At 31.9% G+C, this 41,950-nt stretch carries 36 protein-coding genes, 2 pseudogenes and 1 other annotated feature; of the genes and pseudogenes, 4 read left to right on the top strand and 34 right to left on the bottom strand.

The features are described 5' to 3' along the window. Window positions 1-12: 12 nt before the first annotated feature. Window positions 13-557, bottom strand: a sequence feature (16S ribosomal RNA rRNA prediction is too short). Window positions 558-598: 41 nt separating this feature from the next. Together THESIDRAFT1_RS13535 and THESIDRAFT1_RS10310 are read right to left on the bottom strand one after the other, a co-directional pair. Continuing rightward, a complete protein-coding gene (locus THESIDRAFT1_RS13535; protein ID WP_019907714.1) occupies window positions 599-748 on the bottom strand; it encodes a hypothetical protein in 150 nt (49 codons plus the stop codon). A 93-nt stretch (window positions 749-841) separates the two neighbouring features. Then, window positions 842-1,548: pseudogene (locus tag THESIDRAFT1_RS10310) on the bottom strand (tRNA 2-thiocytidine biosynthesis TtcA family protein). A 110-nt stretch (window positions 1,549-1,658) separates the two neighbouring features. Between THESIDRAFT1_RS10310 and THESIDRAFT1_RS10305 the strand changes: the two are divergent. Together THESIDRAFT1_RS10305 and THESIDRAFT1_RS10300 are read left to right on the top strand one after the other, a co-directional pair. Further along, on the top strand, window positions 1,659-2,834 hold the full coding sequence (locus THESIDRAFT1_RS10305; protein ID WP_006570357.1) for a class I SAM-dependent rRNA methyltransferase: 1,176 nt from the start codon (window positions 1,659-1,661) through the stop codon (window positions 2,832-2,834). 66 nt (window positions 2,835-2,900) lie between these two features. Beyond that, the gene (locus tag THESIDRAFT1_RS10300) at window positions 2,901-3,134 is read left to right on the top strand and encodes a peptidoglycan-binding domain-containing protein (protein ID WP_003868407.1); all 234 of its coding nucleotides are present in this window, start codon (window positions 2,901-2,903) and stop codon (window positions 3,132-3,134) included. On the opposite strand, the gene pyrE is transcribed toward THESIDRAFT1_RS10300, so the two are convergent. From pyrE to pyrR, 7 genes are all read right to left on the bottom strand, one after another. Beyond that, complete coding sequence (gene pyrE / locus THESIDRAFT1_RS10295; protein WP_039929352.1) at window positions 3,131-3,703, bottom strand: orotate phosphoribosyltransferase; 573 nt, start codon at window positions 3,701-3,703, stop codon at window positions 3,131-3,133. The two genes, THESIDRAFT1_RS10300 and pyrE, sit on opposite strands and share 4 nt — an antisense overlap. Window positions 3,704-3,716: 13 nt before the next feature. Then, the gene (locus THESIDRAFT1_RS10290; RefSeq protein ID WP_006570355.1) at window positions 3,717-4,625 is read right to left on the bottom strand and encodes a dihydroorotate dehydrogenase; all 909 of its coding nucleotides are present in this window, start codon (window positions 4,623-4,625) and stop codon (window positions 3,717-3,719) included. Next, entirely contained in the window at window positions 4,622-5,353 is a 732-nt protein-coding gene (locus THESIDRAFT1_RS10285; protein ID WP_003869570.1) for a dihydroorotate dehydrogenase electron transfer subunit, read from the bottom strand. The genes THESIDRAFT1_RS10290 and THESIDRAFT1_RS10285 overlap by 4 nt, the downstream gene beginning before the upstream one ends. Before the next feature lie 8 nt (window positions 5,354-5,361). Beyond that, entirely contained in the window at window positions 5,362-6,285 is a 924-nt protein-coding gene (gene pyrF / locus THESIDRAFT1_RS10280; protein WP_003869571.1) for an orotidine-5'-phosphate decarboxylase, read from the bottom strand. Window positions 6,286-6,344: 59 nt separating this feature from the next. Beyond that, the gene (locus THESIDRAFT1_RS10275; protein ID WP_006570354.1) at window positions 6,345-7,640 is read right to left on the bottom strand and encodes a dihydroorotase; all 1,296 of its coding nucleotides are present in this window, start codon (window positions 7,638-7,640) and stop codon (window positions 6,345-6,347) included. 1 nt (window position 7,641) lies between these two features. Continuing rightward, the gene (locus THESIDRAFT1_RS10270) at window positions 7,642-8,556 is read right to left on the bottom strand and encodes an aspartate carbamoyltransferase catalytic subunit (protein WP_006570353.1); all 915 of its coding nucleotides are present in this window, start codon (window positions 8,554-8,556) and stop codon (window positions 7,642-7,644) included. Window positions 8,557-8,761: 205 nt separating this feature from the next. Next, on the bottom strand, window positions 8,762-9,298 hold the full coding sequence (gene pyrR / locus THESIDRAFT1_RS10265) for a bifunctional pyr operon transcriptional regulator/uracil phosphoribosyltransferase PyrR (protein WP_006570352.1): 537 nt from the start codon (window positions 9,296-9,298) through the stop codon (window positions 8,762-8,764). A gap of 220 nt (window positions 9,299-9,518) precedes the next feature. Between pyrR and THESIDRAFT1_RS10260 the strand changes: the two genes are divergently transcribed. Beyond that, on the top strand, window positions 9,519-10,514 hold the full coding sequence (locus tag THESIDRAFT1_RS10260) for an AIR synthase family protein (RefSeq protein ID WP_006570351.1): 996 nt from the start codon (window positions 9,519-9,521) through the stop codon (window positions 10,512-10,514). Between the two features lie 344 nt (window positions 10,515-10,858). Here the strand turns inward: THESIDRAFT1_RS10260 and THESIDRAFT1_RS10255 are convergent, their stop codons facing one another. From THESIDRAFT1_RS10255 to THESIDRAFT1_RS10190, 17 genes are all read right to left on the bottom strand, one after another. Continuing rightward, window positions 10,859-11,782 carry an RluA family pseudouridine synthase gene (locus tag THESIDRAFT1_RS10255; protein WP_006570350.1) on the bottom strand — a complete coding sequence of 308 codons (924 nt, stop codon included), beginning with the start codon at window positions 11,780-11,782 and terminating at the stop codon, window positions 10,859-10,861. A 4-nt stretch (window positions 11,783-11,786) separates the two neighbouring features. Further along, the gene (gene lspA, locus THESIDRAFT1_RS10250; protein WP_006570349.1) at window positions 11,787-12,221 is read right to left on the bottom strand and encodes a signal peptidase II; all 435 of its coding nucleotides are present in this window, start codon (window positions 12,219-12,221) and stop codon (window positions 11,787-11,789) included. A gap of 268 nt (window positions 12,222-12,489) precedes the next feature. Beyond that, window positions 12,490-13,047 (bottom strand): GNAT family N-acetyltransferase, encoded by a 558-nt coding sequence (locus THESIDRAFT1_RS10245; protein WP_006570348.1) that lies wholly within the window; start codon window positions 13,045-13,047, stop codon window positions 12,490-12,492. Window positions 13,048-13,091: 44 nt separating this feature from the next. Further along, window positions 13,092-13,766 (bottom strand): M48 family metallopeptidase, encoded by a 675-nt coding sequence (locus THESIDRAFT1_RS10240; RefSeq protein ID WP_006570347.1) that lies wholly within the window; start codon window positions 13,764-13,766, stop codon window positions 13,092-13,094. Between the two features lie 51 nt (window positions 13,767-13,817). Beyond that, window positions 13,818-16,292: a DUF2357 domain-containing protein gene (locus tag THESIDRAFT1_RS10235; protein ID WP_006570346.1), complete on the bottom strand. Its 2,475-nt coding sequence runs from the start codon at window positions 16,290-16,292 to the stop codon at window positions 13,818-13,820. After that, entirely contained in the window at window positions 16,267-16,605 is a 339-nt protein-coding gene (locus tag THESIDRAFT1_RS14270) for a hypothetical protein (protein WP_012269239.1), read from the bottom strand. Before THESIDRAFT1_RS14270 ends, THESIDRAFT1_RS10235 begins: the two co-directional genes overlap by 26 nt. An 11-nt stretch (window positions 16,606-16,616) precedes the next feature. Further along, window positions 16,617-18,017, bottom strand: a complete 1,401-nt coding sequence (locus THESIDRAFT1_RS10230) for an MrcB family domain-containing protein (protein WP_244262649.1) — start codon at window positions 18,015-18,017, stop codon at window positions 16,617-16,619. 124 nt (window positions 18,018-18,141) lie between these two features. After that, window positions 18,142-20,823 (bottom strand): restriction endonuclease, encoded by a 2,682-nt coding sequence (locus THESIDRAFT1_RS10225; RefSeq protein ID WP_244262648.1) that lies wholly within the window; start codon window positions 20,821-20,823, stop codon window positions 18,142-18,144. Further along, the gene (locus THESIDRAFT1_RS15220; protein ID WP_244262647.1) at window positions 20,820-21,239 is read right to left on the bottom strand and encodes a DEAD/DEAH box helicase family protein; all 420 of its coding nucleotides are present in this window, start codon (window positions 21,237-21,239) and stop codon (window positions 20,820-20,822) included. Before THESIDRAFT1_RS15220 ends, THESIDRAFT1_RS10225 begins: the two co-directional genes overlap by 4 nt. 12 nt (window positions 21,240-21,251) lie before the next feature. Next, complete coding sequence (locus THESIDRAFT1_RS10220; RefSeq protein WP_006570343.1) at window positions 21,252-23,156, bottom strand: site-specific DNA-methyltransferase; 1,905 nt, start codon at window positions 23,154-23,156, stop codon at window positions 21,252-21,254. Between the two features lie 13 nt (window positions 23,157-23,169). Next, a complete protein-coding gene (locus tag THESIDRAFT1_RS10215) occupies window positions 23,170-23,895 on the bottom strand; it encodes a DUF4391 domain-containing protein (protein WP_006570342.1) in 726 nt (241 codons plus the stop codon). After that, complete coding sequence (locus THESIDRAFT1_RS10210) at window positions 23,896-26,307, bottom strand: DEAD/DEAH box helicase (RefSeq protein WP_244262646.1); 2,412 nt, start codon at window positions 26,305-26,307, stop codon at window positions 23,896-23,898. An 89-nt stretch (window positions 26,308-26,396) separates the two neighbouring features. Beyond that, on the bottom strand, window positions 26,397-27,056 hold the full coding sequence (locus THESIDRAFT1_RS14260) for a phospholipase D-like domain-containing protein (RefSeq protein WP_244262645.1): 660 nt from the start codon (window positions 27,054-27,056) through the stop codon (window positions 26,397-26,399). Between the two features lie 260 nt (window positions 27,057-27,316). Next, entirely contained in the window at window positions 27,317-29,578 is a 2,262-nt protein-coding gene (locus tag THESIDRAFT1_RS10205; protein ID WP_006570340.1) for an ATP-binding protein, read from the bottom strand. Continuing rightward, window positions 29,568-30,887, bottom strand: coding sequence for an SIR2 family protein (locus THESIDRAFT1_RS10200; protein WP_006570339.1), 1,320 nt, complete (start codon window positions 30,885-30,887; stop codon window positions 29,568-29,570). The genes THESIDRAFT1_RS10205 and THESIDRAFT1_RS10200 overlap by 11 nt, the downstream gene beginning before the upstream one ends. Before the next feature lie 213 nt (window positions 30,888-31,100). Beyond that, complete coding sequence (locus tag THESIDRAFT1_RS10195; protein ID WP_050985864.1) at window positions 31,101-31,964, bottom strand: RAMP superfamily CRISPR-associated protein; 864 nt, start codon at window positions 31,962-31,964, stop codon at window positions 31,101-31,103. Next, window positions 31,951-32,334 (bottom strand): hypothetical protein, encoded by a 384-nt coding sequence (locus tag THESIDRAFT1_RS10190; RefSeq protein ID WP_006570337.1) that lies wholly within the window; start codon window positions 32,332-32,334, stop codon window positions 31,951-31,953. The genes THESIDRAFT1_RS10195 and THESIDRAFT1_RS10190 overlap by 14 nt, the downstream gene beginning before the upstream one ends. Window positions 32,335-32,526: 192 nt before the next feature. On the opposite strand from THESIDRAFT1_RS10190, the pseudogene THESIDRAFT1_RS14255 reads away from it, so the two are divergent. Further along, window positions 32,527-33,805 (top strand): annotated as a pseudogene (locus THESIDRAFT1_RS14255) (transposase). 204 nt (window positions 33,806-34,009) lie between these two features. On the opposite strand, the gene THESIDRAFT1_RS13530 reads toward THESIDRAFT1_RS14255, so the two are convergent. The 8 genes from THESIDRAFT1_RS13530 to THESIDRAFT1_RS13325 form a co-directional block, all read right to left on the bottom strand. After that, window positions 34,010-34,441, bottom strand: a complete 432-nt coding sequence (locus THESIDRAFT1_RS13530; protein ID WP_208854060.1) for an RAMP superfamily CRISPR-associated protein — start codon at window positions 34,439-34,441, stop codon at window positions 34,010-34,012. A 125-nt stretch (window positions 34,442-34,566) separates the two neighbouring features. After that, a complete protein-coding gene (locus THESIDRAFT1_RS13525) occupies window positions 34,567-35,058 on the bottom strand; it encodes an RAMP superfamily CRISPR-associated protein (RefSeq protein ID WP_208854059.1) in 492 nt (163 codons plus the stop codon). A 14-nt stretch (window positions 35,059-35,072) separates the two neighbouring features. Beyond that, complete coding sequence (locus THESIDRAFT1_RS10175) at window positions 35,073-35,732, bottom strand: hypothetical protein (protein WP_157632020.1); 660 nt, start codon at window positions 35,730-35,732, stop codon at window positions 35,073-35,075. A gap of 349 nt (window positions 35,733-36,081) precedes the next feature. After that, complete coding sequence (locus tag THESIDRAFT1_RS10170; RefSeq protein ID WP_039929349.1) at window positions 36,082-38,115, bottom strand: CRISPR-associated protein Csx11; 2,034 nt, start codon at window positions 38,113-38,115, stop codon at window positions 36,082-36,084. Next, window positions 38,102-39,313, bottom strand: coding sequence for an RAMP superfamily CRISPR-associated protein (locus tag THESIDRAFT1_RS10165; RefSeq protein WP_006570333.1), 1,212 nt, complete (start codon window positions 39,311-39,313; stop codon window positions 38,102-38,104). The genes THESIDRAFT1_RS10170 and THESIDRAFT1_RS10165 overlap by 14 nt, the downstream gene beginning before the upstream one ends. Further along, complete coding sequence (gene cmr1, locus THESIDRAFT1_RS12690; protein WP_006570332.1) at window positions 39,306-40,394, bottom strand: type III-B CRISPR module RAMP protein Cmr1; 1,089 nt, start codon at window positions 40,392-40,394, stop codon at window positions 39,306-39,308. The genes THESIDRAFT1_RS10165 and cmr1 overlap by 8 nt, the downstream gene beginning before the upstream one ends. A 348-nt stretch (window positions 40,395-40,742) precedes the next feature. Continuing rightward, window positions 40,743-41,042 carry a hypothetical protein gene (locus tag THESIDRAFT1_RS10155; protein WP_006570331.1) on the bottom strand — a complete coding sequence of 100 codons (300 nt, stop codon included), beginning with the start codon at window positions 41,040-41,042 and terminating at the stop codon, window positions 40,743-40,745. Further along, window positions 40,982-41,257, bottom strand: coding sequence for a hypothetical protein (locus THESIDRAFT1_RS13325; protein ID WP_006570330.1), 276 nt, complete (start codon window positions 41,255-41,257; stop codon window positions 40,982-40,984). Before THESIDRAFT1_RS13325 ends, THESIDRAFT1_RS10155 begins: the two co-directional genes overlap by 61 nt. Window positions 41,258-41,950 lie beyond the last annotated feature (693 nt).

Genomic DNA, 41,950 nt, shown 5'->3' with positions numbered 1-41,950 from the left:
CCCAGTAATTCCGAACAACGCTAGCCCCCTCCGTATTACCGCGGCTGCTGGCACGGAGTTAGCCGGGGCTTATTCTCCCGGTACTGTCATTATCATCCCGGGTAAAAGAGCTTTACAACCCTAAGGCCTTCATCACTCACGCGGCATTGCTGGATCAGGCTTTCGCCCATTGTCCAATATTCCCCACTGCTGCCTCCCGTAGGAGTCTGGGCCGTGTCTCAGTCCCAGTGTGGCTGATCGTCCTCTCAGACCAGCTACCCGTCGTCGCCTTGGTAGGCCGTTACCCTACCAACTAGCTGATGGGACGCGGGCCCATCCTTAAGCGGTAGCTTCCGCTACCTTCCCTCCCCATAGGATGCCCTACAAGGAGCTTATCCAGTATTAGCACCCCTTTCGAGGTGTTATCCCGGTCTTAAGGGTAGGTTGCCCACGCGTTACTCACCCGTCCGCCGCTATCCAGAGATCAGAAGTCGGAAGTCGATTTCCGACCTCTGAATCGCTCGACTTGCATGTGTTAGGCACGCCGCCAGCGTTCGTCCTGAGCCAGGATCAAACTCTCAGCTTCATTTCCTTACTCTTTCACTCCACCTTTTCCGCCTCACTGTTCATTTTTCAAGGTCCCTCCGCTGCCCCTCAGCAGCTTCTCTATATTATCAAATTCTATTACCTTTGTCAATACCTTATCTTGCTGTCTCGTCGCCTCAACAGCGACGTTTATTAATATATCATTTTTAAAAGAATTGTTCAATCCCTATAAAACTCCATTATGTCGAAAAATAACGGGAAATGTTCATGTTTTTTCTTTATACTCTTTTTTGCTGACTTTTATTCTTCTTTGCAGTTATCCTTCAAAGTGAAAAACGTCTTTTTTTATCGCTGTAAAAATTCTTTTGTCTATCTCAGGTATTTCTTTCTTTAAATCTATTATCAAATTCCTTATATAATGTCTTTTTGTATGTCCTTCAACAGGGCAAGGGTTCTTTACAACAGGCAAATTATTCTTTTTCACCTCACTTCTTATGTCTTTTTCCTTAACATATATCATAGGTCTTATTACAGTAATTTTTGACCTGTCTAAAAAAGAAACTGGCTCAAAAGTGTGAAGTCTACCATTGTAAAATAAATTCATTATAAAAGTATCTATTAAATCATCATAGTGATGAGCCAAAGCTACTTTATTGCATCCTTTTTCTTTAGCAAAATTATTTAGGGCTCCTCTTCTTAAATTTGCACACAAGGAGCAGGGATTTTCTTCTTTCCTGTAATCAAATACTATCTTTTTTATATCTGTTTCTTTAATAAAAAAGGTATCCCTTTTTCTCGGCAAAAATTTTCTACAGGCGTTGGGTCAAAATTATCATAACCTAACGTCAGCATCAATCCCATTACATCAAATTTCACCGGATAAAAATTTTTAAGGAGATGTAATCCATATAAAAGGGTTATACTGTCCTTTCCTCCTGAAACACCAACAGCTATTATATCTCCCTCTTGTATCATATTAAAATCTTGAACTGCTCTTCTTATTCTTCCAAGTATTTTTTGCATACTATCACCCCTTCAATATTAATACTATTCACAGGAATATGTCAATACAATTGAATATTTTGGCTAATTATGATATAAAAAAGTTATTAGAAGTTATGAGGAGAGATGTTATGGCAGACGTTATATTAAGAAACACAAATATTAAAAGGATTTTAAATGGTCACCCTTGGATATACAAAACTGAAATAGATAGAATTGAAGGAGATTACACTCCAGGTGGAATTGTAAATGTTTTAAATCACAAAAAAGAATTCATAGGAAAAGGATACATAAATCTAAAATCCATGATAACTGTCAGATTATTGACCAGAGATATTAATGAAGAAATAGATGAAGAGTTTTTTCGAAGAAGAATTAAAAGAGCATGGGAATACAGAAAAAAAGTTATGGACAATTTAAACTCCTGCAGAGTTGTATTTGCAGAAGCAGATTTTTTACCCGCTTTAATCGTGGACAAATTTGGTGACTATCTTGTTTTGCAAACTCTTGCATTAGGTATAGATAAATATAAAAATACAATAGTAAAGCTCCTTGTTGAAATATTAAATCCCAAAGGCATTTATGAAAGAAATGATGTAAATGTAAGAGAATTAGAAGGGCTTCCACAGCAAAAAGGATATTTGTACGGCAAGTTTGACACAATGCAACAATTTGAAGAAAATGGAATAAAATTTTGGGTAGACATTGAAAATGGCCAAAAGACTGGGTATTTTTTAGATCAAAAAGAAAACAGAAAAGCAATTCAAAATTACGTTAAAGATGCAGAAGTTCTAGACTGTTTCAGCCATACAGGCTCATTTACAGTACATGCCCTTCACTATGGTGCAAAAAGAGTTGAGACAGTCGACATCTCTGAGGAAGCCATTGAAATGGCAAAAAAGAATGTAGAACTCAGTGGTTATCAAGAAAGATGTAATTTCGTATGTGACAACGCCTTTGACCTATTAAGAAGATATGACAAAGAAAGCAGAAAGTTTGATACTATAATACTAGATCCCCCTGCCTTTACAAAAAGCAAAGAAACTGTAAAAGACGCATTAAGGGGATACAAGGAAATAAATTTAAGAGCATTAAAAATTCTAAGAGAAGGAGGCTTTCTCATCACCTGTTCTTGTTCACAGCACATAAAACCTGATATGTTTTTAGATGTCATTAAAGAGGCAGCCAATGATGCTAAAAGAAATGTAAGACTTGTAGAACAACGTACTCAATCAAAAGACCATCCAATATTATTAGCCTCTGAAGAAACTCAATACTTAAAGTGCCTAATTCTACAAGTCTTATAAAAAAGAACACTTTCCCTATTTTTATCATATTGTGTAATAGTGAAAGTGTATAAATGAGGTGAAAAAATGGAGAGGCAACAATTAGGCTCCAGGCTTCTATACGAGGGTACCGTCGGATACGATGTTCTTCAGCTTCAAATGATTCTTCAAAGTTTAGGCTATGACCCTGGTCCAATAGACGGCATTTTTGGACCAAGGACCAAAAACGCTGTTATGAGATTTCAAAGGGACAATGGCCTTAAAGTTGACGGAATTGTAGGACCTGAAACAATGAGAGTTATAAATATGCTTATACCTTAAAATTTCCTGCTTCCCGGCTTTACAAGAGGAATGCCTTCTTTGCAAAGGGGACATTCCTCTCTTTCAAATGCTTCAACATACAAGCTTACCACAGACTTAAAAGGAACTTCAAAATTTACCTTCCCGTCACTTCTATCAACTATGCTTCCAACTCCTATTACATTACCTTTTAAAGAATTGACTAACTCTATAACTTCTTTTACGGAGCCCCCTGTTGTCACTACATCTTCTACTACAAGCACATTTTCTCCTTCTTTGATTTCAAATCCTCTTCTTAGCTTCATCATTCCTTCTTCTCTTTCTGCAAAAAGAGCTTTTGCTCCAACTTGACGAGCAACTTCATAGGCCAATATAATTCCTCCAATTGCAGGCCCTATTACAACATCTATTTCGTGGCCTTTAAATTTTAATGCCAATTCTTTACTAAAAATTTCGCTGTATTTAGGATATTGAAATATTTTCGCACACTGCAAATAGGTATCGCTGTGTTTTCCTGATGTCAATAAAAAATGTCCTTTGTTAATTACTCCTAACTTGCTAAAAATCTCTAAGACTTCTTCTTTTTCCATTTTCTCATCCCCTTTAATCAACCTTTAAAGAACCTATAATCTCATTTATGTCTTCTATATTGTTTAAAACCATATATTGTTTTATTCCCTCAATAACTTCAATTGTGCAATTGGGATTCACAAAATTACAAGTGCCAATTGCCACTGCCTTCGCCCCCGCAATCATAAATTCTAATGCATCTTTAAATGAACTTATACCGCCCATACCTATAACAGGAATTTTTACGGCTCTCGCTGCCTCATACACCATCCTAAGGGCAATAGGCTTTATAGCAGGTCCAGACAAACCCGCAATCATGTTCTTAAAAATGGGGGTTCTTGTATCAATATCTATAGCCATCCCTGCAATTGTATTAATTAAAGATACAGCATCTGCTCCTCCATCTTCTGCTGCTTTAGCACAAACCCCAATATCCGTCACATTTGGTGTTAATTTTACAATAACAGTTTTTTGTGTAACTTTTTTTACTTCTTTTGTTATATTAAATATATCATCAGGATTTATTCCAAAAGCCATACCACCTTTTTTCACATTTGGACAGGAGACATTTATTTCAATTCCATCAACACCATCTATATCAAGCTTCTTTGCCATGTAAGCAAATTCCTCAATGGTTTCTCCTGCAATATTTACTATTACAGCAACATCATAATCTCTTAAAAAGGGCAGCTCTTTCTCAATGAAAGCATCTACACCCGGATTTTGAAGCCCTACACTGTTTAGCATTCCACAAGGAGTTTCATAAACTCGTGGAGGTGGATTGCCTTCTTTAGGTTTTACTGTAAGTCCTTTTACAACTATTGCCCCTAATTGATTTAAATCAATATATTCTCCGTACTCTCTTCCAAACCCAAAAGTACCTGAAGCTGTCATCACCGGATTTTTTAACTTAAGTCCCCCAACTTCAACTTGTAAATTCAAAACTCCACCTCCTCTGCCCAAAAGACGGGACCATCTTTGCACACTCTTTTGTACTCAAAACCACCATCTTTTTTCACTTTGCAAGCGCATACAAGACAAGCTCCTATGCCACAAGCCATCCTTTCTTCTACAGATATTTGACAAGGAATGTTATTTTTAAGAGAAATATCTTGTAATATCTTTAGCATAGGTTTTGGTCCACAGCCATATATTATGTCAATCTTATCAATTATATCTTCAATTCCTTGTGTCACCATTCCTTTTTTCCCAAAACTTCCGTCCTCTGTCGTGACAATAACTTCTCCTAAATTTTTAAACTCCTCCACAAGAAAAATTTCACTTTTAAATCCCAACGCAATATACAAATTTTTTGCTTTGATTTTTTTAGCAAGGTATAGAAGGGGAGGAATGCCTATTCCCCCTCCTACTATTAACACATTTTTGTCCTCATATAGTTCAAAACCATGTCCGTGAGGACCTGTTACTTCAATTGTGTCTCCTTTTTTCATTTCGGATAAATTTTTAGTACCTTCCCCTTTAACCTGATATACAATTGTCATTGATTTGTCATCAACAGAGCATACGCTTATAGGCCTTTTTAGAAAAGTCTTGCCTTTGCAGTCTACCATTACAAATTGGCCTGGAGAAGGTATTCCCCCCTTCCACTCATATACCAATTTATAAATGCCACTGGCTATCTTTTCATTAGACAATATCTTGGTCTTCATCTTTCACCTCAACAAGCGATGTATTTTCTTTTAACAAGCCCATTGTTAATCATACCTGTCATAAGAATTACTTCTGCTCTCGCCGCTTGTGCATACTCATATTCAGAATATACATCTTTCCAGTAAGGACTTTGATATGCATAGATAACGCTCCGGGAAGAATTTATTATCGCGCCAAGTCCATTCTCATCAAAACAATCCATTATATCTTCAACAGTCCCCCCTTGTGCCCCATAGCCTGGCACTAGAAAGAAACAATTTGGCATTTCCTTTCTTAGCACTTTTGCCTCCTCTGGATAAGTTGCACCTACTACTGCACCTATAGAACTATAGCCATATTTCCCAACTGCTGACTTTGAAATTTTATTTATTATTTTAGCAACTCGTTGATAGACGTATTCTCCTGTTGCAGTTTTTATATCCTGTATATCTTTAGAACCTTTATTTGAAGTTTTGACAAGTGCAAATATACCCTTATTGTATTTGATCGCATCTTCTACGTAAGGGATTATAGTATCTTCACCCATGTAAGGATTTACAGTAATCGCATCAAACAACTGGTTTTGCATATATGCTTTTGAATACATTTTTGCAACCTCTTGTATATCTCCTCTTTTAACATCCGCTATTACCATAAGCCCTAAATTTTTAGCGTATTCAGCAGTTTTGAAAAAAGCTTTAAATCCTTCTATCCCATAAGCTTCATAAAAAGCAACTTGGATTTTGACCGCAGGCACAACATCGTAGACTGCATCTATTATACCTTTGTTAAAAAGGTATAAAGCTTCAGATATGCCTTCAATATTTTCTCCTTTTCTCTTAAAAGCAACGTCTTTTATAAATTGTGGAGTTTTTTCAATTCTGGGGTCAAGCCCCACTACAACAGGGCTTTTCTTAGCTTTTATACTCTCAATTAATTTATCAATAAACATCTACACCATCCTCTTATTGAAAATTTATTCATTTTATCGCATAAATATTCCTTTATTAATTATACCTCAATTTTTTCAATTTTTCTATCCCTTGCATATTTTATTTGACCTTCAACTATTGTGTATTCCACAACTCCTTTTAGCTTCATACCATGGAAAGGTGTGTTTTTTCCTTTTGATTTAAATTTATCTTTGTCAACTACATACTCTTCATAAGGGTCTACAATCACAATATCCGCTGTCTTGCCAACCTTTATTCCACTGGATATACCCAGTATATTTGCAGGATTTATGCTCATGTAATTGACTAAATCTTTCATGTTTATTTTACCTTTTTGTACAAGGAAAGTATTTATTACGGAAAAGGCTGTTTCTAAGCCCGATATTCCAAAAGCAGCCATGTCGTAAGGCACTTTTTTGTCATCCTTAGTGTGAGGGGCATGGTCTGTCGCGATTGCATCTATTGTGCCATCTTTCAATCCTTCTATTAATGCTTCTATATCCTCTCTTGTCCTTAAGGGTGGATAAGCTTTTGTGTTTGTATCGTAATTGTAGACTGCTTCATCTGTCAAGGTAAGATTGTGAGGAGTCACTTCAGCAGTTATTTTCACTCCCTTTTCTTTCGCTTCTCTTATAAGTTCGACACTTCCTTTTGTTGAGATATGTGCGATGTGAATCCTTACACCAGTTGACTTTGCAAGTATAATATTTCTTGCAAGCATGACTTCTTCTGCTTCTCTTGGTATGCCTTTTAATCCTATCATTGTGGAAATTACTCCGCTATTCATTACACCTTCGCCACTTAATGTTTTGTCTTCACAGTGAGTTATCATGAGTAAGTCATACATTTTTCCATATGTCATTATCCTCTTCATAAGCCCTGCGCTCATTATTGGAAAACCGTCATCAGATAAGGCAACAACCCCTGCTTTTTTAAGTTTTGCCATCTCGGTTATTTCTTCGCCTTTCATTCCCTTTGTCATGGCTCCTATAGGCAGTACTTTTACAACTCCTTCTCTTTGCGCAATGCTTTTTACATATTCTACTACTATTTCATTGTCTATAGGAGGATTTGTATTTGGCATGCAGGCAACAGTAGTGTAACCTCCTGCTGCTGCAGCTTCTGTTCCTGTTTTAATAGTCTCTTTCTCTTCAAATCCTGGCTGCCTTAAATGGGTGTGCATATCCACAAAACCTGGGAGTACATATTTGCCTGTCGCATCAATCACTATCCCGTCTGAGGCTTGTATATTTTTGTCAATCGCTTTTATGATACCATAGTCTATTAATATATCCGCTTTAACTTCACTTCCAAACCCATCTATTACAGTACCGTTTTTTATAATCATTCTCATTTTAATTTCTCCTTTCACAAAGTATTTTTAAAAGTGCCATCCTGACAGCGACACCATTCGTTACCTGTTCTTCTATGACAGAATACTCAGCATTTGCTGCTTCTGAAGTAACTTCAACATTTCTGTTTATAGGTCCTGGATGCATCAATATCGCATCAGCTTTTGCAAGTTTCATTCTCTCTTTATTTATCCCAAAATATTCTCTGTATTCGTCAATTGATGGGAATAGTCCACTTTTTTGCCTTTCCAATTGAATTCTTAGTCCCATCACTACATCCGCATCCTTTATAGCTTCTTCTACATTGTAGTAAGCTTTAACTCCCATCTTTTCTATTTGGGGTGGCATCAAGGTGGAAGGGCCTGCAACTCTCACTTCCGCCCCCATCTTTTTAAGTCCCCATATATTTGACCGTGCAACTCTGCTGTGCATAATGTCTCCTATTATCGCCACTTTTAATCCTTCAAAGCTTTTTTTCTTTTCTCTGATTGTCATCATGTCCAACAAGGCTTGGGTGGGATGTTCATTTATACCATCTCCTGCGTTTATGATAGAGGCATCTGTGTATTTTGCCATAAGATGCGGCGCTCCACTCATGTTGTGCCTTGTTATTATCACATCCGCCTTCATCATCTCAACAGTCCTTATGGTGTCTATTAAAGACTCCCCTTTAGCAACACTGCTGGTTGCCACTTCTATATTGCCGTAATGAGCGCCTAAATACTTTGCTGCCATCTCAAAAGATAGTCTTGTCCTCGTGCTAGGTTCGAAAAAAATCGTCACAACTGTCTTTCCCTTTAGTATCTGCGAATATTTTTCTCCATTTAGAATTTTTTTCATCTCCTTTGCAGTGTCTAAAACTTCCAGTATTTCTTCTTTCGATAAATCCTTAATACCTAACAGATCTTTTCTATTCACATTGCCTTCCTCCTTTTAAAAAAAGAGTAGTCACCACATCACAATAATGTGAAATGGTACTACTCTTTTTGTATAAAATATTCTTTTCTGTTAAAATTAGGGTTTCAAATTTTGGCATAAAAAATCCTCCCTTTTTAGAGTTTAATACTCCGGGAGAATATCTATCATTCTCCCTTTTTAGCCTCGCTGGGCTAAATTAAAGGTGCTACTTTTCAGTTATTACCACTCTGTTGACTTTGTCTATTTCCTCCAACATCACATTTACTATTTCATTTTTTGATGTTGGAACATTTTTACCTACATAATCTGGCTTTATCGGCAATTCCCTGTGCCCTCTGTCTATTAATTCTGCCAGCTGTATTGCCTTAGGCCTCCCTAAATCGATAATTGCATCCATAGCAGCCCTTATAGTCCTTCCTGTGTATATCACGTCGTCCACTAACACCACTATTTTACCTACCACATCCACACCTATATCTTTTTTCTTGACTACAGGCTGTTCAAGGTCTGTGGTAAGGTCATCACGGTATAGGGTGATATCCAATGACCCTACTGGAGGCTTTTTTCCTTCAATTCGCGATATATACCTTGCTATTCTTTCTGCTAAAGGCACTCCTCTTGTCTTAATGCCTACCAAAACCACATCTTCAATGCCTTTATTCCTTTCCACAATCTCATGGGCTATTCTTATCAAGGCTCTGTCTATGGCTTTTTCATCCATTATCTCTGCTTTTATCTTCAACTTCACAACCTCCACAAAAAAGCTTCTTGCACTGGCAAGAAGCTTTTTATGCTACATATAATTATGCCAACCTTGCCAGCCTCACAGGACTGCTTAAAGGACTTCGTTTTCTATATATTATCACATTCTTTTCAACTTGTCTATAGGGAATATTTAAAAAAATAAAAATTGTGCTAAGATGTTAGTATTGACACCAATATTAAAAGAAGGATGTGACAAAATGGAAGTAGGAAAAGTACCTGTAGAAATACTAAAAAGAAGTGTTTTCCCTTATCTTGGCGCTAAAAGAAAAGAAGTTTTAGTCCACTCCCAATTAGGAGAAGACAGTAGCATAATAGATTTCGGCGAATACGTGGCGGTCCTTTCAACAGACCCCATAACAGCATCAGAGAAATTAAGCGGCTTTTTATCTGTCATAATATCCTGTAATGATTTAGCTTCTTGTGGCGCAAAGCCAATTGGAATATTATCAACTATACTACTGCCCGAAGGCAGTGATGAATCTGTACTCCATAATTTAATGGAAGAAATAGATAAAGCAGCAAAAAAGCTCAACATAGAAGTTTTAGGAGGCCACACAGAAATAACCACTACAGTAAACAAGCCTATTATAAGCACAACAGCAATTGGCATGGCTAAAAAAGGTGAGTACATAACCACAAAAGGCGCAAAAATAGGCGATGATGTCATAGTTACAAAAGCTTTAGGCCTTGAAGGCACAGCAATTTTAGCAACTGACTATGAAGATTTGCTGCTAAAGCACTACGATAAAGATTTTATCTTAAAAGCACAAAGTTTTATAAACGAAATAAATGTCATAGAAGAAGGACTTACTGCAGCACAAAATGGTGCAAATGCAATGCACGATATAACAGAAGGAGGAATATTAGGAGCAGCCTATGAAATCGCAGAAGCATCAGGCCTTGGCATTGAAATATATGAGGAAAAATTGCCAGTACGCCCTGAAACAAAAGAAATTTGCCGTTTTTTTGGCATAAACCCTTTAAAGCTCATATCCAGCGGTTCAATGATAATTACTGCCAGTGATGGAGATAAAATAGTCAAATCTCTATCTGAAAAAGGAATACAAGCTACAATAATAGGTAAAATTATAAAAGAAGGGAAATATTTAATAACATCAAAAGGAAAAGAAGAAATAACTCCACCAGAGCGAGATGAGATATATTTAGTAAATAGAGAGAGGATAAAAGTTTAATTCTTGCCTGAAGTTGTTGACAAAATATTTATAAAAAGTCCAGCTTTTATGCTAGAGGGCAGCCTCACGTTTTGAGTCGTGTCTAATGCTCGTTTTGGGCAGCCTTTCAAAATGTCACCCTGAGGCGTAGCCGAAGGGTCTCAGACCTTAAAGCTTAGCTTATTGCATGTCTTTTTTGTCTGAGATCCTTCGCCAGACCCTTCGTTTCACTCAAGGCTCCGCTACGCTCCGGCTCAGGATGACATGTAAAAATGTTCTTGATGACATAAAAAATTAAACATAACATGCAAATATACAATTTCAATAGCTTCGCAATATACCCATAAACATAAAATCTAAACTTTTTAATGAGTGGAACGTCTTAAAATTTCAATCAACCTTACAAAATACTCAGGAAGAGGAGCTTCAAACTCCATGTAAACTCCTTTTGTAGGATGCATAAATCCTAAAACACGTGAATGTAATGCCTGCCCTTCCAACTTAAACTTTTGCTTTTTAAAACCATATACTGGGTCCCCTACAACAGGATGACCAATATAAGCCATATGCACTCTTATCTGATGAGTCCTCCCTGTCTTTATAACCGCCTCTACTAATGTATTTTCTTTAAACCGCTCCAAAACTTTGTACAATGTAAGAGCATATCTTCCATCCTCTATTACAGCCATCTTTTTCCTGTCAACAGGGTGCCTTCCTATAGGTGCCTCAATTTCCCCCGCTTCATCTTTTATAACTCCTTCTACAATAGCAACATATTTTTTAAAAACACTTCTCTCTTTTATTTGATTAGAAAGGCTTATGTGAGCTTTATCATTTTTGGCAACAACCATCACACCAGAGGTATCCTTATCAAGCCTGTGAACTATACCCGGCCTTAAAATGCCGTTAATTCCCGATAAATTTTTGCAGTGGTAAAGAAGTGCATTTACAAGTGTACCACTGTAATTTCCCGGTGCCGGATGCACTACCATTCCCTGGGGCTTATTTATCACAATTATATCATCATCTTCATAAAGAATATCCAAAGGTATATTTTCTGGCAGTACATCAATTTTCTCTGCCTCTGGGATATTTACAACAACCTCATCATTCTCTTTTACCTTGTAGCTGGGCTTTACCGTTTTACCATTTACAAAAACAAGCCCATCCACAATCAATTTTTTAATATAAGACCTTGTGTAATCTAACTCTGCCGCAAGAAAAACGTCTATTCTCTTTCCCTCATCCTCTTTTTCTCCTTGCAAAACTATCTTATCTACTACGTTCATCCCATCACGCCTTCTCCCTAAAAATCATAAGATATCCTAATATAATAGCTCCTATAACTATAAAAGAATCTGCAACATTAAAAACCGCAGGGAAAAATTTAAAATCAATAAAGTCTACAACATATCCGAGTCTAACTCTGTCTATAAGGTTTCCAATAGCGCCCCCCAGGATCATAGCAAGTGTATAATTATACACACTATTACCTGGCAGTTTAATCATAGAATAAATTAGCACAGCCCCTACAATTACTGTTATAACTATAAAAAAAAGAGTCTTATTCTGAAGCATACCAAATGCCGCACCTTTATTCTCCACATAAGTAAGATGAAAAAAATTCTTTATAACCGGATAACTTCCTATAGGCATAAGATATTTCACTGCAAGGTATTTTGTCACTTGATCAAATAAAATCACAAACGCTACAATAATTATCTCCAACGTCAATTCCTCCTATGTATTCATTTGTTTTTGTAACCATATTGCTGTACGAATATATTATACAGGAAAATTACAAATTAAACTATAGCTTAATTTATAATTAAACCTTCTGCAAAATATTAATCTATGTCTGTAATGAATAATTAAAATTAAATATTTCCTTTAGACACAAAGAATATTCTAAATTTTATGCAAAACAAGCCATCCAATATAAGGCGCTTATTGCCTTAGATGGCTAAAAAAACTGATTAATTTTCTAGTCTATAATCTAATTATTTAATTCATACTCTCTTTTCAAAATAGAATACATCTTCATATCCCAAAATCTCCCTTTTATAAAAACTGTTTCTCTCAATATCCCTTCAAACTTCATACCAACTTTTTGCATTACTCTCTCAGAAGGTATATTTTCCACCTTGCACCTTGCCTGTATTCTATTAAGATTCAACTTTTTAAAGCCAAACTCTATTACTTTTTTAACTGCCTCTGTCATAAATCCTTTATTCCAGTATTTTTTGCCAAGCACATACCCTATTTCTCCTGTCATATTCTTTTCATCAATAAATACATATCCACATGTTCCAATTAATTTGCCATTTTCTTTTAAATATAATCCCCAGTCTGAAGGCTCACTATTTGCATATTTTGACAACAAAAGATTAATAAACTTTACAGAATCCTCAATACTTTTATGATATTCCCATGATACATATTTTGTAACTTCTGGATCCCTTGCGTATTCAAACATGTCTTCCGCATCTTCTAAACTTATTTTCTTTAATATAAGCCTTGGAGTCTCAAGAACAGGTTGATAAAACTTTTCCATATTTTTTACTTCCTTCCTTAAAAATATATACAATTAATTTTCACTTACAAATTCAGCAAATAACCATTTTTCTTGAGCCAGTCTTCCTGCTTTTTATAATCTGGCATTAACATCTTTACTTTTATCCAGAAATTCTTTCCATGATTTCTTTCTTCCAAGTGTGCAAGCTCATGCACAACAACATAGTCTATTACAGAAATAGGAGCCATTATAAGTCTCCATGAAAAATTTAAGTTTCCTTTTGAAGAACAGGATCCCCACCTTTTTTGTGCAGACGTAATATTTATTTTATTGTATTTTAAATTACTTTTCTTAGCATACCACTTGACTCTTTCAGATATCTTCTTAAAAGCTTCTTTTTTATACCAATCAATAAAAACCTCTTTTGCTTTATCTAAAAAATCCCTTGAAAGATAAAAACCATCTTCAAACTTAAGAGGAATCTCCTGATTATCTACTATATACAGCTTATAATACTTACCAAGATATAAAAACCCTTCCCCATTCACAAATTCCTTTTTTAAAGCTTTAGGATCCCTTGCCTCTATCTCCTTCTTTTTCTTCTCAATCCACCTTGAATGCTTTTCTATAACCTCCCAAATTCTCTTTTCATCTATACCAAAAGGTGCCCTCACTATAAGAGTAGCATTATCTGTAATCTGCAAGGCTATTGTCTTTCTTTTTGAACGTATTATTTTCTCAATCTTTATGTCTAACATAATTTCACTTCCTATAATGGTGATAAGATACTTAATTATTTTTAAAATATACTATATCTTATTTCTTATCCTCTTTATAATTGCATTAGGTCTTTTTGAAAATTCTTCTATAGGTATTTTATCTCGTAAAATATCATCTTTATAGATATTATAATAACCCTCATTTATAAATATCGTTAAATTCCCTATTTTAAAGCCTGTTATTTTTGTATTTTCGTCAATCACTTTACTATTAATATTGACTTTTAAAAATTCTTCTTGATGCTCATACAACCTCTTAAGTTCCAAATAAAGTCTATAGTCTTCTTTTGTTTTTATACAAAGTTCTGATACGTTTTTTGCATTCTTAAGAAGAAACAAATTAGTATATATACGATTTGTAACTCCAAAAGGACCACAAGTAATAGGTCTTTCAAGCTTTTTCCATTCTTCTATTTCAAATTTCACATATAACTCATCAGAATCCTTTGGTATTTCTTTTATATCTTTCCTTTTTACTATTTCAAAACCTTTTATCCTCCCATAATAGTGTATCCCAGCTTCTTTATCAAATTTTTTGATTGACTGGTATATCGCAACATATTTAAACTTCATACCGCTAGACTTAATATTTTTATAAGGTATATGATAAAAATTATATTTGAGATTTATATCAAGCTGCTCTTTACTTGACAACGGAGCAACAAGTACTTCTTTATCATCAAACTTTACTTGATCAATGTATTCATATGTACCACCTTGAAAAACTGAATCTTCAAAAGCTGATTCAAAAGAATTATTTATAAGGTCATCTATGAATTTCTCAACAAGCTTAGTAGAACCAGGTAAAAATGGCAGTCCTCCCACATTAACTTTTTCAATACTTTTATAAAAATGATGTTCTTTATATTTTTCTTCGTCAGAATATGGAAACAATACAAAAGCCCCGAAAATCATTCTCTCAAAATTTTTATTATTTTTATTTTCATACACAATGGCATCACGGTATCTATGCATAGTGTTTATATCCTCTTCTTCCGGACCTGGAGAACGATATTTATTATAATAATCTGTATCAACAACTGCAGGATTTATTTTGTATTTTGCATCAAGTACATATTTAAATATAGTATTTGATCCAACTTTGCTCAACGATAATATACTATCAGGCATTTGAGGTGTAGTTGGGATATTATCATATTTAAATTTCTTATTGTACACTAGGGAATATATCTCCCCATTTTTTGGATTTTGATATTCAACACGAGTCTCCTCGCCTTTTGTCAAAGTAACAGTAAGTCCTCGATTATTAAATTTAATAATACCTTGCTTTACAAGACTATATTTTTCTCTCAATATTGAATTAAGTTTGATAAAACACCAATATTCATATAATATAGCCAAATCTTTCATAGATATTTTAAAAATGTATTCCCTTATCATAAGTCCCTTTAAAAGCATAATATAATATTTATAAACATCCTTGTATCCTGGCGCCATATTAAGCACAAGGGAAAGTGAATTCATAGTATATATATCTCCAACATCTTTCAAAAAACTGTAATTTAAATGCCTTCCAAGCTTATATATCATCGCTTCAATGCTTTTTTTAATATTTTCATCAACAATACTTGATTCTTTTTCATAATTTTTCTTAACTAAATTAAGCTTTTTTATTATAGATTTTATAATGTATTTTACCAATCTGTTTTCATATGTATCATAGGTAATAGAACTCTTTACAGAGCAAACTTTGTCAACTATTATTTCCCCATTAATGTTCTTCACATATTGAGGATGCTTGTTAATCCATTTTATTCCCTCTCTGTCAACCCTTTTTGCAGTATAATATTTGAGTATTTCCCTATCTTTTTTTAATACATGATGGGGCATATTTAGCACAATCATGATCGATTTATTTAACTTATCAAACACTTGATTTATAATCGCAAAAAATTCAGTGAGGCTGTTTCCTACATTGTTTTTAGTCATGCTATAAAAGTATGTCCTTTTATAAAAATCAAATATAAGATTGTATAATTCATTGTTAATATCTTGTAAAAGAGCATAATAATCCTTTTGATAGTCAATTTTAGAAGGAAAAACCTCAATAGTTACCTTTAGATATTCTCGATTATTAACTAGCATAATAAGCTCTGAATATCCAATATCATTTTTAAAATTAATAATACCTGATAATACTCTTTTGGAAGCACCTACAAAACGTACTTTGTTCCTAATATTTATATTCTCATGCCAAAATGACACCTCATCATCAGTTTTTTTCTCAATCACAATTTCATAATTTTGCTGTTCATAAAAAAGAGGATAACTATCCCCCGTATATGACACCAACTTATCCTCTATTGGTGAATAAATTTTAGCAGTATATTCTGTACACGAGATATATATTTTTGCCTTTACGTTTTCATTGATATTTAAAGCTCCAACATTAGGATGATAGGGATTGCCTTTTATTGAAAAATCAAATTTCGGAGTAGATATATAAAGCAGGTCAACATCAGAGCCAGTATGACGTAAATCCATCTTCTTCATATCTCCTTACCATATAAATAATTTTTTCTGCTGACCTTGGATATACACAATTATCCATATCTTTAAGCATCTTATCACTAACATCCATATCCTCATATTCATACTTGGCTTCATAATTGCCAGAACATATTTTAAATAATTCGACAAGTATTTTCTTTATACTGATACTGCTTCCGTGTATCCTGGGCAAAATCTTTTGCAATATTTCTAAATCCATCGCTTCATCAAAATCCATTAAACCATTTAACTCATTGTATATCATATAAAAACTTATTTCATCTCTCACCCTATAACCAAAATGCAAATTTCCCTCTCTTAGAACATCATTAATTTTTTTAAAACCAAAATCACATCATCAATAATTTCCCTATAATCAAGACAATCATTTAATGTTAGAAATTCACTCTTCAAAAAACTATTGTTTAATACTTTTTCAGTAATTTCTTCGATATCTCCAACAAAATAATCGAGGTTTACATCAGAAAACTCAATAACATTTGCTCTATCAAGCACTTTTTTGCTAAAGGGAAACGTAGTCTCATCCATATTAACAGTGCCAATGAAATATAAATTTTCAGGTATGTACAAATTGCCATATTCATGGAAAGAATCTTCATCTAACAGTTCTTTGTTCAAAAGGGGATCTGTAACAATTCTATCGCCATCCTTTTTTCGTGACTCTATAATTGAAAGAATATCGCTGAAATAATACTCTACACGTGCAAGGTTCATTTCATCCAATACAAAAAAGTAAGGTCTATTTATATCGTTTATAGCCCTTTTTATAAAATTTGTTAAAACTCCAGGATGAAATTTATTATGCATATCTTTGTAACCTAATAATTCCGTAGAATCTGACCAGTCGGGTCTTACAGGTACCAACATAAATCGTCCATTCTTCGTATTGCAACCTATAGCCTCCGCAAAAAGTCTTGCAAGTTTGCTTTTCCCTGTACCTGAAATACCTGCAAGAATTAAAAATGGCTTTGACTTCAAAGATAAATAAAAATTTTCTATTAACTTATCATTGTAGCTAAACCCATGATTTTTTATGTAACTTTTTATGTATTCAAGTTCATCTTTGACGTTATAACTAGTATCGTTGTCAGGTATATAATCTTCCTCATTTTCATATATTTGTTCCTTATCTTCACCGCTTAAAACAGAAACATTTTTATAAATATTTATCAAATCATGAAGGTCATTTTTTAATGTTTCATCATCTGGTAAATCATCATTCTCATATTTTTTATAAAATATTGTCCCTTTTTCATAAAATTCATTGCCAATTGATAAATTATTATCTGTATTCCATCCCTTTGCCTCCATTTTACTCCTTATCTTTAAAGCAAGAGATAACATTTTTTTAATGGCCACAAGTTTACCATATTTATCTTTTAACTTAGTATAGCCTTGATTCAAAGTTAAATATAGCCTTTTCATATCAAAAGAAAATAGATAAACAATATATACCCCTTCCATTGTAGTTTGTGTAATATTTTTGTCCATAATAGCAACCCAAGGAATTTCTGCCCAGTTACCTTGACCATTAGAGCCTTTAATAAAATATTCATCACCTATAAAATCAAATTTTTGTATCTCCTGAGGTATTTCTTTTCGTAATATATCTCCTATTCTATTTCCTTTAAATGGCTGTGAGGTTCTTGCTTTTATATAATTATCCATAACCTCTTTAAAAAGAGTCTTTAGTGACATTTTTATCTTACCTTTCTCAAAAATATAAATTTCTCTAGTTATTATTCAAAATATCCCATTTTTATTTAATTAAACACTTTATATATTTCGACATGTATTTTAAAAATTCCTTCTTAAGCCTTTTTTAACTTCCTTTCACTACATTATTTTTTTGAATACTTCTATTTACAATATCTTTAAATCTTTCATAGCTATTGACCCAATCAAAAACTACATCACTGGATACGGTGGCAAAATGTTTACGGGCACATTCAATTTTGGCTTTTTCCACATCGGTTAAATTAACTCTTTCTTTTTCAAATTTTGATTCCACAATAAAATACAACTTTGCCTTATGATCATCAACTTTATGTATTATTGCCCAGTCAGGAGTATAATTTCCATAAGGGGTTTCAATGACAAGTCCTCCCTTTTTTAATTTTGTAAAGAGAAGAACATCAGGATCTTCATCAAGGCTTCTTGCAAATTCATACTCCCCATGACTATCTACACGGATATATTTCTGGAGAGCTTTTCGGTATTCTTCTTTTGTTTTATATGCTTTTTTAGCACTTTCATTTAGCATCCATTGTTCAATTTCATCCACAGCAAAAATATTCTTCTCTTCAAACACAACTCCATCCAAAACCTCATATTCTATATTCTTAGCCTGGAATTCATTCAATTTATTCTGAAGAATCTTAATTACTTCATCTAAAATCTCCTGTTTCTGTAATAAAATTTTATTTTCCAAAGCCGAATAAATTCTGATTAAAGCTTTCCTTGGTAAGAAAGTTTGATGCATGAGATAATTTATTATTTCAAAATCACTTTTATTATTTTCTATTTCTTCTATTCCAAGATTAATTGTAAATTTAGCAGGATCATGTATTTGCAACTCATTAGATTTTTTGAAATCTATACCTCCTGTTGCTATTTCATATTGACGATAAATAAATTTATTAGTTAGATGTTTATTAATTTCTTCTATACTTTGTTTAATAAACTCCTCTTTATCAATGTTTACATGGTAAATTGTTCTTTTGTTTATTCGTTCACGTAATTCTGCTAAAAGCTTTTGAAATTCTTTTTCCGTTACAAAACTGTGGTATCCATTTTCTACAGGTTCTTCATCACCATTTTTAATCTCAATTCGTTTACTACCTTTTGCTTTCATATTTTCTATAAATTTCTCTTTAATAGCTTCCTGATACGGTTGTAAAATTGCATTTGTAAAATCATAATATATTATCTCTGCTGCATCTTTCGTTAGTTGGTTAGTTTTAGCATTAATAATTCCAGCATTAATAAGTTCAGTCCTAAAAGCTTCTACTGTATCTGCCACAAGAAATTCCTCTGGAATCCCAGCGTCTGCCAAGGTTTGATAAATAACTTCAAAAGTAACTTCTTCCTGATCTAGTCCTTCCTCCAATCTAAAATCTTTTTGCAAGGCTTCAGCGAAGTGATCGTAATAGTCATTGGCAATTACAGTCAAAACATTTATTTCACTGTCAAAACATCGGTTTCCATAAATATCCACTGGCAGTCGCAAGCCTCGTCCTATTTCTTGCTTTTTAGCAATTTCTGAACTTCCTTTTTTTAATGTACACAGTTGGAAAACATTAGGGTTATCCCAGCCTTCTCTTAAAGCTGAATGAGAAAAAATAAATGCCAATGGTTCATCAAAAGAAATTAGTTCATCCTTTTTCTCTAAAATAAGCTGTATTCCACGTTCAATATCTTCCTGAGATTTAGCTTTTACCTCTAATTCATCTTTCCCCCAGTCCCAATCCTCTATCTCAGTTTCATTATTTTTCTTATCCCGTGCAAAATAACCTTCTCTTACCTTTTGCACATTTTTGTATTCAGGAAATAAATCAGGATATTTTTTAAAAAGTTCATTATATCTTGGATCTTTAATTACTTTTTCATATTCCTCATCAAAAATGCGGGCATAAATTCCTCGACCGTCAGGTGCTTCACTATCTCTAAAATTTTTAACCCGATCTATAAAGAAAAGTGATAAAACTTTGATTTTATAGCCTTTTTCTAAAATTTTTAGTTGCTTTGTTAAATGCGTTTGAATAGTTAAACGGATTAATATTCTGATTAAGTCCAGTTCATCTAAGTTATAATTATTTTCTCCTTCTTTTAATATTAAGATACCTTCCTTATAACCAATTTTCAATCCGTTAATTTTGTGCGGGTCTTCCAATACAATCATATCTTTATATTGGGATAATTCTCCGGATAATTCATAAAGGCTTACCCCTTTTTGCACATTGAAGGTACGTAATTTAACTTGCCCGCCCGGTTCACGATAGAAAATTTCAATTTTTGCTTTTAAGTCCCGGGTAAATTCTATATAACGAACATAAGGGTAGTCTTTACTGATATTGCCATAAACAGTTTTAACCTCAATTTTCTTTACTAAATCCTGTTTATAAGCCTGGTACGAATCAAGTTTATATACTTGATGGTAAAGCTTTTTATGAGTTGCTGAATACCTTAAAATGAATAGCGGATCCAATTCTTCAATAGCCTTTAAAGAAGCACTTTTCTTTTTCCCATTTCCTTCAAGTCGCTGTGGTTCATCTATAATGACAATTGGTTTAGTATATTTTATTAGGTCCCACAAAACTCGCCCTCTTTCATCTTCTCTGCGAATTTTATTGCTGTCTTTATTAAATGCCTGTATATTCATAATTACAATGCGTAAATCCCTAGCTTCCACAAAGTCCATTAACTTATTTAAATTATTCGAATCATAAACGAAAGCATAATTTGAAATGTCAAGGTCATAAAGGGTTTTTAAATGTTCTTTCAAAATTTCAATATTTTTTCCACTCCTTTACGAATAGCCACTGTAGGCACTACAATTATAAACTTCAAAAAATTATAATTTTTATAGAGCTCCAAAATAGTCCGCAAATATACGTAAGTTTTACCAGTACCTGTTTCCATCTCTATAGAAAAATTATATATAGGCTGTAAATCAGGAGAGGGAAAGAGCATGTTTTGAGTTTGTATTTCTCGTAAATTTTCTAGAATAACATTCCTTCCTATGTCCAATCTATTCCTTATAATTTCCTCAGATATACGTCCTATATGTCGGGTTTTCCCACGATAAATTACATCCCCCAGCTCCCGATCTTGTCCTCTAAAGAGGGCTACAACTGAGTTGATAGCTTTCTTTTGGTATTCTAAATTATCATCAAAGTTAAATATAACTTTCCTTGTCATTTAGCCCACTCCTTAAATAAACTCTACTCTGTAAGTCTGGTCTTTTCCCTGGTTAAAAAGCTTTATTTGTGTATCAAGTCTGTGCAAAATATTTAACTTCAAAGAAATATCATCATCAAAAGCACTATCTCTAAAAATAATTTTTATCGGTTTTGGTTCTAAAGAAGCTATTTTATCCACAATATCACTGGTAATCGTTTCTTCAAGACATACTACTACACTATCGGCAAACATATATGTTCGATTCCCTATATTGGTAAGTTTTTCAATTTTAGATGTAAGTGGGAAATCTCTGTGACGTAGCATAATCTCATAAACTACATCAATATCAGTAAAGCCAGGATTAAAGTCTAAAGCATCCTTAACAGAAAGAGCGCTTTCGCTTAAAGTAATCTGCTCACCGTCAAAAACCTCATCATTCCATCGAATATTTGTTTCAGCTACCTTAAAAACTTTAAAACCAATATCAAGGTCATCAATCCACTCCTTATCCTTAAATTCTTCTTTAATCTTTTCTCCAGCCCTACGAATCCTTTCTTTACCAATATCGGCAATGGTTTTAAAGCCAGCTTTATAGGCTTCGGAATCTTCTGGACAAGGTTCTGGTAACTGCACCATAATAAATTTGCGTTTGCCACCATCTTCGGCATTAAGCTGCATAACGGCATGAGCTGTTGTAGCTGAACCAGAAAAGAAGTCAAGAATGATAGAATCTTTACTAGTTGAATAGAAAATTACTTTCTTTATAAAGTTTAGTGGTTTTGGATTGGGAAAAAATTCTCCTTTCATCAATTCTCTTAATTCTTTAGTTCCATTTTGATTCATATATGAATTTTCAACAAAATCTAAACTATTTACAGGATTTCTATAACTTTTTAATTCATTTTTATATCGTTTAAAAATAAATCCTCTTTCATTGTTTGAATGTCTTTTTTTAAATACAATTTTTCCGTTTTTTATATATTCACTTAATGTTTCTTTTGAAAATGCCCAATATCTACCTTTGGGTGGTAAGTCAATTTTCCCTGTATAGGGATTTATTATTTCAAAGTATAAACTTGGACCGCCGCTTTTCGCACTAGGATCTGCACTTACCCAATCCCCATTAGGATCATTATCAGGATTATCATATGCATCGAAATCTTTTTCCTCTCCTTCTAAGAAAACATTTTCTATTATTTTGGCATAACATACCAAACTTTCATGTTGTAAATTAAAACCAGTATTTTTGTCGCCAGTCATTGACTTGGTTTTTCTGATGATCTCTCCTACAAAATTCTCCTCCCCAAAAATCTCATCACAAATCTTTCTTAAATTAGCCACTTCATTATCATCAATACTAATAAAAATTACTCCATCATCGGAAAGCAAATCCTTAGCTACTTTTAAGCGTGGATACATCATATTCAACCAATTGGAATGGAAGCGTGCAGAACTTCTCTGGTTTTTAATTAATCGTTCACCATTTTCATCAAGTTCGCCTTCTTCTTTGTCGCTTTCTTCTTTTAATTTTTTAAAGTCATCTTTATAGATAAAGTCATTGCCGGTGTTATAGGGCGGATCTATGTAAATCATTTTTATCTTGCCATAGTACGAATTTCTAAGAAGTTTCAAAACTTCCAAGTTATCTCCTTCTATATAAAGATTTTCTGTAGTATCCGGATTTTTGCTCTCTTCAGGTACATACTTTAAGGTTTTTCCAACTACATCGGTTAAGGCAAGCTGTTTAGCTAAAGTCTTCCCTGGCCAGGTAAGCTCATATTTTTCCTTCCCTACCTCTTCAACTTGGCCAAGTTCCTGTTTTAGCGCTTCAAAATCTACTTGACCATCTTTTACAACAGTAGGAAATAATTCAGCAAGCTTTTTGATATTGTCTTGGACTGGATTAAATATTTCCTTTGACACTTTATTTTCCATTTTATTGCCCCTCCTAAATAGCAATTATTTCATTTAACCTTAAAAAACTACTTTTTATTTTTGAATTAAGGCTTGCCTTTTCTGCTAATGTGATCGACTTGCTCAGATGATTTTGAAGATTTATGATTTTCTTTAAAAGAGTCCTTATTTCATTCATTTTTTCAATATCATAAAAGATATTGGTATCTAATGCCCTTAAAGCTCCGGTCCAAAGATATTTATAGTTAATAAGATAGGCTTTCGTTATAATTTCTGTGTAAAAGGTGAGTTTGTTACCAGTGTTTAATATTTTAGTAAAAGCTAAATATTGATCAAATAATGTTGCATTTTCATCTGGGAAAAATAAAGAACTTCTCTGAGTAAAAATTATATCATCTATGACAATTTCCTGCGAATCAATTTTACTTAATCTTTTTAAAGCAAAACAGTACAGGTAATTGCCTTTATTATCAATAAACCGTAACACCGCAGGAGGTTTAACTGTTTTTTGTAAAATTCCGCCAATAAAATTAGAATACTTTAAGTCATTAACTTTTATATCAAAATAAAGAATAGCTTGATAGTTATAATCATTGTTTATTAATGACGGTATTTCTTCTCCAATTATTTGGTGTGTTAAAGTTATTCCTTTAACATCTTCTTTAAATTTTTGTTTCTCTTGTTTTGTTAGTTCCCCGGTTAAAAAGGTTTTTATATCGAAATTTTTATCAATCTTATATCTCTCAGGTACTCCAAGCATTTACATCACCACAAGAAAGGATACTAACTCAAAATCATCAGCACTTGTATGGGCAAATTCATTTTCGTAGCCACCAAAGTCAAAAATACTTGTTTCAGCTTTTCTTTCTTCCTCACCTTTAATACTATCAATTGCCTTATTCAAAAGATTTGAATAAAAGCTCATATCAGTTGCATTTTTAGTTTGCTGATTAAACAAATCAATTAGTTCGGTATTTGGTTTATTTTTCCCATAAGAAAGCTTTCTAAATTGCATTAAAGTCTCTCGTGAACTACCGCTTCCAAAATATATTTCACCGTCATGGGTAACATAAATTAAGTAATAGGGGTAAAGAGAACTATTACTTTCAGGCTTAGTATTATCTTCAAGATGCCTAAAGCAAAAGATACAACCTGGTTTTTCCCCTTTAACCACAGAATAAATTCCTCTCGGTACTCTTTTTATTTCAGGATGACTACGCACATACATGGACAACTCATATAGGTAATCGTTCATATTTAGGTCTGTTATAGAAATATTATCTGATAATTCATCAATATCAACTATTTCATTTTGCAATCGTTCCAATTGCTTTTTACGAAAGTCGAAGTCATTTAAATCTGGATTTAATATATCATCTTCTCCGGTTGCAGTCAAATTTACCGCCAGCATTTTTTGTTTGACACGGTATTCTAATTGAAGATATTCATTTAGTTCTAAATTCGGGAAAAAATTTATCATAGCTATTCGTTCATTTTTGCTTCCAATCCTATCAATACGACCAAAGCGTTGAATTAAAATAACTGGATTCCATTGAATATCATAATTTACCACGCAATCAGCATCTTGAAGGTTTTGACCTTCGGAAATACAATCAGTAGCAATAAGAATATCTATTTGTTCATTTTCGGGTAATTTTCTCTCTAATTTAGAATTGGGAGAGAAATAAGATAGTATAGTATTAAATTCTTTAGAAATATTTAGCGTTGTTTTAGGTTCGCCTGTCCCAGTTACAAGCGCAGTATGAATTCCATGTTTTTTCATTTCTTGTGCAATAGTATCATAAAGATAATATGCGGTATCAGCAAAAGCAGTAAAAATTAATACTTTTTTATTGCCTGGATTATAAGGTGTCTTAGTTATTTTTTCTTCTAAAAAGTTTAATAAGGTTTTTAATTTTTCATCTCTCTGTTCTTGCAGAACAATATCAACACTTTTCAATAATTCTTCTATTTTCCCTTTATCGTGATATAAGTCAGCCAAATATATTCCTTTCATTAAATGATTAACATTTATTTCATACTTATAATCCAATAATAATTCTTCATCGTCATCTGATTCTTCAAATTCTACTTCTAAATCTTCACTACTTTTTTCAAGCAATTCTATATATCTATCAATTCTCTGAAGAAGACGTTGTAAAGTCTCCCTAAAAGCATAAACAGAGCTTTCTAACCTTTTAAATAAATTGAATCGGTGTAGTACGGAAACAAAATATTCTCTTTCTTCATGATTAAATAGCACTCTGTCACCACGAACTGTTTGGAATTTTTCTACATAATATTGCTTGTATTCAGGTTTAATGTATTTCATAGGTTGATAAACTGCAAGTGTTAACATATCAAGCTTTTCATCTGTATCATAAAATTTTAGTAATTCCCCTTTGCTATCAATTTCTGGTTTATAAGTTTTTGGTGGAAGTTTTTCAGGAAAACTACCTATTTCATCATTGCCATAATACATAGTGATATGCTTACGACTTCTCGAAATTGTAACCATTTCAAGAAGTTTAAAAAATTCTGATGGAAGATTATCCAATAAATCCTTTTTATTTCTATTTGGCTCTTTAATCCAATCATTTATTACTTTTTTCGCTTTTTTTAATACCCCTTCAATGCTTATAATACCATCTTCCTTAAAAGCTTCGTCATTATCTATAGTAATTGTGCTCAACTGATTTTTTAAGTCATTTAGAGAATTGTTTACGGGTGTAGCTGTCAGCATTAAAACTTTTGTTCTAACCCCTTTTTTAATAATTTCATTTATCAATCTTCCATAACGTGAAAGTCTTTCTGGATTATCATTGCGATTTCTAAAGTTATGGGACTCATCGATAACAAGCAAATCATAATTTCCCCAATTTATTCTGGATAAATCAAGGCCGCTACGGGATCTCCCAAAACGACGACTTAAATCACTATGACAAAGAATATCAAATGCAAACCGATCTCTGGCAAAACGGTTATCTATGTAAGAATTTCTGAATGAATCCCAGTTATCATACAACTTCGCCGGTGTTAAAACTAAAACTCTATGTTGTCGTAACTCATAATATTTTATTATAGCTAATGCTTCAAAAGTTTTTCCAAGCCCTACGCTATCAGCAATAATGCAGCCATTGTATTTTTCAATTTTGCGTATTGCAGAAACCACTGCATCTTTTTGAAATCGAAAAAGACTTTTCCAAATCTCAGTATCTTTAAAACCAATATGATCGCTTTCAAATCGCTCTATATCGGAATCTAATTGGTCTCCAAAAAGTTCATAAAGGGTAAAAAATAAAGAAATTCCGGATCGTATTCTTTATAAATGAAATTAAGATTTTCTAAAAGTTGCTTCTTGAAATCTTCTGTATATCCCTTATTGTTCCAAATAATCTCAAAACCTCTTTTAAGTTCTTTAACCTGTTTCGAATCAGTAATTTCTATATTAAAATTCATTGGAACTATACCATTTTTCCTGGTTTTGCGGATAATTTCCAAAGAAGAATCCCCAAAAACTCCATAGTCTTCATCTATTAATATGAAATTGCTTTTTAAAAGCTCTTTCTTTTTTATCCTTTTTACATTCACGTGTTTTTCAATAAAATTATACATACTACGAGCTTTGCTTAGATGCCCCAATTTATTTTTTTCAACTATTTCATAGGAGTTAAAAAATATATTATCAGCAATTCTACCAATTTCAAATTCCCGAGAAATTTCTTTGCCAGTAGGAATATAAGTAGAATCTCTTAGAACAAGATTTATTTCTTTGACTTTTTCCATGTCGAATTGCAATTCACTAAAAACAGAAAGTGTTAATTTATCATTAACAATGTTTATTGTACTATTCTTTTTATTTTTAAGTATAGTTTTTATCCGTTGTATTAAAACATCATTGGAATTTATTACTTCAGCCATTCTCCTATCCCTCACCATTTAATCACCTATTATATATAGTAACATATTACATAAAAATATTATATAGTTCTCTATAAATCAAAATATGTATTTTGCCACTCTTATAAATAAGATATCTTTATATCCCTAAAAAGCTTTAATTATATCAAAGATATTTCTGACTTAGACCTTATTCTTACATAATAATATCACTAAAGTTAGTTTAGAAATATCTTTATTTATAAAATCTTTATATAATTGTAATTTAAACCAACTTTATCTTAAAAACTTTTATCTTCATTAAACTCTGTCTGAAATTCATTAATTTCTTCATTATTTACAATGTCATCTATTTCTTCATCACTTTCGCCATCTTGCATTTTATTGTTTGCTTTTTGCTGCCAATCTACAACTATATCGCTCCAATTTATCGCTCTTTCCTCTTTATTAACCCATACATCCCAAAAATCAGGATCTTTTGATTTAGGTTGATGGTTTTCTTTTAATTCATTCATTTCCACCATCGTAGGAATAGGTGCTGCCCATCCCAATAAAATTGCCTTTCGTGAAGGTAACACAGAGAGTTCATTGAAAATTCCTCCCATTGTATCTGGTACAAGCTTTTTCACCATTTCTTGGTCTCTGTCATTTACAATCCTATGAAGCAAAAATGTATTGCACTGAGATAAAACCGTCTGAGATAGTTCCGATGGCCTTTGTGAAGAAATAACTAAGCCTACACCAAATTTCCTACCTTCCTTAGCTATTTTTTCAAAAATTTGAGTACATAACCTTTGTGCAGAAATATTATCATCTTCAGTTTCATATCTTTTTATAAGATTATGTGCTTCATCAACTACTAAAACAGTCGGTAAAATCTTATCATTTTGTTTTTTGTATCTGTAATGTGCTTCAAAAATAATTCTTGCCATTACTGAAACTACAAGATAAAGAATTTCAGAAGGTAAAAGAGATAAATCAATAATTGTAACAGATGGCTTTTCTTCATTGTTACCTATGTAGTCTTCAAGCCATTGTTCTAATGTAAAGTCCTTCGCTGTTTCAGTACCAATAACTGAAGCAATACGTTTATCTGTAAATAAACTTCGCACACGCATAATAAAAAATTCCAAATATTGCTGCTGATTAGTTTCTTGTGCTAATTGATTAATATGAGTAAGAAAATCATCATTTCTAAAAAAAACAGGTGAATCTTCATCAGGTCCTTCATAAGGTATTAAAGGTCCAATTTCGTCTTCAGCATTCTTCAAAATATCTAACAGAGGATTTACATCTTGTAAACTAAAAGCTGGATAATAATTACTTGCATTTTTTTTATGTTCATCTAAAATTTCCTTAATTTTTTCTGTAATCTTGCCCTTTGTATCTTTGTAGTTTTTATCTAATTTACTTTCATCAAAAGTTTTTAAAGATTTCTCTATGTTTTCTAAAAATTCTCCATAATTTTGTTTGCCTGGAAAGTCTGAAAGTTCTGCTCCCTTTTTTTGAAAATTAATCAAACGGATTTTAAAACTCGTTAAAAAATTTTTAAACAATATACTTTCAGTCTCATTTTGTACAAGCCCAGCATTTTTTATTTCCCTTAATGCCCTTCTTAATATGGGTCTTTGTGTTTTTTCAGTCGCTTGTGCAATAGAAGCCCATTCCCAGCTATTCCACATCCACGACGGAACTTTAAGCTGTTCTGCTTTACTGTCATCTCTTATTCGGACTTCATACCTTTTTACATTTACAATATCATCAAAACAATTCCCATATTCACCATTAGGATCAAAAATGATAAATCTTGCATTTGTTTTTTTAGTTATACTTTCTAAATATCGATCTTGTTCTGTTATAGCCGCCTCATCAGTCTCTTCAATTATTGAAGGTTTATCTCCTTCTATTGGATTTCTAATTTTATTTTCTTTGTCAGCTGCCTCCAAAGACCATCTTATAAGTCCAGCTACTGAGCAAGATTTGCCACTGCCCGTATTTCCTAAAATTGCTAGGTGTCTTCCAAACAACTTATCAGGGTCAACATAAACAGGAGCATTTGCCGCTAAAGGTGATGTTCCTATTTTTACCCTCGCATTTCTATCTTTATTTTGTACGATGGCTCTTAGTTGTTCCTGGCTTGGAATAACAACTATATCGCCCACAGAAGGGTAACTATATACACCGCGTTCTATCTCATAGTCCATTTTGTTACCATTTTCTTTTCCTTTTAAAATTCCAAGTGGTGAAAGAGAAAGCTTTCTAAGTGGAAATGGCAAATCTACTATGTCAAAATCTTTATACCCTTTACGTTTCGGATATGGTGAATACTCAATACCTACCCATGAAATAATTCCTATGATAGCCCCTAACTCATTTGGTATTAGAAGATATCCATTAATACGTGGAAATAATTGAGGTGTTCCAGTATTTAAAGACGTATTTAATGGTGCATCTATATCGAGTAAAACCTTTATCTCTTTTGGAGAGACAAATTCTACTGTTCCGATCACTGTCTGTCTAACATTTTCAAAATTATAATTCACTATTAACACCTTCTTTTATTGGAAATATATTATTATCATTTTCTTTGCTCAGTTTACCCCTTTTTTCAAGAATTGCAACCTGTCGCTCGGTTATTCTATCAATAGCTGGTTTTGGTAAATAAAACTTTGTTAATATACTAAAATCCGCCAAGTCTTTTCCTATTAGAAGTGTCAGCTGCGAAAGATTACATTGTTTTATAAATCTTTTTATTCTGCCATAAGCTAAATCACGAGAAATAATTACTAAATGTGTAGATGGTATAGTCAACATGTCTAATATAATACGATTAATATGTGAATCTCCAAACCCGTATCCATAAGTTACCAAAACAGAGTTAGGTCTACATATTGCCGTTGAAAAATCACGGAACAATTCAGAATAAGGGAAAAATGCTGTTTCTACCGCTTTTGACGAGTTAGGGTAAATTACAACTTTTTCAAAAGGATTTTTAAAAAAATCTTCATTTGGCATTTCTCCAAATGATATAGGTGTTTTTACTATTCTATCACCATCAAATTCCCAATCAATAGAACCATGAAGTTTTGCAAACCTCACAACTCCTTCTACATACCGTGGTTCTCCTCTTATCCCAGGGGGATTATAATGATAATCTAAGTCAATTCGGTGAAAACGCATAATTGGTTTTAATTTTCCAATAAACCTATCAAGAATTAAAATACCAGCTTCGTCCAAACCATATTCAATAAACCTGTCATAATTTGTAGTAAAAATATTTAATCTATCCCTTGTTGCTGTTCTACTCGCAAAACTTATTAGAAAATTTTTTAATAACATTAATAAATTTTCGCCATCTTTTTTACTCGCTTCATCTTGTACTTTTTTTAAAAATTTCTTTTCTCCTTCTATTATCCCTGTAAGAAATTTTTTCAGTTGCTCATTAATTTCATCTTCCAAATTCCTCATGTTATCCAAATCACCTAAGATTTCATAACCCTTCAATAATTCCATTGCGACTCGAAATGTGTCCTCAAAATTGGCAGAACATCCCCTCATGTTTTTAGCTTCTTCATCAGCCATATTATTTATTTTAGATTTATATACTTCATTATTAAATTCCATTTTCGACATTAAATTTCCCGCATCTGATAAAGCTATACTTAACCCCTGTCCTACAAGAAGTGATAAATGTTCACTTTGGAAAATAGCTGTAAGCCATGGTTCTATTTTAGAACGAATTTTTAGTTTATCATATTCCTCTTTGTTTTTATATTCATCTGAATCAATATCAATTTGTTCATTTGATATAAATAAGATGTTCTCTTTTTGATAATTAATTTCTTCTTCCACGTTTTTCCCTCCAATTTGATATAAATTTATTTTAATAAGACTTTATAAATCCCTGCCTATAGTTAAAAAAATAAGAGATTTTTTGTTGCCTTAAAACAAACTCATAAAAAATATGACTACATAAAAAACGACAGTAATATTTTTGTAAGTATTATATTAAATATAAGATTGATTAAATTTTTGTAGTTATAAATTTAAATACAAGCATTTGTTTCATATTCCACTTTCAAATATCCCCTTATTAAGCCTTAATTTTATATCATCTGTTATTTCTACCTTACTTCCAGGGACAAAACATACGTAAATGTTTTTTTCATTTTTCTCCAAAGAGGGTACCGCTCCTGCAAAATCTAAATGTACAATAGTTTCAAACCTGCCTTTTTTTAATTTAACATTCTTTGATTCAACATAGTTGGTTAAAGGCTTGTCCGATTTTATAAGAATTCCGTCATTATTTATTTGCCATTCTTTTAGGTGATCTCCTGAAATTGGCTTTTTACTTTCTAAAATCATTTTTCCAAAACCATATCTTATATCGCCACCAACAAAAATTTCTAACCCTTCAGATAAAAATTTCTCATATTTATCATTTAAAAGTCCTATTAACCCTTTCCAATAAAGCTGTTTACTATTATCCCTCTCGTCCTTACTTCGATTTAAAATAGTCTCAATTTCGTGAAGTGATTCATCTTTTGCAGTTTTTGTATCTGGAATAACTGCAGTTGAAATATATGTATCTGTAAATTTTGCTCTAAATTCTTTTTCACTGTACCTGTTTTCACTATTATGCTCTTTATAATATAACATCCCTTTGTAATATTCGAGAAAATAAATATTTCCTTTGTCAAAAGAAGGATAAAAACAGGTAATCATTTTAAAATTGTCCTGCGTTTCTTTAAAAATTTCTTCTGAAGATCCATTCCTTATACCATAGCTATTTACCAGAGCTCCCCACATTGTATACCCAGGAATAAATATATGCGTCTGTGCAATAACTCCATAATTGTATTTCCCGATATGCATTGGGGTAAGCTGTTTAAAAGTTAATTCAAACCATTTAATTTCACTCATTTTCATCACCATTTACTGCTTTGGCATGATAACGTGCATAAATTAGCGCTTTTTCTAACGATTCTTTAAAAAACAGCAATTCATATATATCTTTAGATAATTCCTGAAAAAATGTCTCTTCATTATCAATTTCATTATATTTAGATTGTAAAAAAGGCTTTAAAGATTCCATTGGCTTTTTAATAAAAATTTCACTATATTTCTTGTCATCTTTTTTATCTTTGCTCAAACAAAAAACATAATAGGCATACACACCATCATTTGATAAAACTCCCAAAGCTTTATCAATAAACCTGAGGATTTCTTTATTCCCTTGAGAACTGTTTACTATGTCAAAACCTAACCTGTTTAATTCAGCATCGAGATTTTTAGACATAAATATCACCCCTTATCAATTACTCAAATAGACTTGTGCAAAATTCAGAAGCCTTCATTTAAGCCATTCTACAGACATACTTTTTTCCTATCACTCTTGAATTTTTTATCTTTTATGTAGGATTTCCCCTCCCATTTGTCGAATTATTATATATACACTATAAAAAATTTTTTAAGAAGGAGGAAATCCTACATGTATCAGCTTCAATTACTTTTAAATATACCTGAACTCTTTACCTCTCAGTCTAAAATTGATTTCTATTCTTCTATGTTTGAAAATCTTGACCTGTCTTCAATACCTGAATTCCCTTCCTCTAGTCCTGGCCGTAAGGGTTACTCTCATCATGCACTTTTTAGAGCTTTTATTGTCATGAAAGCTGAAAGATTCGGCACAATTTCTGACCTTTTAGATTATCTCCGCAATAATCTTATCATTGCTCATCTTTGTGGCTTCGACATTTCTAAACCTCTTCCTTCTTATTGGACTTTTCGCCGTTTTATTAATGAGTTCTCTCATGATTATTTGACCTCTATCTTTCAAAACCAGGTCAATATCCTCAAAAATATGGGCATTATCTCTGGTGAGTTTATTTCCATGGACTCTACCCCTATTAAAGCTAACACTAAGTTAAATAACCCTAAGTCTTTTTCTAAAAATAAATTCTCTAAAGATAATCAGCCTAACTCTGATAAGGATTGTAAATTAGGCGTTTATTCTGCTTCTAATGATTCTTCTAATAAACGCTATAAGTTTTATTGGGGGCTATAAAAATCACATTATTGTTGATGCTATCTCTGGATTGCCTATCGCTGAAACTACTACTCCCGCTGATGTCCCCGATTTTGAAGTTGCTTTGTCTTTACTTGAGAAGACTAATAAGTGGTTTAACCTTAAGTATGTTAATTTTATTGCTGATAAAGGCTATGATGTTAAGAAACTTTATAATTATGTTAGAGATACTCTCCACGGTCATTGCTTTATTCCTCTTAACAAGCGCAATTCTAAAAATCCCCCTCTGACTGATGATGGTTATATGGTCTGCGAAGCGGGTATTAAAATGCTTAAAGATGGCAAGCAGTATTTTGATGGTTTTATTAAGCAAAAATTTGTTTGCAAGTTCTGTAATTCTAAAGATGATTCTGCCTGCCCTATAAATCATCCTAAATATCTTAATGGCAAAAAGCATAGAGGCTGTACTAAGTATGCTATTATATCTTCTGATTATAGGTCCTCTATTAATAGAGATTCCCTCTATTTTAAGGCTGTCTATAGATTGAGAATTGAATCAGAAAGATATAATTCCCGCTTTAAAGCTCTGGATTTTGAAAAAGCTTATGTTAGAAATATTAATTCTGTCAGCAACCTTAATACTTTTGGCCATATTACTTTGCTTACTGTTGCTATTGTAGCTATTAAACTGGGTAAATTTGATGAGTTTAAGTCCCTTGTTGGTCTAATGCAATCGGCTTAACTTTTGCTGAATTTGGTTCATGCCACTTTTTAACATTTGACTTCTACAGGATATTTATGCCCTTTTTTAGCTCCTCTTTTTGTCTTTTCTTTTCCCTTACCACTTCCTTTATGTTTGATTGTCAGTGTTGATTACTATATATTGTATGTCATACATATTTTGGTTTTTGATTATGATTATTTTAATTAATTTTGCACATCCCTATTACTCAAAAAATATTTTTAATCTTCCGAAGCCTCTTGTGGTCATTCCCCCAATTCCGAGAGTTTCATAATACTTTGATGAATCTTTTATGGCATCTATAACAAGTTTTAAATCTGGTAAATCATCTGATAAATATCTATGCATTAATCTTATTTCTCCATAAAATACAGTTGCTCTTGGTATCGCTTCAGAGGTAAATAATGCTTTTTCTTTGGCTGCTCCTGTTATTGGGTCTATTGAAACAGATGTTCTAACTTCAAGATTTGAGTTAATTATTTGTGATATTAAATTATCAGGAACTATAACAAGATTTGTAATTATATTATCAAAAACATTTTTACCTTTACCATCATTAGAACTAATATTTTTAAACCTTTCTGAAAATAATGTAGAAATTTGTTCTCTTCTATAATGTAGGTTAAGCCATCCCAAATTTATAGTACCATTTATATTTTTTACATTTTGTATAATTACCTCTTCAGCATTAAGGATAAGATTGCCGTCTATATTAATCCCTGCAAGTTCTAATAATTGTGGTGATGTAATCCATCTAACACCTAATCTTGTATAAACGGGAAAAACAAAATATTAAGGTCTGAGAAAAAAGCAATTCCCTGCTGTGCCTCACTTTTTTTCGCATATCCAAAGGTTTTACAAACAATACATTTTCCGCAGTGCCCCGACTCTTTTGCATCTAAATCGTCAATATTATCATAAATCTCATTTGGTTTATCATCCTGTCCTGCACATTTCATCAATGCATATCTATTTCCCTCAAACCTTATCCAATCTTTTTGTGTTTCAAATAAATCTTCTATTTTTTCACCTCTCCTATCTTTAGGATTTATTCTAAACTCATTTTTAAAGGCTGATTGAAGTTCTAATGTTACATAAAACCTCAATGTACCTGCAAAACTTGAACCCGGAATTTTTGGTATCCTTGTAATAGGGTCTCTGACTATCGTATTATCTACCCTCCCAATTGTACATCCGCCAGTTCCAATGTATACAGGATCAGAACTTATCCCATAAACTTTTAGTTTATCCATAAGAATCTTCCTCCTTATAATTTTTTTAATGCTTTATGCCAAAATTCAAACATATCTATGAACATTTTTAACGTGTCAAGAAAATCTTCATCTGCCTTTTCCATTAAAGCACTCCAGTCTTGTTCACCAAATATTTTCGAAAATTCATTTAATTTTTCTTTATTATCTAATTTCAGCACATTTATAAATGAGGTTAACAAATAGCTTTTTAAATTTCCTTCATCTCCTTTCCAGTCTTCGATTTTAGAATAAATAATATTTATAATATTATGCAATTTTGTCTTCCTATTGCTATCATTAAAGTAGTTATAAAACTTAATAAACTTCTCCCATTCTTCCCATTTATACGGTCGCCTTTTCTTAAACTTTAAATATCTCTTACCTTCTTTGTCATAATTTATATCATTTCTTCTTATATTTACATCTATAAATTCAAAATCAATAGTATTAGGATAAACAATAAATTTCTCTATTCCGTTTTTATCATTAAATGTGTGAATACACTGTTTTGTATCCTTTTCTGGAACTATATAAAATTCATATTTACTATTTACAGCTTTCTTTTCATATAAAGAATACATATCTATAAGGCTTTCATTTTTTTCAAAATCATTGGCATAAACCAAAGCTTCGTCCTGTAAAGTTTTTAATTCCCCCTCACTTTCTATTGACATAATTACTTCAAAGTTTTCTATATCCCTTTTTATTTCCCTTAATGCCTTAATTCCGACGTATAAAGGTTTCATATAATCTGTATAATTATCCCAATGTGTAAAGGTAGTTTGCCAACTACATATTTAAATTCTTTTATGTATCGTTCTTTTATTTCTTTAATAACCTGGGGCACACTTTCAGCAGGTATTATAAATTGCCATAAGGAGGGTGTTGGATCTATCATTGAAATAAAAGGCAAATATTCTTTATATTCAGCATTTGACGATTGTAGTATTATATTAGAATATTTTTTATCCTTTTTATCATTTAATATTATCTCTTCTTTCAGCCAGTCAAAATTCCCTTCTTCTATTTCTTTATAAACCTCTTCTCTATTTTTGTCCGGTTTTTTATAATATCAATTGCAAAGTCTAAAGATGAAATAAGATAAACATAACCTTCAGAATCAGACATAAATTCTAAGCCTTTATATTCGTACTCATAATTTTTCTTTATATTATCACCACAATACCATATAATCCTTTTATTTCTCCATCTTCTTTTTTCTTCATCAAACATAAAAGAAGGCAAATCTTTCTTCATTATTTCTAAAAACTCTTTAGTCGTTTCTGTTATTCTTCTAAGCCTTGCTGGAGAAGGATTTTTTCTTACAATAAACTGCAAAATTATTTCAGCTAAAAAATCTATTTCATCATTTGAAAGCTTGTCCCAATGGATTTTTCTATTTTCAAAATCAATTTTTGACCCTACTTTTTTAGTGATTAAATTTTCCCATCTATCACCTATGGAACGTTCTAACAAAGCAGTTTCTGCAAAGTCCGTTATTTTAACACTCCTTAAAGTTGTGCCCACAAGTGTATTAGGTATCTTTTTATTTTTATCTTTTATTAATCCATCTTTAATCTCTTTTAATGATAATTTGTAGTCAAAATCAGTATTTACAAACGTATTAAGAAAGTCTCCATTTAGCCATTCTTTCATTTCAAACTTCAGACTTATTAAAGCTATTCGTCCATTTTTATCTCCAATGTCCCCTGTCCATATAGTCTCACCATTAAGATTATGATACCATTCTTTCATTCTTAATTTTCTTTTCTCTTCGCAGATATCACATAAAATTAAATCTTCTTTCTTTTTACCTGGTCTTATACCACATATATAACATAAACCATTATAGTCATCCACAATATTGTTTACTATCTCATCGCCAAAATTTTCTGGTAGACAAGGCTTGAGAAAATTCTCTTTTGCACTTTCAACAAGATAAGATAGGTTCATTGTTCCTCTTGAAGGTTTAGTTAAAAAAATAGAAGGATATATTTCATGGTTAAATATATTATGAAATTCATCTAAAATATCATTTTCAATGATTTTAAGGTCATCATGAATTCTGTACAAACCATTCTCTTCATCTTTGCAAATAATATTTTCGGGTACAAGAAAGTAAATTCCTGTTTCATCTCTATAAATCTCATTACCTAAAACATATTTTTCTTCAATCATACTTTTAATTTTTTTATCACATTCATTTATTTTACTGTTATACCATGAGATATAATTTGCCTTTAAGGATTTTTCTATAAGGCTTAATTTATCATATTGAATTCCTAATATACTCCATTTTATTTTTTTAGGTGTCTTATATTCATTCACTTTACTACTGTCAAGGAGCATTGCAGTAATTGTCGCTTTAAATAATGAGGCAGTCATATAAGCCTGATCCCAAAGCGTAATATCATTTATAGGAAATCTACTATCACTTAAAAGGTGAGAATACCATTTTTTTATTTCTTCTAAAACAAAATTCCTAATTTCTATCCAATTTTGATAGGTTAAATTATCAGGCTCAACACCGAAAGAAGAAACTTTATCCCAAAAATCTTTAAAGAATTTTAGACGTCTATTGTCAAAATTTTCTTTTATAACTTCTTCCTTAAAACTCCCAAAAGCATTTGAAATCCATAATAAATTGAGTTGTTTGAGTGGATCTCCTTTGTCTATACCTGAATTTATATTTTCACAACTACGGAAAAATACATCTTTAACAAAGTCTAAATTACTCTCACCACCCAACATTAATTCAATAATGGGAATATTTTCAAAACCTAAAGAAATATTTAAATTTAAGAAAAAATCAGCTAATTCATTGTCAATGTTCCTTAGTTCATCAATGAAAACACCATTTTTAATATATTCTTTATAACTTGAAAATCTAAATTCATGTGAATATTTACTAAAGTAGTCGCGCCAGAATTTAAATCCTATATGTGTTTTTCCTAAATTAAATAATAAAGCACCAATTTCAGCCTTTATTACTTCCTTTCTTTTGTCTTTTGTTTCATCTTTATCATCAATAAAATTATTTAAATTAAGAGTACTCATCAACTAATACCCCCTCTAAATTGCAGTATTTTGTTTCTCCAACAATTTCCGCAAGTCCCCAGCCAAGTTTTGTCTTTGCTCCTATTCCATATTCATTCAAAGTTATTGTAATAATTTCTTTTATAAAATCGTAATCTTTCTTTATCTCTTCTTCGATCTTTTCTTTAGGTAACAAAACAGCATCGAAGGGTATATAAACTATCTGAATATAACCTTTTGTACCTTCAGGCACCACTTCAAAATATATGAGCTGCTTGCCCGCTTTTGTTTTTCTGCTGTGTGGATATATAACTTCTAAAGTTAAAGAATCAAAATAAGTAGGATAAAAAACTGCTCTTCCTTTTCGAATATCTATGCCCTCTATTTCATTATTTTCAATTTTATCTATTATTTGCTCAACCATCTGATATACTATGGGCTCATTCCCATTTTTTATGGAAAGATTTACTCCAAGTTCAAACAAGGCATATTCTATTAAACTATTTATTAAGTTATCGTTATGCTTAATATCAAAAATATTTTTTATATATTCATTTAATACTTCTTTCACCTTTCTAAAATCTTCTGAACCTGTACCAAATATTCTGCATATTTGATTGTATGTATTAAAAACCTCATCTATAGGTGCACCTGTTTGTATTTTTTTATCCAATAATTTAGATGCAGTTTTCAATAAGGCACCCTTCCAGCTACTTCCACGAATCATGGGAAGTTTAAAAACTTTTTCCTTAAGAATAGGATTATCAATAATATAAAATTCGTCATCATCCTTTGAAAAATATGAAGTTTTGAGAGTAAACTCCTGATAAATTGCAAAAGTACCAGGCATAAGAGAATTAATATAGTTTTTTATGTCTTCCTCATTATGCAAAATATTTGAAACTTTTTTTGCTTCTAAAACAATGTTGCTATTATCTTTGTATATATTCCTTCCTTTAAATATTTTAAAATACTCCAAAGGATAATCTCCAAAATTTATTTGAGTCTTTAATTTTTTATGTACCCTCTCTTCAAAAAAAGGAAAAATTCTTTCATAATATTGTCTATCGTATTCTTCTGAACGAATACGAGAAACCCTACCATCGTACATATTTTCATTTTTATATTTATACGCATATTTCATAAAGTGAAAATAATTTTTATGAAGTACATCTTTATCTATTTTATTGTTTAATTCCTCAAAAAAACTTTCATACATTTTTAACACCCGCCTTTTGTTCAAATCTATTAAGCATTACTAAAGATATATATCCATATTCGTACTTAGTATCATCAACCTTGTTAATCCAGGGTATAATCTTTGTAGCATTTATATTACCTTTACTTATTCCAAATAAAAAATGTCTTTTTTCAACCTCATTAGGATTGTTCTTTTTAAAAGCTGCTCTATTAAATGCCTTATCAGATAATAGTTCTTTTATAAGTTGTTTTATATGTTTTTTAGATAAATCAGAATTTACGAAGTTCTTTTCTCCTTTTTTATAAAAACCTATTTTGTATATATCATACATATCCTCAAATTTACTTGTATTTTCTTCAAAAGCCTCATATAAATATTTTTTACCATAATCAAAATCAGAAAAATCAAAAGTTCTATATTTACTTAAGTCTCCATCAACAATAGTAAATTTAACTCTACCAAATCCAAGATTGTTTTTGCCTCCAATAAAACCATATTGCTGGATAAAATTCAATAATGGATAAAAAATTTTTTCAGCTAAATCTTCATAAGCAAAAGAAAAAGTGATATAAAAATCTCCATAAAGATATTCCTGAGGAAAATACCATATATGGTTATTTCTATTTTTTCGAATCTCATATAACTTCTGTTTATCATTTGATGATACTTCGATAAACTCTTTATCTCTTTTATTTTTATAAATAGCAAAGGGCAAATCTAATTCATTGTTTAATAAATTGTCATCATATGTAATATTCTCTATCTCAATCTTACTTTTTAGACCATTACATCCAAAAATAAAAGAAGGTAAAGAAATTTTTTGAAATTTAAAGGCTTCAATTTCTGCTTCTTTCATAGTTAATCCCTTATTTAAATTAGATAGAATATCTTGACGATATTTACTTGGACCAAGCTTTTCAGAATTGTAATCATAAGTAGAAGGCAATAAATCAGTTGCAGCCATTAAAAATATCTCGAACCAAAACCTTAAGCTTCCCATTAAAGAAGAAGATCTAATTTTTACATTCTCTTGCCATGCATCCCCTGTCCACAATGGAGTTATTGTTTCTAAACGAACAGTAACTTCTTTCTTACTCATATCAAAAACTCCTTTACATGCTTTTTAATAATATAATTTAAAAACAATAATGTAAAAAAATTGTAGCAAATAATTAGTAAATTCCATAAACATGCTAACCAAAATTTTCTCATATAACATTATTCTACATAACTTTTCAAAATCCTTCTAAAAAATTGTATTTTTTATAGAAAAATGTCGTTGAATGCCATAATAAAATAAGGAAAAATTCAACGCTAGTATAATTTTTTAAAATATTGATTATATATAATTTCCTAAAACAAAAAACAGATGGGCAATAACATTAGTAGCCCAATCTGTTTTAAACAAATTTAAATGATTATGGTATTAAAGTTAAAATTAGATATTTTAAGGAATGTATTGATAATGTATCGTGCCATTATTATCAATTGTATAAGGCATATTTGCTTTCTTAAGAATCTCTACAATAATATTATTTTTTTCGCGGTTTTTTTCATTAAATTGATTTATTAACTCATTTATTCTTTGTGCATTTGCATTATTCCTATTTTCTTTAAAAACAATATAAGCATCAACTATTTTTTCACCAAGGTCAATCTGTCCATTTACAAATTCTTGTAATTGTTTTACAATTTCATAATTTGCATCACCGACCTTACATTCCCCTGTGGAAATCCTAACTTCCATAGTATTGGCTTTATCCATGTGGAAAGTGCATATGTATTCCATAATAATATAAGTATTGGTATTATACTTGCAAGAGATAAAGTCTTGACATATTTCCAAGGACGAGAATTTTCATTGACATAACTTAATGGTTCTTCTATACCTTTTGATCTTTTTTCTTTTTCATACTCTTTTATTTGTCTTCTAAATGCTTTTTGCTGTTCATTTAAAGGCATTATACACACCCATATATTTTCTTACTAACACACTTAGCCTTTTAAATTCATAAACATTTTTAAACTATTTCCCTTTTACCCATATTTAAAGTTCTATAATTCCATATCATTGAAAATTTCAGCTATATCCCAAAAATAACTGTCCTCCACATAAATCTTTTGAAATTGCTTCAGTGCCTTTTCCTCTTCCCCTATTTCCTATAAACAGGTCTAAGTAAATACTATAACCTTCATATCTTAATTATAGGCTTCAATTCCTTATAGGTAGGCTAAAAACATTATGTCCCCTTCTTTTACTGCTTTTGCTTTTGTGATGTTTCAATTCCTTATAGGTAGGCTAAAAACGCCCACAGCCGATGTGGGAAAGAAAAATAAAGGAGGAGAGTTTCAATTCCTTATAGGTAGGCTAAAAACTTTGCCATGCCATCTACATCACCTCGCTATTTGCAGTTTCAATTCCTTATAGACTCCCATGCCGCAAATGCGGCACCAGCAGAGGATGAAAATGTCCTTTTTTGATGATATAATCAGTACAGCGGCTGGTGAAGAAAGGTCGTTCTTACCTTGGTGCTTTGAGCCCGACTCATAGACAGACTCCAACGACCAGGTGCACCACAGATTGTTGCTCCCTTTACGGGAAGCACGCAGGATAGAATAACCCCTTATGGTTGTTGCACCAGCTCTTCAATTTTA

It is taken from the genome of Thermoanaerobacter siderophilus SR4 (genome assembly GCF_000262445.1).
GTDB classification, from domain to species: domain Bacteria; phylum Bacillota; class Thermoanaerobacteria; order Thermoanaerobacterales; family Thermoanaerobacteraceae; genus Thermoanaerobacter; species Thermoanaerobacter ethanolicus.
The sequence above is the reverse complement of the archived record's forward strand: the minus strand, read 5'-3'. Positions and strand labels throughout refer to the sequence as shown.

Bases quoted from the DNA above. Each gene is read 5' to 3' on its own strand.
- THESIDRAFT1_RS10300 (WP_003868407.1), top strand. From the start codon at position 2,901: ATGGAGAGGCAACAATTAGGCTCCAGGCTTCTATACGAGGGTACCGTC.
- THESIDRAFT1_RS10260 (WP_006570351.1), top strand. From the start codon at position 9,519: ATGGAAGTAGGAAAAGTACCTGTAGAAATACTAAAAAGAAGTGTTTTC.
- pyrE (WP_039929352.1), bottom strand. From the start codon at position 3,703: ATGGAAAAAGAAGAAGTCTTAGAGATTTTTAGCAAGTTAGGAGTAATT.
- THESIDRAFT1_RS10175 (WP_157632020.1), bottom strand. From the start codon at position 35,732: ATGTCAATAGAAAGTGAGGGGGAATTAAAAACTTTACAGGACGAAGCT.
- THESIDRAFT1_RS10165 (WP_006570333.1), bottom strand. From the start codon at position 39,313: ATGTATGAAAGTTTTTTTGAGGAATTAAACAATAAAATAGATAAAGAT.
- THESIDRAFT1_RS15220 (WP_244262647.1), bottom strand. From the start codon at position 21,239: ATGACAAGGAAAGTTATATTTAACTTTGATGATAATTTAGAATACCAA.
- THESIDRAFT1_RS10220 (WP_006570343.1), bottom strand. From the start codon at position 23,156: ATGGAAAATAAAGTGTCAAAGGAAATATTTAATCCAGTCCAAGACAAT.
- THESIDRAFT1_RS13525 (WP_208854059.1), bottom strand. From the start codon at position 35,058: ATGGATAAACTAAAAGTTTATGGGATAAGTTCTGATCCTGTATACATT.
- cmr1 (WP_006570332.1), bottom strand. From the start codon at position 40,394: ATGAGTAAGAAAGAAGTTACTGTTCGTTTAGAAACAATAACTCCATTG.
- THESIDRAFT1_RS10255 (WP_006570350.1), bottom strand. From the start codon at position 11,782: ATGAACGTAGTAGATAAGATAGTTTTGCAAGGAGAAAAAGAGGATGAG.
- THESIDRAFT1_RS10155 (WP_006570331.1), bottom strand. From the start codon at position 41,042: ATGGAAGTTAGGATTTCCACAGGGGAATGTAAGGTCGGTGATGCAAAT.
- THESIDRAFT1_RS10190 (WP_006570337.1), bottom strand. From the start codon at position 32,334: ATGTCTAAAAATCTCGATGCTGAATTAAACAGGTTAGGTTTTGACATA.
- THESIDRAFT1_RS10275 (WP_006570354.1), bottom strand. From the start codon at position 7,640: ATGAGAATGATTATAAAAAACGGTACTGTAATAGATGGGTTTGGAAGT.
- THESIDRAFT1_RS14260 (WP_244262645.1), bottom strand. From the start codon at position 27,056: ATGGCTGAAGTAATAAATTCCAATGATGTTTTAATACAACGGATAAAA.
- THESIDRAFT1_RS10240 (WP_006570347.1), bottom strand. From the start codon at position 13,766: ATGTTAGACATAAAGATTGAGAAAATAATACGTTCAAAAAGAAAGACA.
- THESIDRAFT1_RS10245 (WP_006570348.1), bottom strand. From the start codon at position 13,047: ATGGAAAAGTTTTATCAACCTGTTCTTGAGACTCCAAGGCTTATATTA.
- THESIDRAFT1_RS10215 (WP_006570342.1), bottom strand. From the start codon at position 23,895: ATGCTTGGAGTACCTGAGAGATATAAGATTGATAAAAATTTCGATATA.
- THESIDRAFT1_RS13325 (WP_006570330.1), bottom strand. From the start codon at position 41,257: ATGCCTTTAAATGAACAGCAAAAAGCATTTAGAAGACAAATAAAAGAG.
- THESIDRAFT1_RS10305 (WP_006570357.1), top strand. From the start codon at position 1,659: ATGGCAGACGTTATATTAAGAAACACAAATATTAAAAGGATTTTAAAT.
- THESIDRAFT1_RS10235 (WP_006570346.1), bottom strand. From the start codon at position 16,292: ATGGATTTACGTCATACTGGCTCTGATGTTGACCTGCTTTATATATCT.
- THESIDRAFT1_RS10230 (WP_244262649.1), bottom strand. From the start codon at position 18,017: ATGTCACTAAAGACTCTTTTTAAAGAGGTTATGGATAATTATATAAAA.
- THESIDRAFT1_RS10170 (WP_039929349.1), bottom strand. From the start codon at position 38,115: ATGAGTACTCTTAATTTAAATAATTTTATTGATGATAAAGATGAAACA.
- THESIDRAFT1_RS10285 (WP_003869570.1), bottom strand. From the start codon at position 5,353: ATGAAGACCAAGATATTGTCTAATGAAAAGATAGCCAGTGGCATTTAT.
- pyrF (WP_003869571.1), bottom strand. From the start codon at position 6,285: ATGTTTATTGATAAATTAATTGAGAGTATAAAAGCTAAGAAAAGCCCT.
- THESIDRAFT1_RS10195 (WP_050985864.1), bottom strand. From the start codon at position 31,964: ATGAAAATGAGTGAAATTAAATGGTTTGAATTAACTTTTAAACAGCTT.